The organism is Pseudomonas sp. CFBP 8772, assembly GCF_014841665.1.
Lineage (GTDB): Bacteria > Pseudomonadota > Gammaproteobacteria > Pseudomonadales > Pseudomonadaceae > Aquipseudomonas > Aquipseudomonas graminis_B.
The window spans coordinates 285336-338763 of the sequence record NZ_JACYUI010000006.1; the positions used below are offsets into that span (position 1 = coordinate 285336).

Here is a 53428-nt window from a genome sequence, read left to right on the forward strand (position 1 = left end):
GATCGAGCCCTGCCTTGGTGAAGCGCTCGACGACCGACAGCAATTGCGCGGCGGACAGCCCGAACTTGGACTTCTCGCCACCGGTGTCGGCCCATTTGCTGGAGGCCAGGGACGACAGGCGCACGCGCAAACCCACTTGCGGCGCGACCTTCAGCTCGGCGGCTTCTTCGATGACCAGTTCGACTTCGGATTCTTTCTCGATGACGATAAAGACGTTGTGGCCCAGTTTCTGCCCCATCAAAGCCAGACGAATGAACTCGCGATCCTTGTAGCCGTTGCAGACGATGGTGCCACCCTTCGGCGCCAAAGCCAGCACGGCCATTAGCTCAGGCTTGGAGCCGGCTTCGAGGCCTATGGAAACGTTTTGCGTGGCGATGATGTTTTCCACCACCGCTTCCTGCTGGTTGACCTTGATCGGGTATAGCGCGGTGTATTTGCTCTGGTATTCCAGGCGGGCGATGTTTTCGTCGAACGCACCGGTCAACTGACGCACGCGGTCCTGCAGGATGTCAGGGAAACGCACCAGCAGTGGCAGGGACAAGCCGCTTTTGCGCAGCTGATCGACCTGCTCGTAAAGATCGATGGGCGAGCTGGTCGGCCCGTTGGGGCGAACTTCAACGCGGCCGGCTTCATTGATTGCGAAATAACCGGCCCCCCAATGACGGATCCCGTAGACACTGCGGCTGTCTGCCACGGTCCATTGGCTGCCATCGTCTTTGCGTGTGCGTCGTACGGACATCAAAGTCCCCTATAGAAAAGTCATAAAGCCCCGGCCTGACCGGCTGGGCGCAGTGTAGAGCGTGGAAATGACGGTTTGGCGCCTGCTCACCTGTGGGGCAATAGACCCGCATTGCGTAGCAGAGTTTGCATGGATGACTGCGGCCAGACCGACGACAAAATCAACGGGCTCGAAACAGACGGCTCAACCGCCCGACTTCTTCGCCTTGAAACCCTGTTTGACCAGCTCGGCCAACAGCGTGTCGACGTGGTCACCCTGGATCTCGATCACGCCATCCTTCAGCGCGCCGCCGGTTCCACACCGTTGCTTGAGGGTCTTTGCCAGGTCCTTGAGTGCGTCCTCGGCCAGCGGAACGCCGGTGACGGTCGTGACGGTCTTGCCGCCGCGGCCTTTACTTTCACGGCGCACACGGGCGATGCCATCACCTTCCGGGATGAGCGTGCTTTTGCAGGTGCAGGCATCGACAGGCTGACGGCAGTCGGGACAATGCCGACCGGCATCGGTTGAAAATACCAGGCCACCGAGGGCGGCGAAGGATGCGGCTTTTTTGGCCACCGGCAATCCTCTTGTTGAGGAGCGAAGTCTGGCCGACGGGAGCCGACCGCGAAGCCCCACTCAGGCAGGGGCAGCGCTACCGGATCGCGAGGGCGGTCCGGCGTGAAAAGTCGCGCAGTGTAACGGCAAAAGGCGCCGATGCTAAGTGCAAATATGCGCCAATTTACGGGACATTTGCGACGCCTTCCAAATAGCGCTTCAACGCGGCCAACGAGTCCGGGCAGTAAGGCTTTTCAGTGGTTTCGCGCAGTACTTGATCAATGCTGAGAAAGCGCGCTTCCAGCACTTCTTCCGGCTGCAGCTTCAATGGCCCGTCCCAGATCGCCGAGAACACGGCGCACCACAGGCGGTTATCCGGCTGATCGAAGAAGAACCGCTCGTGAGCCGCAAGCGCCACGCCGGAAACGCCCAGTTCTTCCTCCAGTTCGCGCGCCGCCGAGAGCTCGTAGCTTTCATCGGCCTGCACCATACCGCCCGCCGCCACATCCCAGTAGCCGGGATAAATGGCCTTGCTCAGCGTGCGTCGGTGCACACACAGCTCGCCAGCCGAATTGAACAGAAGGATATAGGTGCCGCGCCCGATGAGCCCGCGGTCACGCAGATCTGCCCTGGGTAAAGAACCGAGGGGTTGGTCATGACGATCAACCCAGGCAATCAACTCGGCATCGGAGGCCGCACGGTGGGCGGCCTCTTGATCGGAAACACTCATCGATCAGCCTTGGGACAGCAGCTGACGCAGGTCAATCACCGCCGCGTTGGCACGCGACAGGTAGTTGGCCATGACCAGCGAGTGGTTGGCGAAAATGCCGAACGGGCTGCCGTTGAGGATCATCGGGCTCCAGATCGGCTCTTGCGAGGCTTCCAGCTCACGAATGATCTGACGCACGCTGACGGTCGCGTTCTTCTTCGCCAGAACATCGGCGAAATCGACCTCGATCGCGCGCAGCAGATGCGACAGCGCCCAGGCCTGACCGCGTGCTTCGTAGAAGACGTTATCGATCTGCATCCATGGGGTTTCAACGATTTCTTCGTCAACCTGCGGCACTTCGCCCGGCTTGACCGTAACCGTGGATTGCGCCTCGGTTTTCAGGGTGCTGTTCAGTTTGACCCGACCCACACTGGCGGACAACCGCTGGGACAGAGAACCCAGTCGCGTGCCGACGTCGCCCAGCCAGTTATTCAAATTGTCGGCGCGGGTGTAGAACAGAGCGCCCTTTTGATTCGGGTCAGACAGGCGCGCCTGATAGCGGCTCAGCGCAGCGATACCGTCACGGTATTGAGACTCGCTCGAAGGCAGCACCCAGCTTTTGTTGTCGAAGTTGAACAACGGCTCGGCACGTGCCAGGTCGCCATCTTCGGCGGACTGTGACTGCGAGCGGGCGAAGTCTTTACGCAGGGCACGGCTCAGGTCGCGCACTTGGACCAGTACGCCATATTCCCAGCTCGGCATGTTGTCCATCCACAGGCCGGGCGGCGAGCGATCGTTGGAAATGTAACCGCCCGGCTTGTCCAGCAGAGTGGAGGCGACGGTTTTGAGGGTTTCGACGGTGGTGTAGCCCAGCACCATCTGCTTGCCTTCGCTTTGCGCGGCGGCCTGGGCTTGCTGCTGGACCGGAAACAGGGGCGGTTCGCTGCTCCACCAGATGCCGAGCACCACAGTGACCACCAGGTAGATACCCACCACGGCCCCGACGGCGCGACTGAACAACAGGCCGCCCCAATAACCGCGAGGCGCCTTGCCCATCGGTTTCTCGTCAACGCGTTCAGTTCCCGCGCTGCCCGAGCGCTTCTTCCAATCCAGCATGGCCTTGTCCTTTCAATCACGGAATTCAGTGCTTCTGACCGCAACCTTACAGCAAGGTGCGTTTGGCAGGAATGTGATGGCAGGTGCAATTGTTGAGCAACTGAGTCGAGCGCCTTCCCGGCCGGCTTTAGCCGGGAGGAGGCGGATGCTGAGGCCATCAGGGTCACGCTTTATGGCACCTCATCCATTCTCTTACCGACCGCAACCACGGGTGATCTGCATGTCCCGAATCTAACCAACTGGTCCGTACACTCAAACGGGTTAAAAGCTGGAAATTTGACGGATAAAATCGTCAAAAATCACGAGAAAATGACTTGCGGCATCCTTAGCCGCAGAAAGTAGTGCTAGCATAGCGCCACCACTTATATCGGGGTTTCCCCTATAAAGAAGTCAGGACATGACCGAAGCAGAAGATCCGAGCCGCGACCGGCTCAGACACCACTTTGCCCAGCGCGTTATCCATCAGGCCCGTCAGATCCTTGAGGTGTGGCAGCGCCTGCAGCAAAGTGAATGGTCGGCAACGGACATGGCTGAACTCACCGAGGCCAACGAGCGGCTGCTGCGGTTTGCCGAACGCTTCGAGCAGGCCGAACACGTGCAACTCGCCACCGCGATTAACCTGGCATTGCTCGACGTCGAGGCCAATCGCGGTCGATTGAGCAGCGCCCTGATTACTGACCTCAACCGTCTGATGCAACGCTTGTCCCACACCGGCCTCAGGCACGGCGACCGTCTTGAGCAAACCGCTCTGCCGCCCCTGCGCAAACCGATTTACATTGTGCTGGAGGACCATGAACGCGGCGAGCGTCTGGCCAAGCAACTGGAGTTCTTCGGTCTGAGCGCGCAGTCCCTCGCAAGCGTCGACACCTTCCACATGACGATGGCCGAACGCTTGCCTGCCGCTGTCGTCATGGACGTCGACTTCGGTGGCGCAGGCCAGGGCCTGAAGCTCGCCACCCAGATGCAGGAAGGACTCGAGCAAAAACTCCCGCTGCTGTTTTTCAGCCATCACGAGACGGACACGCCCACGCGCCTCGCCGCCGTGCGCGCCGGTGGAGAGGAATTCCTGACCGGCACGCTCGAAGCGTCAAGCTTGCTGGAGAAGATCGAAATCCTGACACGAGTTGCACAGTACGAACCCTACAAGGTGCTGATCATCGACGATTCGCGCGCACAGGCGAAGCACACCGAACGCTTGCTGAACGGGGCCGGAATCGTCACCCGTACCCTGCTCGACCCCATCAAGACCATGGCTGAGCTGGCCGAATTTCAGCCTGACCTGATCATCCTCGACATGTACATGCCCGGCTGCACCGGCACCGAGCTGGCCAAAGTGATCCGCCACAATGATCGCTACGTCAGCGTCCCGATCATCTACCTCTCGGCTGAAGACGATCTGGATAAACAGCTGGACGCGATGAGCGAAGGCGGCGATGACTTTCTCACCAAACCCATCAAGCCTCGCCACCTGATCACCACCGTGCGCAATCGCGCGGCACGGGCGCGCAACCTCAAGGCGCGCATGATCCGCGACAGCCTGACCGGCCTGTATAACCACACGCACATCCTGCAATTGCTCGAAGATTGCAGCTTCCGCTCGCGACGAGAGAACAAGCCGCTGAGCTTCGCGATGCTGGACATCGACCATTTCAAGAAGGTCAACGACAGCCACGGCCACCCCATGGGCGACCGCGTGATCAAAAGCCTGGCGCTGTTCCTCAAGCAAAGACTGCGCAAGACCGACTACATCGGTCGCTATGGCGGTGAGGAGTTCGCCGTGGTCATGCCGGACACTGATCTCGCAGCGGCCCACGGCGTGCTAGACGAAATTCGCCAGCGCTTCGCCGAAATCCATTACCCCGCGGAGCCTGTGGACCTGTTCTGCACCTTCAGCGCCGGGGTGGTAGAGATCACCGAGGACGACGACGCGCTGATGATGGCCTCGCAAGCAGACGAAGCGCTGTACCGCGCAAAAAAGGCAGGCCGCAACCAAGTGCACGGGCTAGAAGTACATGCAGCAGTGTCGCCCCACAGCAAACACACCCAGCCGGACATCGTTTGACAGGTTGCGTCCTGCATCATTTTCAGACCGAAGTTCAGACCGAAGAACTCTAGCCCTCCCTGCACGCCCGCAGCCACTCCGCTATCATGCGCGGACTTCTGTGATGCGAGACCGCCATGCGCCGCCTGCTTTGTCTGTTACTGCTGATCTGTGCCCTGCCCGCCGTCGGCGCGAGCTTTCTGGAGAACAGATCGAGCACCACACTGGGCGGCGCAGCTGTCGACAACAGCAAGGATTTTCTGCCGGTGCGTCAGGCGTTTCAGTTGAACCTGAGCGACACCAGCCCAGAGTCCGTCAAGCTGCAGTTCGTCGCCACTGAAGGCTATTACCTCTATCGCCATCGCTTTCAGTTCCGCACCGAGCCCGCCGACATCGGCCTCGGCGCCGCGCAACTGCCAGACGGCGAAAAGAAGCACGATGAGTACTTTGGCGACGTTGAGGTCTATCACGGCATCCTCGACGTCACCCTGCCGCGCAAAACCGGAGACACGCGGCCCTTCACCCTTGTTGTCACCTATCAGGGCTGCGCGGACAAGGGCCTTTGCTACCCTCCGGAAACCGAGCGACTGAGCATCGGCGGCGCTGGCCCTGCAGCGTCCGATACCCCCCTTGCCGGGAATGTCACCCACGCCGAGTTCAGCTGGAAACAACTGGCGCTGTTTTTCCTCGCCGGCGTCGGCCTGACGTTCACGCCGTGCGTATTGCCGATGCTGCCGATCCTCTCCGGCGTGGTCCTGCGCGGGCAGATCGGCGGGTTGCGCGGGTTCTCTTTGGCCTTGGCCTACGTGCTGCCGATGGCGCTCTGCTTCGCGATCCTTGGCGCAGTGATGGGCATGTTCGGCGCCAGCCTCAATCTGCAGGCGCGATTGCAATCGGCGTGGGTGCTCGTGCCGTTCGCCGGTTTTTTCGCGCTGTTCGCCGTGGCCATGTTCGGTGCGTTCGAGCTGCGCCTGCCCCGCGCGCTCAATGACCGACTGGACCGCATCGCCGGCAATACCCAGGTCGGGTCTTTGTGGGGCGCGGCGGTTCTGGGCGTGGTTTCAAGCCTGCTGGTCTCGCCCTGTGTCTCGGCACCACTGGCCGGCGCGCTGCTTTATATAAGCGCCAGCGGCGATGCCCTGGGCGGGGCCTTGAAGCTGTTGGCTCTGGGCCTGGGCATGGGCGCGCCGCTGGTGCTGGTGGCGACGGGCGGGGCGGCGTGGCTGCCTAAAAGCGGGCCGTGGCTGGTGGCGGTCAAAAATGCCATCGGCGTGCTGTTGCTGGCCCTGGCCATCGGCTTGCTGAGCCGGGTGATTCCGGGGCAAGCCACGTTGCTGTTGATCGGGCTGCTGTGGGCCGGCGTCGCGATCTTTATGGGTGCGCTGGAGTTCGGCGAAAAGACCACGCGGGGCCGCCTCGCTCAATTGCTTGGCTTGTTCTTGCTGGTTTACGCCCTTGCCTGCTGGTACGGCGCTTTCAGCGGGCAGACCGATCCGCTGCGTCCGCTGGGTCAATCCCGGCTCGATTCGGGCCCTGCCCAACCGGCCACGGAAAGCCGCTGGCAGACCGTGACCCAGGCCAGCGAGCTGGACCGGATCCTTGAAGCGTCCAAAAGCGCCGGCCAACCCGTGCTGGTCGACTGGTACGCCGACTGGTGCATCAGCTGCAAGGTTATCGAGCACGAGGTACTGCCAGATCCAAAAGTCGTCAGCCAACTGGGGGCCTTCAAGCTGATCCGCTTTGACATGACGGACAGTAATGCCGAGCAACGCGCATTGCTCGATCGCTACAAACTGTTTGGCCCTCCCGCGCTGCTGTTTTTCGGAAAAAACGGCAACGAGCTGGAAAACGCACGCGTCGTCGGCGAAATCGACGTCGAAGCGTTCTCAGAGCGGCTTTCTAGAGCAAATGACCAAATCTAGCGCCATGGTCACAAACTTCGCGCGAACATCGGGCATCGTGCTGAATATTGTGGGTAACTGGACAGTCCATCGTACTTTCCGGCATAGTCGCTGCCCATCAGCGGCTCACTCTGTACGTGAGCGTCGAAAACGCGAACAACAAGGAACACTCGATGGCGACCTTTCTGGTTCTTCACGGACCTAACCTGAACCTGCTGGGGACCCGTGAACCGGGGATCTATGGCTCGATCACGTTGGCCGATATCAACCAGGATCTGGAACAGCGTGCGCGCGAAGCCGGTCACCACCTGATGTACCTGCAGAGCAACGCTGAATACGAGTTGATCGATCGCATCCACGCTGCACGCGATGAAGGCGTGGACTTCATTCTGATCAATCCGGCTGCTTTTACGCACACAAGCGTCGCGATACGTGACGCGCTGCTGGGAGTGAGCATCCCATTCATCGAAGTGCACCTGTCAAACGTGCACAAGCGCGAACCTTTCCGCCATCACTCCTACTTTTCAGATGTTGCTGTAGGCGTGATCTGCGGCCTTGGCGCCAGCGGTTACCGACTGGCCCTGGAGGCCGCCCTGGAACAATTGGCCAAGCGTTCGGAGGCGTGAACGGCACAGTCCCGTACTGAGCCAGACCGCCGGAACCGGCTACCAAATCCCCCTGACCGTCCCTTGGGAGTTGATGATTAATGGATATCCGTAAAGTCAAGAAACTGATCGAACTGCTGGAAGAGTCCGGCATCGACGAACTGGAGATCCGTGAAGGCGAAGAATCCGTACGGATCAGCCGTCACAGCAAGACTCCAGCACAGCAGTACTACGCGCCTGCCCCGGTTGCCGCTCCGGCACCTGCCCCGGCTGCAGCCCCAGTGGCCGCAGCCGCCGAAGCACCCTCTGCTCCGAAGCTCAACGGCACTGTCGTCAAATCGCCAATGGTCGGCACCTTCTACCGCACTCCGGCGCCTGGCTCGCCAGCGTTCGTTGAAGTCGGCAAGACCGTCAAGAAAGGCGACACCATCTGCATCGTTGAAGCGATGAAAATGATGAACCACATCGAAGCTGAAGTCAGCGGCACGATCGAATCCATCCTGGTAGAAAACGGTCAGCCGGTTGAGTATGACCAGCCGCTGTTCACCATCGTTTGAACCGGGGAGAGCCTGCGATGTTGGAAAAAGTCCTGATCGCCAACCGCGGCGAAATCGCCTTGCGCATCTTGCGTGCCTGTAAAGAACTGGGCATCAAGACCGTCGCGGTCCATTCCACGGCAGACCGTGAGCTGATGCACCTTGGCCTGGCAGACGAAACTGTCTGTATCGGCCCGGCGCCAGCCAACCTGTCGTACCTGAACATTCCGGCCATTATTTCGGCTGCAGAGCTGACCGGCGCCACGGCGATTCACCCGGGCTACGGTTTCCTCGCGGAAAACGCAGACTTTGCCGAACAGGTCGAGAAATCCGGCTTCGCGTTCATCGGCCCTAAAGCCGAAACCATTCGCCTGATGGGCGACAAGGTTTCCGCCAAAGACGCCATGAAGCTTGCCAACGTGCCAACCGTTCCCGGTTCAGACGGCCCGCTGCCGGAAGACGAAGAGATCGCGCTGCGCATTGGCCGTGAAGTCGGCTACCCAGTGATCATCAAGGCCGCTGGCGGCGGTGGTGGTCGCGGCATGCGCGTGGTGCACAAGGAAGAAGACCTGATCGAAGCCGCCAAGCAGACCCGTGCTGAAGCGGCTGCCTGGTTCAGCAACCCGATGGTCTATCTCGAGAAGTACCTGACCAACCCACGTCACGTGGAAGTCCAGGTCATTTCCGACGGTCAGGGCCAGGCGATCCATCTGGGCGACCGCGACTGTTCGCTGCAGCGTCGTCACCAGAAGGTTCTGGAAGAAGCGCCTGCACCGTTCATCGACGAGCAAGCCCGCAAGGACGTGTTCGCGGCCTGTGTCAAAGCGTGCATCGACATCGGCTACCGTGGTGCTGGCACGTTCGAGTTCCTGTACGAGAACGGCCGTTTCTACTTCATCGAAATGAACACCCGTGTTCAGGTGGAGCACCCGGTTTCGGAAATGGTCACCGGTATCGACATCGTCAAGGAGATGCTCAGCATCGCCGCCGGCAACAAACTGTCGTACACCCAGGATGACGTGGTCATTACCGGGCATTCGCTGGAGTGCCGGATCAACGCAGAGGATCCGAAGACTTTTGTCCCGAGTCCGGGCCTGGTCAAGCATTTCCACGCGCCAGGCGGTAATGGCGTGCGTGTGGATTCGCACCTGTACAGCGGCTACAAGGTTCCGTCCAACTACGACTCGTTGATCGGCAAGCTGATCACCTGGGGCGCGACCCGCGAAGAAGCCATGGTGCGCATGCGTAACGCCCTGGATGAAATCGTGGTTGACGGGATCAAGACCAACATCCCGCTGCACCGTGATTTGACCCGTGATGAAGGCTTCTGCGAAGGCGGCGTCAACATCCACTACCTGGAACACAAACTGGCCGCTGACAAGCATTGATCTGCCAGTAAGTGCTACAGACCAACAAAGCCGCTCTCGAGCGGCTTTGTTGTTTTCGGGGCGTGCGATCTGGTTGTGGGGTGCGGCATTCAGTGGGACCGGCTTTAGCCGGGAAGAGGCCGGTCCGATCGCCATCAGGGTTGCGGTGTGAACACGGACGCCACAGATCGCGACACCCACTTTGTTGTTTCCCCACGAACCCCGTAAACTTGCCGGTCTTTCGTGGCCGTCGGCCGCATTTCAATTTTTCAACTCGAAGGTCACCCGCCATGCCTTGGCTGCAAGTCCGTCTCGCCATTAGCCCCGAACAAGCCGAAACCTACGAAGACGCCCTGCTCGAAGTCGGCGCCGTATCGGTGACGTTCATGGACGCTGAAGACCAGCCGATCTTCGAGCCAGAGCTGAACACCACGCCGCTGTGGTCGCACACGCACCTGCTGGCGCTGTTCGAAGCCGACACCGATGCCGATCACGTCCTCGCTCACCTGAGATTGCTCACCGACGCCGAGCTGCCGGAACACACCCATGAAGTGATCGAAGATCAGGACTGGGAACGCAGCTGGATGGACAACTTCAACCCGATGCGCTTCGGCCAGCGGTTGTGGATCGTGCCGAGCTGGCACGCCGCACCGGAGCCGGACGCCGTCAATCTGTTGCTCGACCCGGGCCTCGCATTCGGCACGGGTACTCATCCGACCACCGCGCTGTGCCTCGAGTGGCTCGACGGCCAGGACCTCGCCGGCTGCAACGTGCTGGACTTCGGCTGCGGCTCCGGCATTCTCGCCATCGCCGCACTGCTGCTGGGCGCTGAACAAGCCGTCGGCACCGACATCGACGTCCAGGCCCTGGAAGCGTCGCGCGACAATGCCGGCCGCAACAATGTCCCGGCCGAGAAATTCCCGCTGTATTTGCCTGAAGACCTGCCCCAGGTGCCGGCCGATGTGCTGGTGGCAAACATCCTCGCGGGCCCGCTGGTTGCTCTGGCGCCGCAGCTGGCGAGCCTGGTCAAACCCGGTGGCCGTCTGGCGCTGTCCGGTATCCTTGCCGAGCAAGGCGATGAAGTCGCTGCCGCGTACGCTGACACCTTCGAGCTGGACCCGATCGCCAACCGCGAGGGCTGGGTACGGATCACTGGTCGTCGCCGCTGACAGCCAGTTGCCCTAAGATCCAACCATCAGGCGCTCTTTAACCCCGGATACCCGCATGACCGACAGCTTCGTCACTCAGTGCCCGCATTGCCAGACCAGTTTCCGCGTCAGTCACGCCCAGTTGAGCGTGGCCCGAGGCATGGTGCGCTGTGGCTCATGCCTGCAGGTGTTCAACGCCGCGAAGCAACTGCTGGAACAACGCGCCGATGCAACGCCGGAAACGCCGTCGCCTTCCGCGCCGAACATCGAAAGCGTGGAGAAGACGCCGGAAATCCTCGCGCCACAATCCCTCGTCGTGACACAGCCAGCGCCGTTGCCGGTCAAGCGTGAAGAGCGTGAGGTGGACCTGGACAGCCTTGATCTGGACGATCTCGATGTCGAGCTGGCCCGTCTCGAACAGCGCGAGATTCAGCTGCCCGAGTCTTTCGGGCGTGTCAGCAAGGCGCGCGATCACGACGAAGTCGAGTCCTTCAGCGCCCGACGCGATGAGCCTGACGTCGCGCAGGAGTCGTGGGCCCACGGCATGAGTCACGAGGATGTCGACCGATTGCCCGAGCTGCGCGCCGAAGTCGTCGAGGAACGCGAAGCGCATACCGACCACTCGATAGACGAAGGCCCGCTGGACGAGCCCATCAATCAGCAGGAACGCCATCGCACCGAGCCTTCATTCTCGCTGAGCCCGGACGATCTGGGCGACGAACCCGATCACCCCCACTCGCTCAAGCCTCACGCCGACCCCGACGATGAGCCGTCCTCGGAACGCTTCTCCGCTCTGGACACCCACGAGCATCAGGATCGCCTCAGCGCCCGTGACGATGATGATGGCGACGATGAGCCTCCGCACGCCGCTGCCGACAAGCGTGGCGGCCGCAACGAACCGGGCCTGCGGGACAGGGCGCTGGTCGACCTGACGGATGACCCGCTGCAGTTGTCCTGGCAGAAACCCAAGCCACGCTGGGGACGGCGTCTGCTGTGGATGCTATTGATCCTGGTTGGGCTGGGCGCACTGGCCGGCCAATACATTGCGTACCACTTCGAAGAGCTGGCGCGACAGGATCAATACCGCCCCATTTTTATGGAGCTGTGCCCGTCCCTCGGCTGCAAGGTCCCGTCCAAGGTTGATATCAAACTGCTCAAGAGCAGCAACCTTGTCGTGCGCAGCCACCCCGAGTTTCAGGGCGCGCTGGTCGTCGACGCGATCATCTATAACCGTGCGTCATTCTCCCAGCCGTTCCCGCTGCTCGAACTACGCTTTGCCGATGCGACGGGTCAACTCATCGCCAGCCGTCGATTCAAACCGGGCGAGTACCTGAGCGGCGAGCTGGCGGGCAAGGACGAAATGCCACCCCAGACGCCGATTCACATCGCACTGGACGTCCTCGACCCGGGCCCCAAGGCGGCGAACTACAGCCTGAGCTTCCGTTCGCCGGAGTGAAAACCCGGGCGCGGCGGGTTTGTCCGCACCGAAATGCAGCACCTTGCAAGGGACGGGATGCCCGAAATCCGACGACACTTTTATGACAATACCGGCCTAAACCTAACCGTTCGCGTTAAGAACGGAACTGTTCAGATTTTATCCAATTCAGCCTTTATCCAGTCATCGAGAGCGGGTATCATGCCCACCCTTTTTCATACTCTGGGTCCCGTCTGAATTGGCGCTGAAGCACTTTTCGGACCAGACCTCGTGATTCGGCCCCACAACAGGTCACCCTATGTCGGCGGTACGCATCGGCCCTTACACATTGCGAAACGGCTTGATTCTCGCCCCGATGGCGGGTGTCACTGACCAGCCATTCCGACAACTCTGTCGCCAGCTCGGCGCAGGCCTGGTGGTCTCGGAAATGGTCACCAGCGACATGAGCCTCTGGAACAGCCGCAAGTCGCGGTTGCGCATGATTCACGAAGGCGATCCCGAGCCACGCTCGGTACAGATCGCTGGCGGGGACCCGCAGATGCTTGCGGACGCAGCACGCGCCAACGTCGAACTCGGCGCGCAGATCATCGACATCAACATGGGTTGCCCGGCAAAAAAGGTCTGCAACAAAGCCGCTGGCTCAGCGCTGTTGAAAGATGAACAGTTAGTGACTGAAATCCTGCACGCGGTGGTCGCGGCAGTCGAGGTACCGGTCACGCTGAAGATTCGCACCGGCTGGGACCGGGCGAACAAGAATGGTCTGACCGTCGCCAGAATTGCCGAACAAGCCGGCATTCAGGCGCTGGCGGTGCACGGGCGAACCCGTGCCGACCTCTACACCGGTGAAGCCGAGTACGACACCATCGCCGCCATCAAGCAGGCGGTGTCCATCCCGGTGTTTGCCAACGGCGACATCGATTCACCGGAAAAGGCCCGCTACGTCCTCGACGCAACCGGCGCCGACGGGCTGTTGATTGGCCGGGCCGCCCAGGGGCGCCCATGGATTTTTCGCGAGATAGAACACTACCTGCAGACCGGGGAAAAACTTCCAGGCCTGCCCGTCAGTGAAGTGGAACGCATTCTGCTAGAGCATCTGGCTGCGCTTCACACCTTCTATGGCGACGTGATGGGCGTGCGAATCGCCCGTAAACACGTCGGCTGGTACCTCGCAACGTTGCCGGGCGCCAAGGAGTTTCGCGCCCTTTTCAACCGTTTGGAAGATACAGAAGCACAGTGCGCCAACGTTCGGGAGTTCTTTTCCCAGCGCGATAAATCCCTCCCAGCAGGGAACGAAGAAGAGGTGGCCGCATGACGATGATGACTGAGACTTTAGTGAGTGGAACAACACCCGTGAGCGACAACGTCAATTTGAAACAACACCTCAATACGCCGAGCGAAGAGGGTCAGACCCTGCGCGGAAGCGTCGAGAAGGCGTTGCACAACTACTTCGCTCATCTGGAAGGTGCGGCCGTCACTGATGTCTACAACCTGGTGCTCTCGGAAGTCGAGGCGCCGTTGCTCGAGTGCGTGATGAACTACGTCAAGGGCAACCAGACCAAGGCCTCCGAGATGCTGGGGCTGAATCGCGGCACCCTGCGCAAGAAACTCAAGCAGTACGACCTGCTGTAAGCATCCGAAAAACAAGCGACCTCACCTCAATGCGGTCGTTTTTTTTGCAAAATTCTTTTGCTTTTGATGGAAGTTGAGATGACCGACCAGACGACCCGCCTGCCGATCCGCCGCGCCTTGATCAGCGTATCCGACAAGACCGGTATCCTTGAATTTGCGCGTGAACTCCAAGCCCTCGGTGTCGAGATCCTCTCCACCGGTGGTACGTTCAAGCTGCTCAAGGACAACGGCGTTGCAGCGGTAGAAGTCGCCGACTACACCGGCTTCGCTGAAATGATGGATGGCCGGGTCAAGACACTGCACCCGAAAATCCACGGCGGCATCCTGGGTCGTCGCGGCATCGACGACGCCATCATGAGCGAACATGGCATCAAGCCGATCGACCTGGTCGCCGTGAATCTCTATCCGTTCGAAGCCACCGTTTCCAAGCCGGGCTGCGACCTGCCGACCGCCATCGAGAACATCGATATCGGCGGCCCGACCATGGTTCGCTCCGCCGCTAAAAACCATAAAGACGTCGCCATCGTCGTCAACGCCAGCGATTACACGAACGTGCTGGAAAGCCTCAAGGCCGGCGGCCTGACTTACGCGCAGCGCTTCGACCTGATGCTCAAGGCTTTCGAGCACACTGCGGCCTACGACGGCATGATCGCCAACTACCTGGGCAGCGTTGACCAGTCCGCTGACACCCTGAGCACCGAAGGCCGCAGCGCATTCCCGCGCACCTTCAACAGCCAGTTCATCAAAGCGCAGGAAATGCGCTACGGCGAGAACCCGCACCAGAGCGCGGCGTTCTACGTTGAAGCCAAGCCTGCCGAAGTCGGTATTGCGACCGCCACCCAACTGCAAGGCAAAGAGCTTTCCTACAACAACGTCGCCGATACCGACGCGGCGCTTGAGTGCGTGAAGAGCTTCGTCAAGCCTGCCTGCGTGATCGTCAAGCACGCCAACCCGTGCGGCGTTGCAGTAAGCCTGGATACAGAAGGCGGCATTCGTCAGGCCTACGAGCTGGCCTATGCCACCGATAGCGAATCGGCGTTCGGCGGCATCATCGCCTTCAACCGTGAGCTGGATGCCGAGACGGCCAAGGCTATCGTCGAGCGCCAGTTCGTCGAAGTGATCATCGCCCCGAGCGTCAGCGCTGAAGCCCAGGCCATCATCGCCAGCAAGGCCAACGTGCGCTTGTTGACCAGCGGCCAGTGGGACGCAGAGCGCGCGCCGGCCTGGGATTACAAGCGAGTCAACGGCGGCTTGCTGGTGCAGAGCCGCGACATCGGCATGATCGGCGCAGACGACTTGAAAGTGGTCACCCAACGCGCGCCGACCGAGCAGGAAGTTCACGACCTGATCTTCGCCTGGAAGGTCGCCAAGTACGTCAAGTCCAACGCCATCGTTTACGCCAAGAACCGGCAGACCATCGGCGTCGGCGCAGGCCAGATGAGCCGGGTGAACTCTGCCCGCATCGCGGCGATCAAGGCCGAACACGCCGGTTTGCAGGTGCAGGGCGCTGTCATGGCCTCCGATGCGTTCTTCCCGTTCAGGGACGGCATCGACAACGCGGCCAAGGTTGGCATCACGGCAGTGATCCAGCCAGGCGGCTCGATGCGTGACGCCGAAGTGATTGCAGCAGCGGACGAAGCGGGTATCGCGATGGTATTCACCGGCATGCGCCATTTCCGTCACTGATACGGTTTACGCTGCTGGCTATTGTAGGACCGGCTTCAGCCGGGAAAGCGGAATGACTGACCCGACATATGTGTCGGATGTACTGCCTTCTTCCCGGCTAAAGCCGGTCCCACAGTCTGCGTTCGCCGTCCCACACTGTTTGCGTTCGGATTTTTACGCGTCGTCGATATAGAGGTTTTGGAAATGAATGTTTTGATCATTGGCAGCGGTGGCCGTGAACACGCTCTGGCCTGGAAAGTCGCGCAGGACGCTCGTGTCGAGAAAGTCTTCGTCGCTCCCGGCAATGCCGGCACCGCCACTGAAGCCAAGTGTGAAAACGTCGCCATCGACGTGCTGGCGCTGGAGCAACTGGCTGACTTCGCCGAGAAGAACGTCGCGCTGACCATCGTCGGCCCGGAAGTGCCGTTGGTCGCCGGTGTTGTCGACCTGTTCCGCGCCCGTGGCCTGAAGTGCTTCGGCCCGACCAAGGACGCCGCACAGCTGGAAGGCTCCAAGGCATTCACCAAGGACTTCCTCGCGCGCCACAACATTCCCTCTGCCGACTACCAGAACTTCACTGAAATCGAACCGGCGCTGGCGTACCTGCAAGAGAAAGGTGCACCGATCGTCATCAAGGCCGACGGCCTGGCGGCGGGCAAAGGCGTGATCGTCGCGATGACCCTCGCAGAAGCAGAAGACGCCGTGCGCGACATGCTGGCCGGCAATGCTTTCGGCGACGCCGGTTCGCGCGTGGTGATCGAGGAATTCCTCGACGGCGAAGAAGCCAGCTTCATCGTCATGGTCGACGGCAAGAACGTACTGCCCATGGCCACCAGTCAAGACCACAAACGCGTCGGCGATGGCGACAGCGGCCCGAACACCGGCGGCATGGGTGCGTATTCCCCGGCCCCGGTGGTCACCGCCGAGGTTCACCAGCGCGTGATGGATCAAGTCATATGGCCGACCGTCCGGGGCATGGCCGCCGAGGGGAACATTTACACCGGTTTCCTCTATGCTGGTCTTATTATCGACAAGGCTGGCAATCCGAAAGTCATCGAATTCAACTGCCGTTTTGGCGATCCGGAAACCCAGCCTGTCATGCTGCGCCTGCAGTCGAGCCTGGTGACCCTGGTTGAAGCCGCTCTGGCGCAAACGCTGGATACGGTGGATGCTCATTGGGACCCGCGTCCGAGTCTGGGAATCGTGCTGGCAGCCGGCGGCTATCCGGCCGACTACGCCAAGGGCGACGAGATTCACGGGCTGGACGCTGCGGCCGCGTTGCCGGGCAAAGTGTTCCACGCTGGCACTGCGCTGCAGGATGGCCGTATCGTGACCTCCGGCGGTCGCGTGCTGTGCGCGACAGCGCTGGGCGACAGCGTTGGCGATGCGCAGAAACAAGCGTACGAGCTGGCTGCAAAGATTGACTGGAAAGGTTGTTTCTACCGCACGGACATCGGCTATCGCGCCATTGCCCGGGAACGCGGCGAAGATCTGGCGTGAGCCTCGGCCCGATCGGCGATTCCTCGTTGAGTCGCTGATCGGGCATCCGGTGCCCCAGAGTTAAACAGGCTTCATTCACGAAGGGATTTCGCCGTGCGCTGGCTCAGGATTGCCACTCGTTTGACCGTCACATTGCTGACCCTGCTCTGTATAACTTCGGCGGCCGCCGAGGTCGGTGCAGGCTGGTCAACCCTTGTCGACGATCAGTCAAACCTTAACCTCAGCGACATTCGCTCCCCCCATTACGAATCCCAATTCAGCCCGGTCGAACTCGACAAGGTGCGCGCGACCAATCGCGACGCCGCGCTGTGGCTGCACTACCGCCTGCCCCCGGCCACCCATGAACAACTGGTGCGGATCTTCGCGCCCGACCTGGCGACGGTCGACATGTACGTGCTCGACGGCGACAGCCTGATCGATCATTCGCGCTCCGGTAACCGGGTGCCGCGCGAAGCCCAACCCCTGCCGTCACTGGACTTCCTGCTGCCGGTGCCCCACAGCGACAAGCCGCTCGACCTGTATTTGCGCCTCAAGTCCGAGCAGGAGCTGCGCCCTAACATCACGCTGCAGTCCGCCGTCACCAGCGCCGCCGACGAGCGCCGCCCCCTGCTGCTCGGCCTGTTCTTCGGCTCGCTGGCCATGCTGATCGTGCAGAACCTCACGCGCTTCGCCCAGTCCCGCTCGATCAGCAGCTTGTGGCTGGCAGCGTGCGAGGCGTTTCTGGGGCTGAGTGCGCTGTTGCTGCTCAACCTTCAGGCGCCGTGGCTGCCGCGCTGGCATCTGGCGCAGACGCCGAGCGCTCACCTCGCCCTGCTCCTCGCCGCCGCGACCGGGCTGATGTACACCTACTGTTTCTTCGTTCAGCGCGGCGTCGAGATGCTCAATCGGCTGCTGATGGGCGTGCTGCTGGTGGTGGGCTTTGGTGCGCTCCTGGTGCTGTTCGTTGACACCCTGCCGCTGAACATCATGACGTTCCTGCTGGTGGCATTGACCACGGTCAGCATCACCCTCGTGTCGATATACCACCTGCAGAAGGGCTACTCCCCTGCCCGGCCGTTCGTGATCGCCATGATCGCGTTCAATCTCGGCAACCTCGTGGTACTGCCGGCCATGCTCTGGCTGACGAGTATTCCCGCGCAGACGCTGATCATCGGGGTGTTGGCGGTGTTTTGCCTGTGCGGCCTGCTGATGAGCATCGCCCTCAGCGAGCGTCATCGCAGCATCACTGAAGACAACTTCAGCATCAGCCGCGAACTCGCCGCCAGCACAGCGGAGATCAACGCCAAGGCCGAGTTTCTGGCGAAGATCAGCCACGAGATCCGCACCCCCATGAACGGCGTTCTGGGGATGACCGAGCTGCTGCTGGGCACGCCGCTGTCGGTCAAGCAGCGCGATTACGTGCAGACCATCCACAGTGCCGGCAACGAACTGCTGACCCTGATCAACGAGATCCTCGATATCACCAAGCTGGAGTCCGGTCAGATCGAGCTGGACGACGTACAGTTCGATCTCAATGCGATGATCGAGGACTGCCTGAGCATCTTCCGCGCCAAGGCCGAACAGCAAAGTGTCGAGCTGATCAGCTTCATTCAGCCCCAGGTGCCGCGCGTCATCAGCGGTGACCCGACACGCCTGCGGCAGACGCTGCTCAGCTTGCTGGAGAACGCCTTAAAGAAGACCGACGAGGGCGAGATCCTGTTGGTCGTCGCCCTCGACTCCCGCGGCGGCAAGCCACGACTGCGCATCGCCGTTCAGGACAGCGGCACGCCGCTGACGCCCAACGAGCGCGACGCGCTGCTGCACGCCGAATTGCACAGCAAGAATTTCCTGGCGGCCAGCAAGGTGGGCGGTCACCTGGGGCTGGTCATCGCCCGGCAGCTCATTCTGTTGATGAGCGGCGAGTTCGGCATTCAGAGCGGCACCAATCAGGGCAGCACGCTGTGGCTGAGTCTGCCCCTTGATGCACAACGACTGGAGCAGCCCCCCGCCGATCTGGACAGCCCGCCAAAAGGCGCGCGGGTTCTGGTGGTCGACGACAACGATACCTGCCGCAAGGTGCTGGTCCAGCAGTGCAGCGCGTGGGGGCTCAACGTCAGCGCCGTGCCATCGGGCAAAGAGGCGCTGGCGCTGCTGCGCACCAAGGCTCACCTGCGCGACTATTTCGATATCGTCCTGCTCGACCAGAACATGCCCGGCATGACCGGCATGCAACTGGCCGCCAAGATCAAGGAAGACCCGAGCCTGAACCACGACATTCTGTTGATCATGCTCACCGGCATCAGCAACGCGCCGAGCAAGATCATCGCGCGCAATGCCGGGGTTAAACGCATCCTCGCCAAACCGGTCGCCGGGTACACGCTGAAGACCACGCTGGCGGACGAGCTCAATCAGCGCAACATAGGCAATGCGCCCTTTTCTGCAGTCCCCGGGGCGATCGGCGATATCGACGTGCCCAGCGACTTCCGCATTCTGGTTGCCGAAGACAACAGCATTTCCACCAAGGTCATTCGTGGCATGCTCGGCAAGCTCAACCTGCAGCCGGACACGGCCAGCAATGGCGAAGAGGCGCTGCTGGCGATGAAGACCCGGCGCTATGACCTGGTGCTGATGGACTGCGAAATGCCGATCCTCGACGGGTTCTCGGCGACGCAGCAGTTCCGCGCCTGGGAAACCGGAAACCAGCGCATTCGCACCCCTGTGGTGGCATTGACCGCGCACATTCTGGCGGAGCACAAGGATCGCGCCCGACAGTCCGGCATGGACGGGCACATGTCCAAGCCGGTAGAGATGTCGCAGTTACGCGATCTGGTCGAATACTGGGTGGAGCAACGTGCCCGGGATGACGCAACCCGCGCCACCCGCGGCGAAGACCGTTACGAGCAAAACTGACCGCCAGGTGGCCGTTACGGGCTGATAGACTTGGCGCCGTCCCAGTCTGCCGCCATGAGCTCAAACCATGCTTCACGTGCTGTTCAGCGTTTACCTGAAGATGCTGGTGCTTTATAGCCCGTTCTTCGTCCTGTCCTGTTTCATCTCCCTGAGTCGCGGTTATTCGCGCAAGGAACGCCGACGCCTGGCGTGGAAGATCGCCTTCGCGACGCTGGTGTCCAGCGTCTTGCTGTACTTGTTCGGGCGGGTGATTTTCGGGGTGTTCGGCATTACCGCCGACGCCTTCCGTATTGGTGCCGGCAGCGTGCTGTTCATCTCCGCGCTGGCCATGGCGCAGGGCAAATCCGGCGTGCAGACCGACAACGTCCAGCAGGACGTTGCGATTGTGCCGCTGACCATCCCCATCACCGTCGGCCCCGGCACCATCGGCGCACTGCTTGTAATGGGCATCAGCCAGCCGCACTGGGATGACAAACTCACGGCCATCGTCAGCATCGCGCTGGCCAGCTTGACCGTCGGCGTCATCCTTTATCTGTCCAACAGCATCGAGCGGATTCTCGGCGATCAAGGCCTGCAGATTGTCAGCCGCCTGATGGGGTTGTTTGTGTGCGCGCTCGCCGCCCAGATCATTTTCACGGGCATCAAGGGCTACCTGCTGACCTGATGGGCGCTCAGATCGCAAAGGTCTGAATCGCCCGTGCGCCATGGCCGTCCAGCTCCCTGGCAACGGCATCTCGGTGTCTGGCGTAGTCGGTGCGGTCAAAACGGTAGACCCCTCCGGTGATGCGCAATGTCAGCTCACTGCGTGATTCAGACCAGAAGTCGAAATCCCTCGTCTCGACGTTGCCGGTCATCTGGATGCCGCACAGCAGCACCATCACATTGCCCGCAGAGTCCGTCGCGCACGGAATGACCTGAAAGCCGGCGATGACGCTGTTGGCGTTGATGCTCTCAAAAAAATGCGTCGCATAACGATGGATGCGCATGGACTGAAGCGACGCCTTCGCCTGTCGCGCCAACCGAGCGGAGCCGCGTGATTCGATAACACTGAAGCTGATTTCCTCCAGTTCCGACGCGCTCCCGATCACCATTGGTTCATGAATGATCGGGCTCAGTTTCCTGAAACTTCGTTGCTCCAGTGCCGTGCCATACCGGTATGCCCAGTAGGTGAAATGTTCATCCCGACTGACCTTACCCGCCACTCGCTCGGCTCGCAGCAGGCAGTCGAACAGGTCCTCGCGGTCCTGCCTCTTGATACCGGCAGACAGTGAGACCAGACCATTGCCGACTACCGCGCCTGTCGCGCTCATGCGTCAGCTCCCGCCAACGCGCACACCAGGCTGGGGCGACGACCCTCCAGCGCCTGGCTGACGTTTTTGCGCAGGGGCGTGTAGACCAGGTCCATGAGTCGCAGGGAATAGAAGCGCAGATCGATATTGCCGACGATATCGTGGGGCTGCAGCGTCTCGAACACAAAGTCGTCTTTCAGCGCAGTTCGGTGCGTGAAGCTCACGAGCGCAACGGACAGCCCTGCGTTCAGGTTCAGAAAGCCGAACTGCAGCACCACCTTCTGGCCTTTTTGCACGTCGTTTGTATCCCTCGGCACTAACGGCCCGAGCGCCTGGCGGGCCAACAGGTCGACTGCTGGCTGATTGGGTCGGCTGGAAGCAGAACGCCAGAGGGCCGACTCACTGTCAGACAGCATGTCGTTGGGCATGAAAATCGGCCACTTGCTCTTCAACCATCCCCACACCGAGCCGGGCCCGAGTTCCAGCGCCGGGCAACTCAACGTCTCATGGGTGTTCAGCGCCCAGCCGAAACGGATGAAAGCAGCGAGCCATGTGTCGTTCCAGGCAGAGGTGGAGGTAAAGCGAGCGTGTTTCTTGGTCGCCGCAAGCTGCGTGTACAGCACGCAATCGGCGGCGTCACTTTTCTGTAAGTCAGTACAGGCACTGTGCGTGAACAGCAGGCACCCTGCGCTGACCTGCGTTTCGATCATTCCCTGATGCATGGGCACATCTCCTTGAGAAGGAGGCGACGGGCGCCTCCCCCTATCTGATTAGATCTGGAATTCCTCGATGGCGGCTGAGGCGCTCTTGTTCAAACGCTGCTGGATCTGTGTACGCAGTGCCGCATAGACGCGTGTGTTCAACACCAGATGGTTCTCACCCCGGAAAGCTTGCACTTCAGCACTGTTCCATTCCCAAAAGAGGACGTTGGTGACAGCCGAATCGGTGGAGAAATTCACCGCACCCATCGCCAGGTTGACAGTGCCGTCGCTGGATTCAGTACAAGCGCCGATGCGGAAATTCGCGCCACGGTGGGTCTTGGTCTGACGCTCGAAAATTCGCAGCGGTTTTTCCTGGGCTTTCAGCGCGGCGACGGCATCACCGGCGACCTTCAGCATGGCGACGGACGCAGGCCCGGGCAGTGCGGCGGCGGCGATAGCGGAAGAGATGATCTCCAGCCCTGCTTGCTCCATGCTGAATCGACGGTGCGTCGAGTAATAGCGGCTGTACCTCCAGTTGGTGGAAAACCAGCCCAGCGTCGTCAACACCTTGTTGTATTGCTGGTACCACTGCTCGCTCTGCTTCTCCGGGTTGAACGCTTTGTTGGCGACGAGCGTGGCGAACAGAAGGGAGTCAATGACGTCGTCTTTGTTCTGCCGGGAAACGCCTTCGGCGAAGGCCAGCAGGTTGCCCGCCGCAACGGCACCTTGGCTTGGGTCGTCCGGGAGATCCGGAACAGCGTTATCCATTGCGGAGAAGTGCTCGATCAACGAGTGGGTGCAGTTGGCCATCTGGCACTGGTCGATGAAAGCACTGCGTTCGGCGTCGGTCATGCTTGTTTCATGTTTCATTCGTTAATCCTTTAACTGGCAGGTAAGTCCGTCGTGGACACCTCCGAGATTAACGAACATTGCCCGCCGCGCCACCCAAGGGTTGGTAGCCGGGTTCGGTACATTCAGGCACCTATTCCTACAAAGCGACGGCACCGCTGCTGGCCATGGGGAGAGCTAAACATCAAGCAAAGCAAGCGGTTGGCGGGCGCTTAGCGCAGGGCAACGGCAGTGGACGACGCGCCCAGTCGTCCACCGGCTGGCGTTTCTACAGGCGGCTGGATAGGTTTCGCCATCGACCGGCTGATAGGTCTGCGTCAGCTATGAGACAAATCCCACAGCACGAACCGAACAGTCACTCACGCCGGCTTGGCACCATACCAGCGCGGCGTGTAGACCCACGGCTGGCCATTGGCGCGAGGGAATACGCAGGTCAGCGACGACCCCACCAGCACCATTGTGCGCATGTCGACTTGCTCCGGCGTCAGCTCGCCGAGGGTGATGACCCGTAACGTCTGGGCGGGCCGGCCGATGTCGCGTCCCAGGGTCACCGGGGTGTCAGGGCCTCGATGCTGGCGGACGATTTCCAGGGCGCGCCCCAACTGCCAGGGCCGGGAGCGCGAGATCGGGTTGTAGAACGCCAGCGCCAGATCGGCCTGGCAGGCAAGGTCCAGCCGCTTCTCGATGATCTCCCACGGCTTGAGGTTGTCCGACAGGGACATGACGCAGAAGTCGTGGCCCAACGGGGCACCCGCCAGCGCGGCGGTTGCCAGCGAAGCCGACACGCCCGGCAGGATGTGCAGATCCACCCGGTGCCAGTCGGGATTGTCCGACTCATGCAGCGCTTCCAGCACCGCCGCCGCCATGGCGAAGACGCCGGGATCACCCGAAGAAACCACTACCACCGAGCGCCCTTCAGCGGCCAGCTCGAATGCGTGCCGGGCGCGCAGCATTTCTTCGCGGTTGTCGGTGCAGTGCAGCACCTGGTCGGCGCGGAACGGCCCGGCCATGCGCACATAAGTTTCGTAGCCCAGCACATCGTTGGCGCGCGCCAGCTCGGCTTTAACGGCGGGAATCATGAAGTCGGTAGCGCCCGGGCCGAGGCCGATCACCGCCAGCCGCCCCCGTGCACAGCCAATCTGCTGAACCTCCAGCGGCTGCGGCGCGACAGCAATGGCAATGCCCGCCGCCGGGGTGAGCGGTGGCAACAGTTGTGGCAATACCTGCTGGGTCATTTCCGCAGGGGTACCGGCGGCGGTGAAACGCAACGGTACGCCCAGTGATTCGGCAGCCGCGTGCAGCGCCGGACTGGCCATCTCGGCCTTGCTGGCCAGTAAACAACCCAGCGCCTGCACGGCAATGCGCGAATCGTGGAGCGCGTTTTTTACCGCCTCGGCGGGATCGGCCAGATCACCGCTCAGCGCCACCAGCACATTGCGCGGATAGATCAGCAGCTCGTGATCGCTGGGCTCGCGCTCGGCGTAACCCACATGGATCGCCAGCTGCGCCTGATCATCCTCAGGCAACTGCGCCTGGGCCAACCAGGGCGCCGCGCCCTCGACACGCACGCTTTCGCCCGACAGCAAGTCGCTGACGAAGCGCTTGCCCAGCTCCAGGTCGCCGAGCGCGTAACCGGCTGGAGGGTTAAGCAGGCAGGTGCCGAAGCGCAACTCGCCACTGGTGGTGATAGCTGCTGCGGTGTTCAGCGCGGCGGCCACTTCCCGGGCCATGACGTTGACGCCACCCAGTCCGCCCAGCAGCGGCACTACTGCGCTGCCATCCTCGGCAACGGCGAGCACCGGCGGCTCGACGCCCTTCTCCAGCAACACCGGCGCCAACGTGCGAATGACGATGCCCGCTGCGCACAGCGCGATGATCGGCGTGTCTTGCTGATACAGCTGACGCAGTGTCGCGCCAAACTCCGAGTAGCTGCGGTCGGCCTCTTCGACGCGCCCGGCCAGCCCGTAAATCAGCGATTGGGGGTACAGCTGCTGGATACGTCGCGCCGTCGCCAGCGCGCCTTTGCCCAGGATGACAATCGCCGGAGCCTTGATGCTGGTCGTGACCATCAGCCTTGCCACCGTTCGCCGGGGACAATGATCAGCGAGAAATACGGCGACGACATCGGGTCAACCTCGGCCAGCGGCACGATCTTCTGATTGGCCATGGTCGCGCGCTCAACGTACAGCGCGCGCTCCGCCAAGCCGGTTTCCACCAGCACCTGACGCACTTTCGGCAGGTTGCGCCCCAGCTTCATGATCACCGCAGCGTCGGCATCCTGAAGCTTGCGTTTGAGTTCCTCGGCGGACAACACGCCAGACAGCACAGACAGGCTTTGATTGCGGTACACCAGCGGCGCACCCAGCACCGACGCGCCGCCGAGCATCGAGCAGACACCGGGAATCACTTCGGCTTCGTAGCGATCGGACAGACGATCGTGGAGGTACATGTAAGACCCGTAGAACATCGGGTCGCCTTCGCAGATCACCGCCACGTCGCGTCCGGCGTCCAGATGCGCCGCCACATCGGCGCTGCTGCGGTCGTAGAACTCGCTGATCACTTGCTCGTAAGACAGGTGAACGGGCAAAGCCTCGGTGGTCACCGGGTACACCAGCGGCATCAGCGTCTGAGCCTGCTGCAGATGGCCTTCGATGATGCCGAACGCGTTGCCTTTCTTGCCCTTGGCGACAAAGTACGCGACCACCGGCGACTCGCGCAGCAGGCGCAGCGCCTTGACGGTAATGAGTTCCGGATCACCCGGCCCCACGCCCAGGCCAATCAGACGACCGCGGGGTGCCATCATTCGATCTCCGTGGCGAGTGAGTTGACCGCCGCCGCCGCCATGGCACTGCCGCCGCGACGGCCCTGCATGATCACGTAAGGCACGCCGCGACTGTCGGCAGCCAGCATGTCCTTGGATTCAGCGGCGCCGACGAAGCCCACCGGGAAACCCAGGATCAACGCGGGTTTCGGCGCGCCGGCGTCGAGCATTTCCAGCAGATAGAACAGCGCGGTCGGCGCGTTGCCGATCACCACAACCGCGCCTTCCAGATGCGGGCGCCACAGCTCCAGCGCAGCGGCCGAGCGAGTGTTGCCCAGCTCCCGCGCCATCTCGGGCACGCGTTCGTTCTTCAGGGTGCAGATCACTGGGTTGTTGGCGGGCAGGCGAGTGCGCGTGACGCCTTCGGCGACCATGTGTGCGTCACACAGAATCGGCGCACCGGCGGCCAGCGCGCGGCGACCTGCCGTGCCCGCGCCCGGCGAGAAGCGCAGGCCTTCGACCGCATCGACCATGCCGCAGGCATGAATCACCCGTACGGCGAGTTTTTCCAGGTCGGCCGGGATGGAATCGAGCCGGGCTTCGGCACGAATGATCGCGAAGGAGTTACGGTAGATCTCCTGGCCGTCGCGGATGTAATCAATCATCGGTGTTGCTCCGTGAGTCGGCGGTCAACAACGCGCCGACTGCTTCAATAGTGAGGTCACGTGCATGCAGATCGCCGAACCCGGCCTTTTCTGCATGACGAAAATAAAGGTCGTAACGACCGGGCGACGCTGCCAGCAGGGTCACCGGTGCCACATGGGCAGCAGCACACGAACGCGCGCAGCCGGATAGGTGCACCGCGCGGCTGATGGCGTTTTCTTGCAGCAATGCGGCCAGACGCAGCCCGTCGGCCTTGGTGTCAGCCAGCCCTTTAGCGCAGGCAGCGGAGCCGGTGCAGGCGACGATTTTCGACAGTGCTTGAGCGGCATCGACGAGCAGGCCCGCCCGACCCAAGCCATCCACTGCGAGCGCTGACTTTTCCGCCGGGACATTGCGCAGCGTCAGGCTTTGCCACGGCGTCATGCACAACTGGCCGTCGCCAAACGCAGTCGCCAATCGGGCGGCTTCACGCAACATGGACGGCCGCAGACGCCCCAACGGCACGCCTGCGCCCACGGCCACCACGCCGGCTGTTGCCTGGGCGTACGTGCCGATGTGCGCAAAAGAGCGGATCGGTTCGCGCCGCCAGCTGGTTACTTTTTGATCAACCACGAATGGCTGCGGCAAACGCGCGGCGACGTGTTCGAGGAATCGGTGCACGGGCGTTTCTTTCAGCAGATCGCGCATGCGCGCCTGATCGGGCCGAGCGAGATCCAGAAAGGTTTCCAGCACCGCGACCACCCATGCGTGCGCTGCTTCCGGCGCCACTGCAGCCACCGGTGAGTCGGTCGCCGGACAGCCCGCCAGCCCGAAACCCAGCAGCGTCCGGCCATCGACCTGCAACGCTGACAGCCAGACGTCATGGGGATGCTCGAGCATCGCCAACCCCTCGCCGCCGTCCAGCGACAAGGCAAATTTGGGCGACAGCTCATGGAAACGCGGGTGGTGCTCAAGGGTATGCAGGATCTGCCCGGCCAGCGGACGCACGTCCAGCAGTTGCTGCGGATCGATGCCTGCGGTCGGGCTGAGCATCAGATTGCGTACGTCGTCACTGGCCGGATTGCTTGGCCCCAGACCGGCATCGAGCAGGCAGGCGATCAGCCCGTCATGGTTGGCGCCTATACCGCGAATCTGCAGATTGCCGCGATTGGTCGCCTCGATCACACCGCCGGCGAACCCCTCGGCAGCATCCGCCACGGCCAGCGCCTGATCCGCTGAAAGCACCCCGCCCGGCAGCTTGATCCGGCAGATGCCGCCATCCAGCGCCGGGACGATACGCAGCAACCCCGGGCAAGCCGAGGGGCGAATGGGCGTAGCGGAGGGGCGAGCGGACAACGGCTCGGTCAATGGATCACCTGGTGCGAATGGGCGGACGCAAAGAGAAACGAAAAGTTACAGGGGCCGTATTATGCCTGCTTTGGCCGCTGCCATGAAAAGACGCTCTGTCGGATTCACAAAGCCATACGAACCGGCCCCGTCGGCGCGGTATCATGCCGGCCACTTTCACAGGCCGAGCAGGCGGGCCTGTTGCACGCAATCGGGTTGAGGGCAATTCATGTCACCGTGGCTGACAGTCGTGGGAATCGGTGAGGACGGCTATAAAGGTCTGGGCCGAAACGCTCGGCACGCGCTGCTGCAGGCGCGGCAGGTGTTCGGCGGCCCGCGGCAGCTGGCCTTGCTGCCGCCGTGCATTCAGGCCGAGCAGCGCCAGTGGCCGAGCCCGTTTTCCCTGAGCCCGGTGCTGGAGCAGCGTGGCTACCCGATCTGCGTGCTGGCCAGCGGCGACCCCATGTTGTTCGGCGTCGGCGCGAGCCTGTCGAAACAGGTCTCCATCGATGAGATGCGGGTGATTCCCGCGCCGTCTTCTTATTCGCTGGCGGCGGCCCGTCTGGGTTGGGCGTTGCAGGACGTGGTGACGCTGTCGGTCGTCGCCCGCCCGGTCGCGGCCTTGAATGCTCACCTGCAACACGGCCTGCGCCTGCTGGTGCTGAGCAACGACGGCTCCAGCCCGGCGGCCATCGCGGCGCAGCTTCGCGAACGCGGGTTTGGCCCGAGCCCCATGATCGTGCTCGAACACTTAGGCGGCAGCGCCGAGCGACAGATCGAAGGCACCGCCGGTGAGTGGAACGCCACGGACATCGCGGCGCTGAACCTGGTCGCCATCGAATGCCGCGCCCAGCCTGATGCATTGCGTCTTTCGCCACTGGGCGGTCTGCCGGACGAGGCATTTCGGCATGACGGTCAGCTCACCAAGCGCGACGTGCGGGCCATCACCCTGGCAAGGCTCGCCCCTGTTCCCGGTGAACTGCTGTGGGACGTGGGCGCAGGCTGCGGCTCCATCGGCATCGAGTGGATGCGCGCGCACCCGACCTGCCGCGCCATCGCCGTCGAGGCGGATGAGGGACGGCAACCACTGATCGAATTCAACCGCGATGCGCTGGGTGTGCCAGGCCTGCAACTGATTCGCGGACGTGCGCCCGATGCGCTGGAAGGCCTTGAACAACCGGACGCGATCTTCATCGGCGGCGGCGTAACGCGCGAGGGTGTGCTGCCTGCATGCTGGCAGAGCCTGCGTTCGGGCGGTCGACTGGTCGCCAATGCCGTCACGCTGCAAAGCGAAGCGATGCTGGTTAACTGGCGCGAGCAATACGGCGGCGAACTGACCCGCATTCACCTGGCCCACGCCAAACCACTGGGCGAGTTCGACACCTGGCGTCAGGCGCTGCCGATCACCTTGCTCGAAGCGATCAAACCCTGATGCGCGAAGAAACCGCCGAACAGCCTGCGCCATTACGCAGCGGCTTGACCACTGGCAGCTGCGCCACGGCGACGTCCCTCGCCGCCGCGCGCCTGTTGCTGGCCGGCGAGACCAACGATGCCATCGAAATCACGCTGCCCAAAGGCAAGTGCGTGCAGATGCGCCTGGAATTCTGCCGTCTGATTGCGGGCGGCGCCGAGGCCGGCACGCTCAAGGATGCCGGTGACGATCCGGACGTTACCCACGGCGCGCTGGTGTCTGCCCAAGTCAGGCTGGTCCCTGAGCCCGGCGTGCGATTTGTCGCGGGCGAAGGCGTGGGTACCGTCACCCGCCCAGGTTTGGTGCTGGGTGTCGGCGAGCCGGCGATCAATCCGGTGCCGCGCAGGATGATGGCCGAACACCTGACGCATCTGGCCCAAGAGGTGAGCTATGGCGGCGGGTTTGAAGTGACGGTCTGCGTCGAAAACGGCAGCGCGCTGGCTTTGAAAACCATGAACCCGCGGTTGGGGATTCTCGGCGGCCTGTCGATTCTGGGCACCAGCGGGATCGTTCGTCCCTTCTCCTGCGCGGCGTACATCGCGTCGATCCACCAGGGCATCGACGTCGCGCGCACCAACGGTTACCAGCACATCGCTGCCTGCACCGGCAACGCCAGCGAAGACACGATGCGTCGCGTGTATCAGATCCCAGACATCGCACTGATCGAGATGGGGGATTTTGTCGGCGCTGTGCTCAAGCACCTGCGCAAAACCCCGGTAGAGCGGCTCAGTGTCTGCGGCGGTTTCGGCAAGATCAGCAAGCTGGCGGCGGGCCATATGGACCTGCACAGTCGCCACTCCAGTATCGATCTGGTTCAGCTCGCGCGCTGGGCTGCCGATGTGGGCGCGGACGCCGAGCTGCAACAGAACATTCGCCAGGCCAACACCAGTCAGCAAGCGCTGGCCATGGCCTCCGCCGTCGGCATCGCGCTGGGTGATGCGGTCTGTCAGCACGCGCTGGATTTCGCCCGCAGCGTGGTGCCGGCGCAGGTTGAGGTCGAGGTCTTCGCCATCGACCGGCAGGGCGGGATCGTCGGCCACGCGGGAGGTTTTGATTGAACTCACACACCCTGAAATGCGTACTGTTGCTCGGCGGCGTCACCGACGCACTGGCGATCGCCCGTACGCTGGGGCCTCAGCACGTTTACAGCCTGGCGGGCGTGGGTCGCGTGCCCACCGACCTGCGCTGCGAAGTCCGTGTGGGCGGGTTCGGCGGCGCTGAAGGGCTGGCAAACTTCGTACAGCAAACAGGCATCGATCTAATCCTGGACGCGACGCACCCTTACGCTGCGCAGATGAGCCAGAACGCTGTCACGGCGGCAAAGCTGACCGGTGTTCCCTGCTGGGCATTGCGTCGACCCGCGTGGCAGGCGGGGCCGGACGATGACTGGCGCGAAGTTGCGGACTGGGCAGAATTGATCGCCGCCCTCACCCCCTTTCAACGCCCCCTGTTCACCTTGGGCCGCGAACCTTTGCAGCACCTGCACGAGATTCCCGCCCATCAGTTCTGGACGCTGCGGGCCCTGGACATCTACCCCGGCAACGAACGCTGTGAAGTGATCGGCGCGCGCGGCCCTTTCCGGCTGGAGGATGAGCGCGAGTTGTTCGAGACTCGCAACATCGACGTCCTTATCAGCAAGAACAGCGGCAGCACGGCCACCGAGCCGAAGCTGGAGGTGGCGCGGGAGCGCGGGGTGCCGGTGCTGGTGTTGAAACGGCCGATGCTGCCGGAGGTGGATCGGGCCTTTTGGAGTGTGGGCGAGGTGTTGGCTGCGTTGCAGAATGCTGAAGATGCCAGCTAGCTGTGTGGCATCCGTCTGGCCCCCTGCTGAACCCTTCCTGAACCAAACCCGCCCCGCGACATAACGTCGCGGGCGGGCTTTTTACATCTGGCGGCTGATCAGGCTAAATGGCCGGCATGAGAAAACAACAAGATCAAATCATCACGCAGAAGCGGCGCCGGGCGTTCGCCTGGGTGGCCTGTTTCGCACTGTTGTTCGGCGTGCTGGCGATGCCGATGACGCCGACCATGCCGCGCCCCGAGGGTGAGCGGCTGGTCTGGGGAAGCGTCTGCACAGACGCCGCATCACGCCTGGCCATGACGCCCGTTGAAGTCATCGATAAACAATCGTCCTATCACCCCGACATCGCGTTCGTGCAGCACTGCGCCTGCTGCACAAACGCCACGCCACTGGTTGCAGTGCCGACCCTCATCGGTTTTGGATTGTTCGCCCTGGTCGAACCGGTACGTTTCCCTGTTGCGGTATTGGTGCTGCGTGCGCCGCTCCGTCAGCACTGGCCTGAGCGCAATCCGCACGCATCGCCCCGGGTCTGATGAGTCGACCTTGCCTTGGCGCACCTGAATGAACCGGAGACCTGCGTTGATGCTGAACAAAATCCTCCTGCTGATCGCCCTTGCGCTGCCAGCGGCTTTCGTTGAAGCCCAGGATTACACCAAGGGCCAATTGGTCGTCGCGCAGCCATGGTCCATGGCGTTGCCGCCCAACGCGCCCACCGTCGCTGCCTATTTTGTGATCACCAACGGAGGCGCGGAGAACGATAAGCTGAAAGCGGTCGACAGCCCCATCGCCGGTGCCGCTCAGCTGCATGAGCACGTCAGCCAGGACGGCCTGATGAAAATGCAGCACGTCGAGACGGTGGATATCCCCGGCGGCGGCACCGCGACATTCGCCCCCATGGCCTATCACGTCATGCTGCTGGATCTGAAAGACCGCGCCCGACTGATCGACGGGCAGAGCTTCCCCCTCACACTGCACTTTGAGAAAGCGGGCGACCTGACCGTTGACGTCATGGTATTGAAACAGCCACCCGATGCTGCCGCCCCGGCCCACGCCCACTGACCCGCCGAATCCCGACGCCGCCCCCTTGAACCGTCCGCCCGCGAACCGCGCCCGATCAGCCCACGCCCCTCGTCACTCGCAGGGTGCGTGGCTGAGCCTGTTCGCCATGCTGATGATCTTCATCGGCCCGCTGATCTCGCAGTCGATGCCCATGGAGCATCACAGCAGTATGGCAATACCTGCGCCGACTTCGATGTCGATGTCGATGCATGGCGAAATGGACATGTCGGCCTCGATGGACATGGCCATGGAGATGGGCGCGGGCGAACACAGCGGCCACGCCAAGGCCGAACTGGACGCCGGCGTCGATCACGTCATCTGGGCCAAATGCGGCTATTGCACACTGCTGTTCAGTTGCCCGGCGCTCACCAAAACCGTCGCCGTCCTGGCCCCCGTCCCGCCCAGACCCGCTGACTTCTACAACGAGGCCACGCAACTCGGCCACGCCCAGCGCAACGTCTTCCCCAACGCCCGCAGTCGCGCGCCGCCCCTCTCGTCAGTCGCCTGAACGCCACAAATTGACTCGCACCCGCTGACGGCTTCTCTGGCTGCCAGCGGGTTGCGCCGTGTTTTCCCTGACGGGAGCGTTGCACCATGTCCAAACCTAATGTGTCTTTCTACAACCTGGCGTGGCGATGGCATTTCTATGCCGGCCTGTTCGTCGCGCCGTTCATGATTCTGCTGGCGGTCACCGGGATCATTTACCTGTTCAAACCTCAGCTCGACGCGCTGATGTACAGCGACCTGCTGACGGTTAAACCCGCGCACCACTCACTCAGTGCCGATGACCTGCAAAAGCGTGTGCTGACGGCCTTTCCACAGGCTCAGGTGAGCAAATACCTGCCGCCGCTGAATGCCGAGGGCAGCGCGCAGTTCGTGGTCAAAAACGCCGGCCGCGACATGAACGTGTTCATCGATCCCTACAGCGGCACGGTGCTTGGCACCCAGGACGCAAAGCAAAACCTGCAAGCCATCGCGCGCGAACTGCACGGCGAACTGATGATCGGCACCGTCGGCGATCGGCTGGTGGAACTGGCCGCCGGCTGGGGCATCGTGCTGGTGGTTTCGGGCGTGTACCTGTGGTGGCCACGCGGTCGATCACCCGCCGGCGTGCTCTGGCCTCGTCTCTCCGCCCGAGGCCGCATTCTCTGGCGCGACCTGCACGCGGTGACCGGATTCTGGGGGTCGGTGGCGCTGCTGTTCATGTTGCTGAGCGGCATGACCTGGACCGGCATGTGGGGGAAGGTGTATGCCGATGTCTGGAACACGTTTCCGGCGGCGATGTGGAATGACGTGCCCAAGTCGGACAAGCAGGCGGGCGCCTTGAACAGCGCCAGTGTGCAGACCGTGCCGTGGGCCATGGAAAACACGCCGATGCCGGTGTCGTCCGGGGATCACGCCGAGCACATGAATCACGCGCACATGTCCAGCGCTCCCGCAGCGCCGGGCATCTCCCTGCAGCAGGTAGTGGACATCGCCAAGGCGCGCACTATCGAACCGGGCTACAGCATCACCCAACCGAAAACCGCCGATGGCGTGTTCACCGTCTCCGTGTTCGCCGACGACCCGCGCAATGACGCCACGCTGCATGTCGATCAGTACAGCGGCAAGGTGCTGGCGGACGTGCGTTACAGCGATTACAGCACCGTGTCCAAGGCCACTGAACTGGGCGTGATGCTGCACGAAGGCAAGATGTACGGCTGGGTAAACCAGCTGCTGATTCTGTTCATCTGCCTGATGGTGCTGCTGAGTTCGGTGAGCGGAATCGTGATCTGGTGGAAGCGTCGCCCGCAGAACGGTTTCGGCGTTCCGCCGTTGCGTCATGACCTGCCGCGCTGGAAAACTGCGACCGTGGTGATGGTCGCGCTGGGCGTGGCGTTTCCGCTGGTAGGGGTTTCGATGATGGCGGTATGGATGCTCGATCGAATAGTGCGTTCGCGCTTTGCCAAAACGGCGACAACAGCTTAGATTGCGTCTCGCGGAGCCTGGAACCTCTTTTGGGTGGTTTAGTGATGAATTCCTCCTCATTTCGGGTTTCAGGCTTCGCACCTGTTTTTTTGCTCGTCGAATGCCCCACCTCCTCCGCGAAAACTCCTACCCGTCTGGTCGCTTTTCCTTTACCTCCAGACCTGGTTCCGCCTACAGACGTACGCCTCACGCCCTGACTCCATGAAACGAGTCGCCGAACCCGTCGGTTCTGCGAGTCATCCCTCATGCATACGAACAGGCGCCATGAATTCCACGAACGTTACCGCTCCATCCATGCTCGACGTCGACAGCTCTGCCTTGACGATTTACACACTCCCCGATTTCACCCAGGCCCTTGAACAGACGCTCACTGACTGCCTTCGCCTGAGCCATCGCGGGCTGGCGTTCGATTACGCCCGTGCCCGGCTGGTCTGCCAGGAGCGAAGCATCGAACCCGGCGCAACCGAAGTCACCAGCAGCTACCCGCTGATTGCCAGCCTGACAGCCCATTTCACCGGGCTTTTTCAGTGGCAGAACGTCGAGTCTGCCGGGCTCTACGCCACCGAGTTTCCTTTGTCTGACACGCCCTCCATCGGCGGGCTGGACCGCGACGCACTGATCGCTCTGTATGCAGCCGTCGCGCAGGCCCTGCCCGACCGCTACAAACAGACACTCTCGGATCATTGGGCAGAGGTTCAGCCCTCCGGCAAAACGCGGCGTGAGGACTTCCTCGCCGACCGGGTCAAATTGCTCAGGCTGGAGGGCCAGATGCGGGTCGCAAAAGGTGAATTTCGGCCGCATCTGTACAGCATGCTCGATGCCACGCTGGATTACGGCATGGACACCTCGGCAGACCCGCTGCAGAAACACGACGTGTTCAACCTGTGGCTGGGAACACACTCCACCGCACTGTTTCCCCTGACCGGGGCGTTTGTGATCACCGAGCAACGCAGCGATCAGGTTCCGGCTACCGACGACGAGTCAGTCGGAGAGGTCGTCCTTTACACCCCTGCCAGCAGTCTGGAACGATTCGATTCAGTGAATCAGCTCACCGCCACCCTCACCCGCCGCCTTGCCGACGAGACGCAACGCCGCCAGTTACTGGGCCATCTCAGGCTCAACGATGTCATCACAATGGCGCTGCCCAACGCTGACGTTGAGCAGCCCCCTGTACGCTGGGGCCTGCAGAAGCTGGGCAATAATTTCATGAGCCTGCTGCTGACGTCGCAGATCATCAAACAGAAGGCTGACTTCGACCACGCAGTGAACATCGCTCAATCCCTGAACCTCAATCAGCCGTCGTTTCAGCGCCTCATTCTCGAGTTGATGGCCTCGGATCAGCTGTTCGACAACCACCGCATCGAGCGGCAGCTGGATTGCGATGTGGTCCGCGAGCAGATGCCTGACTGGTGGGACAAAATGAGTGAAGAACAGCGGGCCGAATGGACCCGCGATGCCACGGCTTACGCGCAGTCTATCCGGGCCATCCGCCGCATCAGTCTGGAGCACTTCAACACGCCGCAAGCTGACGGCGCCCACGTCCTGACGGCCTACGTCGATGCCACGGTCACCGCCGCACTGGCAGAGAAAAACATTCAACTGGCGCCTCGACAGATTCAGGTCATTGCGACGTTCCCGCATCTCAACGCGTCCCTGTTTTACCCTCTTACCCCGACAGAAACGACAACCCGGTCGCAGACCCACTCGTTGCACGCAGTGGCCCACAAAGACGCCCTACGGACGACCATCCAGTACGCCAGCGATATACGGGCTGCAGACGAACACGGTGCAGCGATACCGGGGCTTTCCGGCGTTTTCGTGAAAGAGCTGCTGGCGCGAATCCAGATTCCAAAGCGGCTGGACGACTACCTTGCCGAGCACCTTGATCACTCCGAGTACGCTGCCCAGCTGAAGCACCACCACCGCGAGTTGCTGCTGGCGAGACTGGGCATGGCGTATGCGGAGAGTCAGCTCAACGGATTTCCCGAAAACCGTCTGCGCTGGATCAAAGCGGTACTGGACGGCCCGGATTCGCAGCAGCGTACAGAGGTGGACGAGTTCAGTATCGAGGTACGAATGCTGCACATCAGCGGGGTCATGATCCCGGACGTCATGTTGATTGCCCCGGTCGGCAAATTCAGCAAGGGGCCTCTTGTCCTTTGCACGCTCAACGCCCCGGATAACGTAGTGTTCCGCGCATTCGACAGCATGTTCCACCTCACGCAGGCGTTTCTGGAACGCGACACGTACAAATCCTACATGGCGAGGCTGCTGCCGCTGGCCGATAGGGGGCAGGCTCGACTGATGCTTGATTACGAGGAGTCGCTCAAGCACTGGCGTCTCCCGGATGTACTGGCGTCGCTGCCGAACCCGGTTCCCATCCCGTCCCACTTTACGCATCCAGTGGTGTTTGTGACGCAGACCGGCGATCTGTTCGACGACTATTTCGGGGTCAGGATCCGCCAGTTGAAAGAGGAGGCGAAATCGCTGCTGATCCAGCCCGACACCGGCGAGTCCCGATGGCAAACCTTCGACATGGTCGTGAGCGTGGCGCTGCTGCTGTTGCCCCCGCCGGTCATGATCCCCCTCGCGCTTGGAATGGGCCTGGCCAACGCCTGGAGCGGCTTTCAGAAAGTCGATGAAAACGACTGGGACGGTGCTGCACAGGAGTTTATGGACGCGGCCGGTTATCTGCTGACTGCCGGTGTCTCGCGAGCAGGTGGCGCAGCCTTCAAGGGCCGTCAACTGGCGGCGATAAAACGCCCGCACCTGGTTCGCCGCATCGGACGGCATGGACAGGTGCAGATCGGCTATCTGCTGTCACCCGCTGGAGCGCCCTACTTTACCGAGTCGGGCATGATCACGCGGCTTGACCCGAAGAAATTTACCGAGATCACCCTCGACTCTGAAAAGGCCTACGTGGCTCGACGGTTCAACCTGTTCGGGCGGTGCCGCCTGTACCGCACCTATTACCGAGACCCCGCGCTGCTGATCCATGAGGACGAATACGTTGTGCGGACAAGGACCGGGGGCTGGCGCAAGGTCTCGCAGCCAGTGGTGCGCCTGGCACCGAGCGCGAGTCGACAGGCCCGGCATGACCTGAGCCTGCTGCTCACCGGATGGCCGTTCCCGTCCGAGGGTATTAGCATCGCTGAACCGTCCCTTGATGAACCCCGGTTCCTGGCCCTGGCCGAACGCGCGAGAGCGGAGCTGTACCCCGAGCTGCTCGACTACATCGAAGGCGGTTCCGCAGAGATCAATCAACTCCTGAGAAGCGGAGCGCGGACGCCCCGGACCCAAGCGTTTCTCAACCAGTTCTACCGCTTGCGGTCATGGAAAGGCGATGCGTTCCGTGCAGCGCGCGTTACGAACGAGGGTCTGCAGCAACTGCGACGTGAGCTCGGCGCGGTGTTTGTGGACTCGGGGGTGCAATCGGCGTCGATCAGCCGAGGGAATGCCGTGCGCTGGAGCCTGGACAGGTTCGTGACGGACCAGGCATCAAGTAATACGCACCCGGTGTTTCTGATCTTTGCGCCGTCGGTACCGAAGAAGAACATGTTCTCGGATTTTCTTGCCGACCACGTCGCTATCCCGCCCGGCACCCGCGTTCAGCTCAGAGCGTTTCAAGAGGTGAACGGACAGGCGTTCGCCTATTTCACCGCGCCGGACAACATCGTCTACGAAACCTTTGATCTGTTTACGGGGGAGCGTGAGCTTTTCGTGAGGTAGCAGCCCTTGCCGAGTGCGCCAGGCCAGTCAAACGAGGGGCGCCGGACGGTATCGCACCAGTTGAGCGCGCTTGACGCACCACCCGCCCCGCACCGATCCACATTGGTGCGCGGCGCCGGGTTCACGCGAAGTTTTGATTCCATTTTGCGACGAGCGCAGCCTTGGCCCAGCGTTTGCTAAAGCCTAAGCAGACGCAACTGTGCACCGCCAACAGCCGTCATCTAAAAAAATCAGAGAATGGAGCTAGCCAATGAAGCGTCGTAGTTTGCTGAAAGCGTTCACTTTGTCTGCATCGATCGCAGCGATGGGTTTGACCTGGACCGCTCAGGCGGCCGAGACCATCAAGGTCGGCATTCTGCATTCTTTGTCCGGCACCATGGCCATCTCCGAGACCTCGCTCAAGGACATGGCGCTGATGACCATTGATGAAATCAACGCCAAGGGCGGCGTCAACGGCAAGATGCTTGAGCCTGTGGTGGTCGACCCCGCGTCGAATTGGCCGTTGTTTGCCGAGAAGGGCCGCCAGTTGCTGACCCAGGACAAGGTCGCCGTGGTGTTTGGCTGCTGGACCTCGGTGTCGCGCAAGTCGGTGTTGCCGGTCTTCGAAGAGCTGAACGGCTTGCTGTTTTACCCGGTGCAGTACGAAGGCGAAGAGATGTCGCCGAACGTGTTCTACACCGGGGCCGCGCCCAACCAGCAAGCGATTCCTGCGGTTGAATACCTGATGAGCGAAGACGGTGGCGCGGCCAAGCGCTTCTTCCTGCTGGGCACCGACTACGTTTACCCGCGCACCACCAACAAGATTCTGCGCTCGTTCCTGCACTCCAAAGGTGTCGCGGACAAGGACATCGAAGAGGTCTACACCCCGTTCGGTCACAGCGATTACCAGACCATCGTGTCGAACATCAAAAAGTTCGCGGCGGGCGGCAAGACGGCGGTGATCTCAACGGTCAACGGTGACTCCAACGTGCCGTTCTACAAAGAGCTGGGCAATCAGGGGCTGAAGGCCACCGACGTACCGGTTGTAGCCTTCTCGGTCGGCGAAGAAGAACTGCGCGGCGTCGACACCAAGCCGCTGGTGGGCAACCTGGCGGCGTGGAACTACTTCGAATCGGTCAAGAACCCCGTCAACACCAAGTTCGTCGCCGACTGGAAGGCCTACGCCAAGGCGCACAACCTGCCGAACGCCGACAAGGCCGTGACCAACGACCCGATGGAAGCCACGTACGTGGGTATCCACATGTGGGCGCAAGCGGTCGAGAAAGCCAAATCCACCGACGTGGATAAAGTCCGCGAAGCCATGGCTGGCCAGACCTTCGCCGCGCCGTCGGGCTTCACCCTGACGATGGACAAGACCAACCACCACTTGCACAAACCGGTGATGATCGGCGAGATCAAGGCTGACGGTCAGTTCAACGTGGTGTGGCAGACCAAAGAGCCGATTCGCGCCCAGCCTTGGAGTCCGTTCATTCCGGGCAACGACAAAAAGCCTGACTACGCAGTGAAGAGCAACTAAGGAAAACAGGGTAAACGGCCGGTTGAAATGTTCCGGCTGAACCTTTCCCTGTGGGAGCGAGCTTGCTCGCGAATGCGATCTCACCGAGATCGCAGATGTCGTCTGACATCACGTGATCGCGAGCAAGCTCACGCCTACAGGTTCCCTGCATGACATTGCGTCATGCGGGTGCTCCCAGGACTCGATATGCCCAGATACTTCCACCACCTCATTCTCGCGCTGTGCCTGTGGCTGCCCTTCGCCGCCCACGCCAGCGATGCCGGCGACTTTGTCGCGGCCCAATCCTCCGAGCGCGCCCAACTGCTGGAAACCTGGGCCGCCAGGCCTGACCCGGCGCGCGTCGAGTTGCTGGTTGCCCTGCAGGACGGCCGCGTCGCCGCCGACAGCAGCAACCGGGCGTTCATCCAGAACGGCGACAGCTTCATCGCCGTCGACCCTGCCGCTCCCGCGCTGGCCGATGCGCCAAACCCCGACACGCCACAGGCCATTAGCCTGAATAACCGCCTTCGCGGCCTGATCAACACCGCGCTGGCCAGCCATCAATTGCTCGCTGCCGATCCCAAGGTTCGCCTGGCCGCCGCGCAAATCCTGCAGAAAAGCGCCCGTCCGGCGCAATTGCCGTTGCTGGTGCAACAAGTGGCGAGCGAACAGGACGACAGCGTCCATTCGGCCCTTAATCTGGCGCTGGCCAACCTGCAGCTGGTGGACGTGAGCCCTACCGTGCGGCTCGCCGCGGTGCGCCTGCTCGGTGAGACCGGTGACCCGCTGGCCCGCACCCGGCTGGAAACCCTGCTCGAACCCAACGTTGAAACCGACCCCACCGTGCGTCTGGCGGCGGAGACAAGCCTGGCTCAGGTCAAACGCAAATTGATGATCGGCGAGATCCTCGGGCAAGCCTTCGCCGGCCTGTCGCTGGGGTCGATTCTGCTGCTGGCGGCGCTGGGGCTGGCGATCACCTTCGGCCTGCTCGGCGTGATCAACATGGCCCACGGCGAGATGCTGATGCTCGGCGCCTACGCCACCTACGTCGTGCAGATGATGTTTCAGCGCTACGCCCCCGGCGCCCTTGAGTTTTATCCGCTGGTGGCGCTGCCGATCGCGTTTTTCGTCACCGCGTGCATCGGCATGGCCCTGGAACGTACGGTCATCCGCCACTTGTACGGTCGCCCGCTGGAAACACTGCTGGCGACGTGGGGCATCAGCCTGATGCTGATCCAACTGATTCGCGTGGTGTTCGGCGCGCAGAACGTCGAAGTGGCGAACCCGGAATGGCTGTCGGGCGGCATTCAGGTGCTGCCCAATCTCGTGCTGCCCTGGAACCGCATCGTCATCATCGCCTTCGCGCTGTTTGTCGTCGTGCTGACCTGGCTGCTGCTGAACAAAACCCGCCTGGGCCTGAACGTGCGTGCCGTCACCCAGAACCGCAACATGGCCGCCTGCTGCGGCGTGCCCACCGGGCGCATCGACATGATGGCCTTCGGGCTCGGCTCCGGCATTGCCGGCCTGGGCGGCGTGGCACTCAGCCAAATTGGCAACGTCGGTCCTGACCTGGGCCAGAGCTACATCATCGACTCCTTCCTCGTGGTCGTGCTCGGCGGCGTCGGTCAACTGGCCGGCAGCGTCACGGCGGCCTTCGGGCTGGGCATCGCCAACAAGATTCTCGAACCGCAGATCGGCGCGGTACTGGGCAAGATCCTGATCCTGGCGCTGATCATTCTGTTCATTCAGAAACGTCCGCAAGGCCTCTTCGCACTCAAAGGACGGGTGATCGACTGATGAATCAGCCATTGATGGTCACTGCCGCGCAACGCGCCGGCACCCAAGTCACGATCGCGGTCGGCGTGGTGATTCTTGCCTTGCTGATCGCCCTGCCGTTGCTGTCCCTGCTACCCGAGAGCAACAGCCTGCAAGTCTCGGCCTACACCCTGACGCTGGTGGGCAAAATCCTCTGCTACGCGATCGTCGCTCTGGCACTGGACCTGGTCTGGGGCTACGCCGGCCTGCTGTCCCTCGGCCACGGACTGTTCTTCGCGCTGGGCGGTTATGCGATGGGCATGTACCTGATGCGCGAGGCGTCGGGCGACGGTCTGCCGGCGTTCATGACCTTTCTGTCGTGGACCGAACTGCCGTGGTACTGGGTCGGCACCCAGCATTTCCTCTGGGCCATGTGCCTGGTGGTCCTGGCACCGGGATTGCTGGCGCTGGTGTTCGGTTTCTTCGCCTTCCGCTCGCGGATCAAGGGCGTGTACTTCTCGATCATGACCCAGGCCCTGACCTTCGCCGGAATGCTGCTGTTCTTCCGCAACGAAACCGGCTTTGGCGGCAACAACGGTTTCACCAACTTCCGCAGCATTCTGGGGTTCAGCATCACCTCCCAGGGCACTCGCGCGATGTTGTTTCTGCTGACGGTGGCGCTGCTGGCGGGCAGCCTGTTTGTCGGCTGGCGTCTGGCCCGCAGCAAGTTCGGTCGTGTGTTGACCGCCGTGCGCGATGCGGAGAACCGTTTGATGTTCTGCGGCTACGATCCGCGCGGTTTCAAGCTGTTTGTCTGGGTGTTGAGCGCCGTGCTGTGCGGGCTGGCCGGGGCGTTGTACGTGCCGCAGGTGGGCATCATCAACCCGAGCGAAATGTCGCCGACCAACTCCATTGAAGCGGCCGTCTGGGTCGCGCTGGGCGGTCGCGGCACGCTGATCGGCCCACTGCTCGGCGCCGGTCTGGTCAATGGCATGAAGAGCTGGTTCACCGTGGCCTTCCCTGAATACTGGCTGTTCTTCCTCGGCGCGCTGTTCATCGTGGTGACGCTGTACCTGCCCAAAGGCGTGATCGGCCTGATCAAGAAAAGGGGCGAGCAATGAAAGTGACTCCCACGCCCGCATTCGACCCAGTGCTTGATCCAAACAGCGACGCCGGTACCAGCCGCGACGCCATCGGTCTCGGCCAGGCTGCCGGCAAGGGCCTGAACACGCTGCACGGCACCATCCTGACGCTGGAAGACATCAGCGTCAGCTTCGACGGCTTCAAGGCCCTCAACGATCTGAATCTGTACATCCGCGTCGGCGAGCTGCGCTGCATCATCGGCCCCAACGGCGCGGGCAAGACCACGCTGATGGACGTGATCACCGGCAAGACCCGCCCCAGTCACGGCAAGGCCTGGTTCGGCGAAACCCTGGACCTGACCAAGATGAGCGAAGTGCAGATCGCCCAGGCCGGCATCGGCCGCAAGTTTCAGAAACCGACGGTGTTTGAAGCGCTGAGCGTGTTCGAAAACCTGGAGCTGGCGCAGAAGACCGACAAATCGGTGTGGGCCAGCCTGCGGGCAAAGCTCAATGGCGAACAGCGCGACCGCATCGACGAGGTGCTGGAGACCATTCGCCTGACCGCGTCGATGTCGCGCCCCGCCGGGCTGTTGTCCCACGGTCAGAAGCAGTTTCTGGAGATCGGCATGTTGCTGGTCCAGGACCCGCAACTGCTGCTGCTCGACGAGCCTGTCGCCGGCATGACCGACGCCGAAACCGAATTCACCGCCGAGCTGTTCAAAAGCCTGGCCGGCAAGCACTCGCTGATGGTGGTCGAGCACGACATGGGCTTCGTCGGCACCATCGCCGACCACGTCACCGTCCTGCACCAAGGGAGTGTGCTGGCGGAAGGATCGCTGGAAGACGTGCAGGCGGATGACAGAGTTATCGAAGTGTATTTGGGGCGGTAAACCGCCCAGCGGCAAGCTTTTAGCTGCAAGCGGCGAGCTGAAGCCAAACGCATGACCCGCTTTTTCTTGCAGCTTGCAGCTTGCAGCTGATGAATCCGAGGAAATCAAATTGTTAACCGTCAGTCAGCTGCATCAATTCTACGGCGGCAGCCACATCCTCCGCGGCCTGTCGTTTGACGTAAAAATCGGTGAGGTCACGTGCCTGCTCGGTCGTAACGGCGTGGGCAAGACCACGCTGTTGAAAGTGCTGATGGGGCTGCTGCCCGCCAAAGAAGGCGTGGTGCAGTGGGAAGGCAAGCCGATCACCGGTTTCAAGCCCCACCAGCGCGTGCATTCCGGCATCGCCTACGTGCCCCAGGGCCGGGAGATTTTCGGGCGGCTGACCGTTGAGGAAAACCTGCTCATGGGCCTGTCACGCTTTCCGGGATCGGAGGCGAAGGAAGTCCCGGCGTTCATCTACGAGCTGTTCCCGGTGTTGCTGCAGATGAAGCACCGGCGCGGTGGCGACCTGTCCGGCGGTCAACAACAGCAACTGGCGATCGGTCGCGCCCTCGCCAGTCGCCCTCGCCTGCTGATTCTCGACGAACCCACCGAAGGCATTCAGCCCTCGGTGATCAAAGAAATCGGCGCGGTGATCAAAAAGCTCGCCGCCCGCGGTGACATGGCGATCCTGCTGGTCGAGCAGTTCTACGACTTTGCCGCCGAGCTGGCGGACCAGTACATCGTCATGTCCCGCGGCGAGATCGTGCAGCAGGGGCGCGGCGAAAACATGGAGGCCGAAGGCGTTCGGGGTCTGGTCACCATTTAATTAATGCGCCGATCAGCTAAGGTACTGACCTTCGATAAAACGATAATCGACTTATGAATCTTCCTGCCCACACCGCCCTGTTCACCCCCAGCTGGCATGCCGAGCTGGAGCTGGCGTATGGGCGTTTCGGCGACAGTACGCGCCCGACCCAGCGACGCCACAAAGGTCCGTTGCGGGTGCAAAAGCATCTGTACGCCGAAGGCCCGCAGGTCTGCCAGCACATCATCGTTCACCCGCCGGGCGGCATTGCCGGCGGCGATCGGCTGGACATCAGCGCCAGCGTCGGCGCCAACGCCTGGGCACAACTGACCAGCCCCGGCGCAGCGAAGTGGTACCGCGCAGCGGGTCCGGCCTATCAGCAACTGGACCTAAAAGTCGCTGCAGGCGGCACGCTGGAGTGGCTGCCGCAGGAATCCATCGTGTTCAGCGAGGCGAAGGCTGAACTGACCACGCGGATCGATCTGGAAGGCGACGCCCGGCTGTTCTACTGGGACGTGGTTGCGCTGGGCCGGCCGGCCAGTGGGGAGCGTTTCGATCAGGGCCACTTTCAGGCGCATCTGGATATCCGGCGTGACGGCAAGCTGTTGTGGCACGAGCGCCAGCGCATCGTCGGCAATGACGGCTTGCTGGATTCGCCTATCGGCCTGGCCGGCAAGCCAGTGTTCGCGACGCTGATCGTGACCGGGGAAATCGACGCAGAATTGATGGAGCGCTGCCGCGAGCTGGCCGCACATTCAGCCGTACGCGGCGACCTCAGCCAGTTGCCAGGGTTGATCATCGCCCGCTGCCTGGCAGACGAAGCCCTGCACGCGCGGGCCTGGCTGATTGAATTATGGAAGCTGCTGCGCCCTGCCCTGTTGGGCCGCGAAGCAGTCGCGCCGAGGATTTGGAGTACTTGATGGAGCGCGTTCCCCGATCCGCTCCCTCGGGAACACGCATAGACATCCTGTAGGAGTGAGCTTGGTCTGGGCCGCATCCGGACGATAGCGATCCGTCAGATAGGAATATGCCTCTGACACACCGCAATCGCGAGCAAGCTCACTCCTACAAGTACATTGCAGCGCTGACTTATTCAGCTATTTAAGACGGACAAAACCCATGGATCTGACCCCACGCGAAAAAGACAAGATGCTGATCTTCACCGCAGGCCTGGTCGCCGAGCGACGGCTGGCACGCGGTGTGAAGCTTAATTACCCGGAAGCGATGGCCTTCATCTCCGCCGCCCTGCTGGAAGGTGCGCGTGACGGCCAGACCGTCGCCGACCTGATGCACTACGGCACCACCCTGCTGACCCGTGAACAGGTGATGGAAGGCATCCCGGAAATGATCCCGGAGATCCAGGTCGAGGCGACCTTCCCGGATGGCACCAAACTGGTCACCGTGCATCAGCCGATTGCCTGAACGGCCCATTGAACCTGAGAAGCCCGTTGAAACAGCCACACAGGAACCCGTGGAAACGAACATGACCTATTCGATCCGTGACGCTTTGCTGACTGACATGCCTGCCGTGCTGGCGATCTACAACGACGCCGTGCTCAATACCACGGCGATCTGGAACGAGCAGCCGGTGGACCTTGCCAACCGCGAAACCTGGTTTGCTGCGCGCCAGGCACAGGCGTACCCGATTCTGGTCGCCGTCGACGACGAGGATCAGGTGCTGGGCTATTCGTCGTTCGGCGACTGGCGACCCTTCGAGGGGTTTCGTCACACCGTCGAGCACTCGGTTTACGTGCGCGCCGATCAACGGGGCAACGGCCTGGGTCCGCTGCTGATGAAAGCGCTGATCGAACGCGCCCGCGCCTGCGACAAGCACATGATGGTCGCGGCCATCGAAAGCGGTAATGCGGCGTCGATTCACCTGCACGAGCGCCAAGGGTTTATCACCACCGGGCAAATGCCCCAGGTGGGCACCAAGTTCGGTCGCTGGCTGGACCTGACCTTCATGCAGCTGGACCTGTCGCCCGGCGCCTCTGCCCCACCTTCGCAAGCGCCCGGCCTCACGCCTGTCGCCTGAATGTTCATTCTGAAAGGATTTCGCCCATGAATGCCGCCCACTTACGCCGTGTCACGTCTGAAAGCTTCGCGCATTACCGCTCAGGCCTGGTGGCGCTGTTGCTGGACGCCGTCCGCCACGGGGCCTCGGTCGGCTTCATGGCCGATCTCGGCGCTGAAGAGGCGGCCACGTGGTGGGACGGGGTCAAGGCCGAGGTTGAGCAGGGTGACGTGCTGCTCTGGGTGGTGGCAGAGGAAGACCAGGTGCTGGCGACGGTGCAACTGGCGCTGTGCCAGAAGGCCAATGGCCTGAACCGCGCGGAGGTACAGAAATTGCTGGTGCTCAGTCAGGCACGCCGGCGCGGGCTGGCGACGCAGTTGATGACCGCCGTGGAACAGGCAGCGCAGCAGCAACAGCGCGGGCTTTTGTTTCTGGACACACTGGCCGGTTCCGATGCCGAAGATTTCTATCGCGCGTCGGGGTATGAGCTGTCTGGCCTGCTGCCGGACTACGCCTGCAACCCCGACGGCGAGTACAAGGCCACGGCCATTTACTACAAGTTACTGTCGAGGAAGAGCGCATGATTCCTGGTGAATACCAGATCCAGCCCGGCGACATCGAGCTCAACGCCGGTCGCCGGACCATCATCCTTAGCGTCGCCAACAGCGGAGACCGGCCAATTCAGGTCGGCTCGCACTTTCATTTTTTCGAAACCAACGACGCCCTGACCTTCGACCGCGCCGCCAGCCGGGGCATGCGCCTGAACATCCCCGCCGGCACCGCCGTGCGCTTCGAGCCGGGACAGGCGCGGGAAGTGGAACTGGTGGACCTGGCCGGGTTGAGGCGGGTTTTCGGGTTTGCGGGAAGAGTTATGGGTGAACTGTAAAACGCGTTCACTTTCCAGCCAGGTCAAGCTGCAAGCGCCAAGCCACAAGCCACAAGCGCCAAGCACAGCAGTCCGCGGCGTACACAACATTCGCTTTTACTTGCCGCTTGCCGCTTGAGGCTTGCCGCTTTGATTCGAGGAACGAAGTATGAAGATCAGCCGACAAGCCTACGCCGACATGTTCGGCCCCACTGTCGGCGACCGTGTGCGTCTGGCCGACACCGAGCTGTGGATCGAGGTCGAGCAGGATTTCACCGTCTATGGCGAGGAAGTGAAGTTCGGCGGCGGCAAGGTCATTCGTGACGGCATGGGCCAGGGCCAGGGCGTGGCTGCCGAAGTCGTCGACACGCTGATCACCAACGCGCTGATCATCGATCACTGGGGCATCGTCAAAGCCGACGTTGGCCTCAAGGACGGGCGCATCGCGGCCATCGGCAAAGCCGGCAATCCGGACATTCAGCCCGGCGTGACCATCGCCATCGGCGCCGCCACCGAAGTTATCGCTGGCGAAGGCATGATCCTCACCGCCGGCGGCGTCGACACGCACATCCATTTCATCTGCCCGCAGCAGATCGAAGAAGCGCTGATGAGCGGCGTCACCACCATGATCGGCGGCGGCACCGGCCCGGCGACGGGCACCAACGCAACCACGGTCACGCCCGGCAAGTGGCACATGATGCGCATGTTGCAGGCTGCCGAAGCGTTCCCCATGAACATCGGCTTTACCGGCAAAGGCAACGTCAGCCTGCCCGAGCCGCTGATCGAACAGGTCAAGGCCGGCGCCATCGGCCTCAAGCTGCACGAAGACTGGGGCACCACGCCTGCGGCCATCGATAACTGCCTGAGCGTCGCCGATCAGTACGACGTGCAGGTCGCGATCCACACCGACACGCTGAACGAGTCCGGCTTCGTCGAAACCACACTGGGGGCGTTCAAGAACCGCACCATTCACACCTACCACACCGAAGGCGCCGGCGGCGGTCATGCACCGGACATCATCAAGGCCTGCGGCTTCCCTAACGTGCTGCCGAGCTCGACCAACCCGACCCGGCCGTTCACCCGCAACACCATCGACGAGCACCTGGACATGCTGATGGTCTGCCATCACCTGGACCCGAGCATCGCCGAAGACGTCGCGTTCGCCGAGAGCCGCATCCGCCGCGAAACCATTGCCGCCGAGGACATCCTTCACGATCTGGGCGCGTTCTCGATGCTCAGCTCCGACAGCCAGGCCATGGGCCGCGTGGGCGAAGTGATCATGCGCACCTGGCAGACCGCCGACAAAATGAAACGCCAGCGCGGCCCGCTGCCGGGGGACGGCGAAGGCAACGATAACTTCCGCGCCAAACGCTACATCGCCAAATACACCATCAATCCGGCCATCACCCACGGCATCAGCCATGAAGTGGGCTCCATTGAGGTGGGTAAATGGGCGGACCTGGTGCTCTGGCGGCCGGCCTTCTTCGGGGTGAAACCGACGCTGATCCTCAAGGGCGGCTCGATTGCCGCCAGCCTGATGGGCGACGCCAACGCTTCGATCCCGACCCCGCAACCGGTTCACTACCGCCCGATGTTTGCCAGCTACGGCAGCTCGTTACACGCCAGCAGCCTGACGTTCATCAGCCAGGCGGCCTTTGACGCCGGGGTCCCGGAGCAGCTGGGCCTGAAGAAACAGATCGGCGTGGTCAAGGGCTGCCGCAGCGTCACGAAGGCGGACCTCATCCACAACGACTACCTGCCAAAGATCGACGTCGACCCGCAGACCTACCAGGTCAAGGCCGACGGCGTGCTGTTGTGGTGCGAGCCGGCGGACGTGCTGCCGATGGCGCAGCGGTATTTTCTGTTCTAAGGGTATTAGTCCGTTTTTGTAGGAGCGTGGCTTGTCCCGCGATCTGGTGCGCAGCGCCAGTGAAATCCATGAATGCGAAGATCCAGCTATTCCGTGATCGCCGCTTTTCACGACGACTTTGTCGCCGATCGCGGGACAAGCCACGCTCCTACAATGAAAGCGTGCAAATCCGTGATGCTTCCTGCAACAACATGGCGGTACTATGCGCGCTCTCATTCAGCGCCCCGGCAGCAAGGTAGTTCCCCATGCGTCTTTCGGACTTCATCGTTCAGAATGTGGATCGCATCGTCGATGAGTGGGAACGGTTTGCGGCCACGCTGACGCCCGCCGCCGCCCAGATGAGTTCAGCCGAGCTGCGCGACCATGCCGAGGCGATCCTGCTCGCGGCGGCGCGTGACATGAACACCGCTCAGACCAAAGCCGAACGCATCGCCAAGGCGCAGGGCGAAGACATCGGCAAAACCCCGACACTCGATCAGGCCGCCTCCAGTCATGGTGAATTGCGCCATATCGTCGGGTTTGACCTGGTGCAGATGACTTCAGAGTTCCGCCACCTTCGGGCCACGGTCGTGCGCTTCTGGGCAGAAAACCAGATAGATCCACAGGTCAGTCACATCACCGACATGATCCGCTTCAACGAAGCCATCGATGAAGCCCTGGCCGAGTCGACGGCGGCCTACGCCGATCGCGTGACACGTTCCCGTGACATCTTTCTTGCCATTCTCGGTCATGACCTGCGCGCGCCCTTGCAGGCCATCGGCATGTCGTCCGAAGTGCTGATGCGCAAGACTACGCTGGCAGACGCCGAGCTTGGGTACATCAAACGCATCAAAAGCAGCAGTTTGTTGATGGGGACAATGATCAGCGACTTGCTGGAGTTTGTTCGCAGCCGTCTCGGCGTCACGCTGCCGGTCGAGCGCAAGCCCATGGAGATGACCCTGGCCTGCCGCGAGGCCATCGACGCCGCCACGGCAGGACAGCCTGATTGCAACGCAGTGTTCACCAGCACCGGTGACACCCGGGGCGAGTGGGATCGGGCACGCATCGCGCAGTTGCTGCAAAACCTGATTGGCAATGCCTTGCAGCATGGCGCGGCGACGCGGCAGGTCACCGTGAAGCTCACCGGCAGCGAAAACCATGTGAGCCTCTCGGTGCATAACGGCGGGGAGCCTATCGCGGAGGAAGCCATCGGCAGCATCTTCGACCCGCTGGTCCGCTCGGCCAACGAAAAAACCGGCATCCACAACCCTTCCACCAGCCTGGGCCTGGGGTTGTTCATCGTGAAAGAGGTGGTGAATGCCCATAACGGCAGCATCACAGTTGTGTCCAACGTCGGAGACGGCACGACGTTTAACGTGGAATTGCCGAAGAAAGGTTAATAAGCGTTGAGCAGCGAGCACAACCCGTGTGGGGAGTGAGCTTCAGTCCAGCGCTTCAATCCACAAACCGCCCCAGCCGCTGCCTGAGCATGCGGTTTTCCGCCCTGACGTGTTCGAGCTCTTGCAGAAGGTCCAGCGCCAAAGCGACGCCGTCCCATTCCAGCTGCAATTCGCGATGCAATTTGACCGCACGCCTGCCGATCGACAACGCGGCACTGTCGAACAGCCACTCATCCGGCTGCATTCCCTGGGGTTCGAGAATGCCGTGCTCGACAATCTCGATGACGAAGGCGGCCGGCAGGTCGACCACCTCACAGAACTCCTGCATGTCTATGACCAGGGTATTGCTCATGATCAGTTACTCCATTGAGCCCTCGGATCGAACGCGGCCTGCTGGGCCAGCTTCTCCCACAGCGCTTTGGTCGCCTCATCGGTGGATTTGGGCATGACGATTTTCAGTTGCGCGTACAGATCGCCGCGCTGGCCCTGCTTGTTCAGCAGACCATTGCCTTTGACCCGCAGCCGCTGACCGTTCTGACTGTCCGGGCGGATGGTCAGGTTGATCTTGCCGGTCAACGTCGGCACCGCCACCTTGGTGCCGAGGGCTGCTTCCCACGGCGCGATCGGCACCGTGATAATCAGGTCATGCCCCTCGACGTCGAACATCGGGTGCGGCGCCAGGCGGATGATCAGGTACAGATCGCCCTTCTCCCCACCGGCAACGCCCGGCGCGCCCTGCCCCTTGAGGCGGATGCGCTCCCCATCGGTGACGCCCGCGGGGATCTTCACATTCAACGTCTTGGTGATGTCGGCCATGCGCTGACCGCTGGCGCTGTGTTGCGGCACCTTGAAGCTGATCTGCTTGGACTCGGTGGAGAGGGTCTCCTCCAGAAACACCGCCAGTTCCATCTCCACGTCCTGCCCTCGACGCCCCGGGCTCTGCGCCCGACCGCCTTGCTGACCACCGCGATTACCGAAAATGGAACTGAAAAAGTCGGAGAAATCGCCGTTTTCGAAGCCGCCGCCACCAAAGCCCTGACCCGCGCCCGCGCCCGCGCCGCCGCGGCCCTGCCAGCCAGGCGGTGGCTGGAACCGGCCCTGACTGCCGTATTTGCGAATCTCGTCATATTCGGCGCGCTTTTCAGGGTCGCTGAGCGCTTCATACGCTTCGGAGGCTTCTTTGAATTTGTCTTCCGCGCCAGGCTCTTTGCTGACGTCGGGGTGATACTTGCGCGCGAGCTTGCGATAGGCGGTCTTGATCGTCTTCTCGTCCGCCGTCGGCTCTACGCCAAGGATCTTGTAATAGTCTTTGAAGTCCATCTGACGATCACCCAATTCTGGAATATCCAGCCCAGTCCGCAGCGTGTTCCACATGTGAACGCTGGCTGCGTTGAACGTTGCAATGTTATCGGCACGCCGTCCCGCGAATTGAAACGCTGTCCAGACCGGCCAAATGCATTAAGAGTTGCCTGCTAGATTGGGGCTCGGTGCCACAGTTCAAGCCAAGGGCCGGAAATAGATGCCGGACGGGCGATAAACCGACGTTTCGCGCTACGCATCCGGCGCGCACTCGCATACACTGCGCGGCCGTTTTTTGACTGGTATGCAAAGCAGATGAGCACTCCATCCCCGGCCCGTGCCCTTGGCATCGATTTTGGCACGTCCAACTCCACGGTCGGCTGGCTACGCCCTGGAGTGGAAACGCTGATCGCACTGGAGGACGGCAAGATCACGCTGCCCTCGGTGGTCTTTTTCAACATCGAAGAGCGCCGCCCGGTCTACGGTCGTCTTGCGCTTCACGAGTACCTCGAGGGCTACGAAGGCCGCCTGATGCGCTCGCTCAAGAGCCTGCTGGGTTCCAAGTTGATCAAGCACGACACCAGCGTGCTCGGGACAGCGATGCCGTTCAAGGACCTGCTCGGGCTGTTCATCGGCGAACTTAAAAAGCGTGCTGAAGCTGCTGCCGGTCATTCCTTTGAGCACGTCGTGCTGGGCCGTCCCGTGCATTTCGTCGATGACGACGCTGCCGCCGACCAGGAGGCAGAAGACACGCTGGCCGATGTGGCGCGCAAGATCGGCTTCAGGGAGGTTTCCTTCCAGTTCGAGCCCATCGCAGCGGCCTTCGACTACGAGTCAACGCTGAACCGTGAAGAGCTGGTGCTGATCGTCGACATCGGCGGCGGTACGTCGGACTTCTCGCTGGTGCGCCTGTCGCCGGAGCGTCGCCTGATTGATGACCGTCACACCGACATCCTCGCCACGGGCGGCGTGCACATCGGCGGTACCGACTTCGACAAGCAGCTGAGCCTGCAGGGCGTGATGCCGCTGTTTGGTTATGGCAGCCGGATGAAAAGCGGCGCCTACATGCCAACCAGCACACACATGAACCTGGCGACCTGGCACACGATCAACTCGGTGTATTCGCAAAAGTCGCAACTGGCGCTGGGCAGCATGCGCTATGACATCGAAGACACCCAGGGCATTGATCGGCTGTTCAGACTGATCGATCAACGCGCCGGTCACTGGCTGGCGATGGAAGTCGAAGAAACCAAGATCCAGCTGACCCACTCGGAAAATCGCCTGGTGCCGATGGACCGCGTCGAGCCCGGCCTGAGCGTGGACCTCACGCGGCAGTTGTTCGAATCGTCAATTGACGCCTTGCTCGAACGCGTGCGCGGCAGTGTGACGAATCTGTTGAATGACGCAGGCGTGGGTGTGACCGATGTCGACACCGTGTTCTTCACCGGCGGCTCCAGCGGCATCCCGGCCCTGCGCAACAGCGTCGCCGCCATGCTGCCCAAGGCCCGGCACGTCGAGGGCAACATCTTCGGCAGCATCGGCAGCGGGCTGGCGATCGAAGCCAAGAAGCGTTACGGCTGATCCCCCGCGGGGCGCTTGTAGGACTGGCTTTAGCCGGGAAGGCGTCAGGTGTCACGCCGCAAAATTGATGGTGTCTGCGCAGGCCTCTTCCCGGCTGAAGCCGGTCCTACACATCGCAGGCGCATCGTAGGACTGGCTTTAGCCGGGAAGGCGTCAGGCGTCACGCCGCGAAATTGAGGGTGTCCGCGCAGGCCTCTTCCCGGCTGAAGCCGGTCCTACTGAACATCGCGGCCCCACTGACTGACCGTGTGTACTTTGTGGGACCGGCTTTAGCCGGGAAGGCGTCGGGTGTCATGCGGCAAAATTGAGGGTGTTCGCGCAGGCCTCTTCCCGGCTGAAGCCGGTCCTACTGAATATCGCGGTCCCACTGACTGACCGTGTGCACTTTGTGGGACCGGCTTTAGCCGGGAAGGCGTCAGGTGTTACACCGCAAAAGTGAGGTTGTCTGCGCAGGCCTCTTCCCGGCTGAAGCCGGTCCTACTACATCGCGGGCGCATCGTAGGACTGGCTTTAGCCGGGAAGGCGTCAGGCGCCACGCCGCGAAGTTGAGGCTGTCCGCGCAGGCCTCTTCCCGGCTGAAGCCGGTCCTACTGAACATCGCGGTCCCACTGACTGACCGTGTGCACTTAGTGGGACCGGCTTTAGCCAGGAAGGCGTCAGGCGTCACGCCGCAAAATTGAGGGTGTCCGCGCAGGCCTCTTCCCGGCTGAAGCCGGTCCTACACATCGCAGGCGCATAGTAGGACTGGTTTTAGCCGGGAAGGCGTCGGGTGTCACGCCGCGAAATTGAGGGTGTCTGCGCAGGCCTCTTCCCGGCTGAAGCCGGTCCTACACATCGCAGGCGCATCGTAGGACTGGCTTTAGCCGGGAAGGCGTCAGGTGTCATGCCGCGAAATTGAGGGTGTCTGTAGTGGTCAACTAATTCCGGACACCTCGATAGGTTGTTTCAAGGCCACCGTCCGTTCGTAAACGGTCGGTGGC

General features: G+C 62.0%; 47 protein-coding genes (1 of these 47 running past the window's edge). 34 read left to right on the plus strand and 13 right to left on the minus strand.

Features of this window, described 5'->3' with window-relative positions:
• From speA to IFT99_RS14980, 4 genes are all read right to left on the minus strand, one after another.
• A protein-coding gene (gene speA, locus IFT99_RS14965; RefSeq protein ID WP_065987722.1) for an arginine decarboxylase crosses the window boundary here: on the minus strand, positions 1-739 show its 5' portion. It extends 1175 nt beyond the left edge of the window; 739 of the gene's 1914 nt are visible here — the first part of the coding sequence; the start codon lies at positions 737-739; its stop codon lies beyond the left edge, outside the window.
• A gap of 183 nt (positions 740-922) precedes the next feature.
• Positions 923-1294: a translation initiation factor Sui1 gene (locus IFT99_RS14970; protein WP_065987874.1), complete on the minus strand. Its 372-nt coding sequence runs from the start codon at positions 1292-1294 to the stop codon at positions 923-925.
• A gap of 163 nt (positions 1295-1457) precedes the next feature.
• Positions 1458-2003: an NUDIX hydrolase gene (locus tag IFT99_RS14975; protein ID WP_192133218.1), complete on the minus strand. Its 546-nt coding sequence runs from the start codon at positions 2001-2003 to the stop codon at positions 1458-1460.
• A 3-nt stretch (positions 2004-2006) separates the two neighbouring features.
• On the minus strand, positions 2007-3098 hold the full coding sequence (locus IFT99_RS14980; protein WP_065987724.1) for a DUF2333 family protein: 1092 nt from the start codon (positions 3096-3098) through the stop codon (positions 2007-2009).
• A gap of 397 nt (positions 3099-3495) precedes the next feature.
• Between IFT99_RS14980 and IFT99_RS14985 the strand changes: the two genes are divergently transcribed.
• From IFT99_RS14985 to IFT99_RS15045, 13 genes are all read left to right on the plus strand, one after another.
• Positions 3496-5160: a response regulator gene (locus IFT99_RS14985; RefSeq protein WP_192133220.1), complete on the plus strand. Its 1665-nt coding sequence runs from the start codon at positions 3496-3498 to the stop codon at positions 5158-5160.
• Positions 5161-5276: 116 nt separating this feature from the next.
• Positions 5277-7061, plus strand: coding sequence for a protein-disulfide reductase DsbD (locus tag IFT99_RS14990; protein ID WP_192133222.1), 1785 nt, complete (start codon positions 5277-5279; stop codon positions 7059-7061).
• Positions 7062-7213: 152 nt separating this feature from the next.
• The gene (gene aroQ, locus IFT99_RS14995) at positions 7214-7666 is read left to right on the plus strand and encodes a type II 3-dehydroquinate dehydratase (protein ID WP_065987726.1); all 453 of its coding nucleotides are present in this window, start codon (positions 7214-7216) and stop codon (positions 7664-7666) included.
• 80 nt (positions 7667-7746) lie between these two features.
• Positions 7747-8202, plus strand: a complete 456-nt coding sequence (gene accB / locus IFT99_RS15000; RefSeq protein WP_065987727.1) for an acetyl-CoA carboxylase biotin carboxyl carrier protein — start codon at positions 7747-7749, stop codon at positions 8200-8202.
• 17 nt (positions 8203-8219) lie between these two features.
• Positions 8220-9569: an acetyl-CoA carboxylase biotin carboxylase subunit gene (accC, locus tag IFT99_RS15005; protein WP_192133223.1), complete on the plus strand. Its 1350-nt coding sequence runs from the start codon at positions 8220-8222 to the stop codon at positions 9567-9569.
• 269 nt (positions 9570-9838) lie between these two features.
• The gene (prmA, locus tag IFT99_RS15010) at positions 9839-10717 is read left to right on the plus strand and encodes a 50S ribosomal protein L11 methyltransferase (protein ID WP_065987729.1); all 879 of its coding nucleotides are present in this window, start codon (positions 9839-9841) and stop codon (positions 10715-10717) included.
• A gap of 55 nt (positions 10718-10772) precedes the next feature.
• Positions 10773-12152, plus strand: coding sequence for a DUF3426 domain-containing protein (locus IFT99_RS15015; protein ID WP_192133225.1), 1380 nt, complete (start codon positions 10773-10775; stop codon positions 12150-12152).
• A 277-nt stretch (positions 12153-12429) separates the two neighbouring features.
• Complete coding sequence (gene dusB / locus IFT99_RS15020; RefSeq protein WP_192133227.1) at positions 12430-13443, plus strand: tRNA dihydrouridine synthase DusB; 1014 nt, start codon at positions 12430-12432, stop codon at positions 13441-13443.
• On the plus strand, positions 13440-13760 hold the full coding sequence (fis, locus tag IFT99_RS15025; RefSeq protein WP_015093301.1) for a DNA-binding transcriptional regulator Fis: 321 nt from the start codon (positions 13440-13442) through the stop codon (positions 13758-13760). The genes dusB and fis overlap by 4 nt, the downstream gene beginning before the upstream one ends.
• A gap of 78 nt (positions 13761-13838) precedes the next feature.
• Positions 13839-15446: a bifunctional phosphoribosylaminoimidazolecarboxamide formyltransferase/IMP cyclohydrolase gene (gene purH / locus IFT99_RS15030; protein WP_192133229.1), complete on the plus strand. Its 1608-nt coding sequence runs from the start codon at positions 13839-13841 to the stop codon at positions 15444-15446.
• 183 nt (positions 15447-15629) lie between these two features.
• Complete coding sequence (gene purD / locus IFT99_RS15035) at positions 15630-16925, plus strand: phosphoribosylamine--glycine ligase (RefSeq protein ID WP_192133231.1); 1296 nt, start codon at positions 15630-15632, stop codon at positions 16923-16925.
• Positions 16926-17018: 93 nt separating this feature from the next.
• A complete protein-coding gene (locus IFT99_RS15040; RefSeq protein ID WP_192133232.1) occupies positions 17019-19814 on the plus strand; it encodes a response regulator in 2796 nt (931 codons plus the stop codon).
• A 67-nt stretch (positions 19815-19881) separates the two neighbouring features.
• Positions 19882-20478 carry a MarC family protein gene (locus tag IFT99_RS15045; RefSeq protein ID WP_065987735.1) on the plus strand — a complete coding sequence of 199 codons (597 nt, stop codon included), beginning with the start codon at positions 19882-19884 and terminating at the stop codon, positions 20476-20478.
• A 7-nt stretch (positions 20479-20485) separates the two neighbouring features.
• On the opposite strand, the gene IFT99_RS15050 is transcribed toward IFT99_RS15045, so the two are convergent.
• The 7 genes from IFT99_RS15050 to cobG all read right to left on the minus strand — a co-directional run bounded on the left by IFT99_RS15050 (position 20486) and on the right by cobG (position 27424).
• Positions 20486-21124: a hypothetical protein gene (locus IFT99_RS15050; protein ID WP_192133234.1), complete on the minus strand. Its 639-nt coding sequence runs from the start codon at positions 21122-21124 to the stop codon at positions 20486-20488.
• Complete coding sequence (locus IFT99_RS15055; RefSeq protein WP_192133237.1) at positions 21121-21825, minus strand: hypothetical protein; 705 nt, start codon at positions 21823-21825, stop codon at positions 21121-21123. The genes IFT99_RS15050 and IFT99_RS15055 overlap by 4 nt, the downstream gene beginning before the upstream one ends.
• 48 nt (positions 21826-21873) lie before the next feature.
• Positions 21874-22674 (minus strand): hypothetical protein, encoded by an 801-nt coding sequence (locus tag IFT99_RS15060; protein WP_065987738.1) that lies wholly within the window; start codon positions 22672-22674, stop codon positions 21874-21876.
• 338 nt (positions 22675-23012) lie between these two features.
• Positions 23013-24722, minus strand: a complete 1710-nt coding sequence (gene cobJ, locus IFT99_RS15065; RefSeq protein ID WP_192133238.1) for a precorrin-3B C(17)-methyltransferase — start codon at positions 24720-24722, stop codon at positions 23013-23015.
• Entirely contained in the window at positions 24722-25453 is a 732-nt protein-coding gene (locus IFT99_RS15070) for a precorrin-2 C(20)-methyltransferase (RefSeq protein ID WP_192133292.1), read from the minus strand. Before IFT99_RS15070 ends, cobJ begins: the two co-directional genes overlap by 1 nt.
• Positions 25453-26079, minus strand: coding sequence for a precorrin-8X methylmutase (locus IFT99_RS15075; RefSeq protein WP_065987740.1), 627 nt, complete (start codon positions 26077-26079; stop codon positions 25453-25455). The genes IFT99_RS15070 and IFT99_RS15075 overlap by 1 nt, the downstream gene beginning before the upstream one ends.
• Entirely contained in the window at positions 26072-27424 is a 1353-nt protein-coding gene (gene cobG, locus IFT99_RS15080; protein ID WP_192133239.1) for a precorrin-3B synthase, read from the minus strand. Before cobG ends, IFT99_RS15075 begins: the two co-directional genes overlap by 8 nt.
• 208 nt (positions 27425-27632) lie before the next feature.
• On the opposite strand from cobG, the gene cbiE reads away from it, so the two are divergent.
• The 20 genes from cbiE (at position 27633) to IFT99_RS15180 (ending at position 49568) form a co-directional block, all read left to right on the plus strand.
• A complete protein-coding gene (gene cbiE, locus IFT99_RS15085; protein WP_192133240.1) occupies positions 27633-28835 on the plus strand; it encodes a precorrin-6y C5,15-methyltransferase (decarboxylating) subunit CbiE in 1203 nt (400 codons plus the stop codon).
• Positions 28835-29932 carry a cobalt-precorrin-5B (C(1))-methyltransferase gene (locus IFT99_RS15090; RefSeq protein WP_192133242.1) on the plus strand — a complete coding sequence of 366 codons (1098 nt, stop codon included), beginning with the start codon at positions 28835-28837 and terminating at the stop codon, positions 29930-29932. The genes cbiE and IFT99_RS15090 overlap by 1 nt, the downstream gene beginning before the upstream one ends.
• An 11-nt stretch (positions 29933-29943) precedes the next feature.
• Positions 29944-30675: a cobalt-precorrin-6A reductase gene (locus IFT99_RS15095; RefSeq protein ID WP_192133293.1), complete on the plus strand. Its 732-nt coding sequence runs from the start codon at positions 29944-29946 to the stop codon at positions 30673-30675.
• A 116-nt stretch (positions 30676-30791) separates the two neighbouring features.
• Positions 30792-31208 (plus strand): DUF2946 domain-containing protein, encoded by a 417-nt coding sequence (locus tag IFT99_RS15100; RefSeq protein WP_192133244.1) that lies wholly within the window; start codon positions 30792-30794, stop codon positions 31206-31208.
• 49 nt (positions 31209-31257) lie between these two features.
• Positions 31258-31734, plus strand: coding sequence for a copper chaperone PCu(A)C (locus IFT99_RS15105; protein WP_065987744.1), 477 nt, complete (start codon positions 31258-31260; stop codon positions 31732-31734).
• A gap of 25 nt (positions 31735-31759) precedes the next feature.
• On the plus strand, positions 31760-32242 hold the full coding sequence (locus IFT99_RS15110) for a DUF2946 domain-containing protein (RefSeq protein WP_274605129.1): 483 nt from the start codon (positions 31760-31762) through the stop codon (positions 32240-32242).
• A gap of 86 nt (positions 32243-32328) precedes the next feature.
• On the plus strand, positions 32329-33702 hold the full coding sequence (locus tag IFT99_RS15115) for a PepSY-associated TM helix domain-containing protein (RefSeq protein ID WP_192133248.1): 1374 nt from the start codon (positions 32329-32331) through the stop codon (positions 33700-33702).
• A gap of 264 nt (positions 33703-33966) precedes the next feature.
• The gene (locus tag IFT99_RS15120; protein ID WP_192133250.1) at positions 33967-37431 is read left to right on the plus strand and encodes a dermonecrotic toxin domain-containing protein; all 3465 of its coding nucleotides are present in this window, start codon (positions 33967-33969) and stop codon (positions 37429-37431) included.
• A 250-nt stretch (positions 37432-37681) separates the two neighbouring features.
• Positions 37682-38947, plus strand: a complete 1266-nt coding sequence (gene urtA, locus IFT99_RS15125; protein ID WP_122533769.1) for an urea ABC transporter substrate-binding protein — start codon at positions 37682-37684, stop codon at positions 38945-38947.
• A gap of 186 nt (positions 38948-39133) precedes the next feature.
• Positions 39134-40723, plus strand: a complete 1590-nt coding sequence (gene urtB, locus IFT99_RS15130; RefSeq protein WP_192133252.1) for an urea ABC transporter permease subunit UrtB — start codon at positions 39134-39136, stop codon at positions 40721-40723.
• Positions 40723-41802 carry an urea ABC transporter permease subunit UrtC gene (gene urtC, locus IFT99_RS15135; RefSeq protein WP_192133254.1) on the plus strand — a complete coding sequence of 360 codons (1080 nt, stop codon included), beginning with the start codon at positions 40723-40725 and terminating at the stop codon, positions 41800-41802. Before urtB ends, urtC begins: the two co-directional genes overlap by 1 nt.
• Entirely contained in the window at positions 41799-42653 is an 855-nt protein-coding gene (urtD, locus tag IFT99_RS15140; protein ID WP_192133256.1) for an urea ABC transporter ATP-binding protein UrtD, read from the plus strand. The genes urtC and urtD overlap by 4 nt, the downstream gene beginning before the upstream one ends.
• 109 nt (positions 42654-42762) lie before the next feature.
• Positions 42763-43461 carry an urea ABC transporter ATP-binding subunit UrtE gene (urtE, locus tag IFT99_RS15145; protein ID WP_192133258.1) on the plus strand — a complete coding sequence of 233 codons (699 nt, stop codon included), beginning with the start codon at positions 42763-42765 and terminating at the stop codon, positions 43459-43461.
• A gap of 53 nt (positions 43462-43514) precedes the next feature.
• Positions 43515-44360: an urease accessory protein UreD gene (locus tag IFT99_RS15150; RefSeq protein WP_192133260.1), complete on the plus strand. Its 846-nt coding sequence runs from the start codon at positions 43515-43517 to the stop codon at positions 44358-44360.
• A 199-nt stretch (positions 44361-44559) separates the two neighbouring features.
• Complete coding sequence (locus tag IFT99_RS15155; protein ID WP_020293711.1) at positions 44560-44862, plus strand: urease subunit gamma; 303 nt, start codon at positions 44560-44562, stop codon at positions 44860-44862.
• Between the two features lie 61 nt (positions 44863-44923).
• Positions 44924-45475 carry a GNAT family N-acetyltransferase gene (locus tag IFT99_RS15160; RefSeq protein WP_192133262.1) on the plus strand — a complete coding sequence of 184 codons (552 nt, stop codon included), beginning with the start codon at positions 44924-44926 and terminating at the stop codon, positions 45473-45475.
• 26 nt (positions 45476-45501) lie between these two features.
• Positions 45502-46038 carry a GNAT family N-acetyltransferase gene (locus IFT99_RS15165; RefSeq protein WP_192133264.1) on the plus strand — a complete coding sequence of 179 codons (537 nt, stop codon included), beginning with the start codon at positions 45502-45504 and terminating at the stop codon, positions 46036-46038.
• Positions 46035-46340: an urease subunit beta gene (locus IFT99_RS15170; RefSeq protein WP_192133266.1), complete on the plus strand. Its 306-nt coding sequence runs from the start codon at positions 46035-46037 to the stop codon at positions 46338-46340. The genes IFT99_RS15165 and IFT99_RS15170 overlap by 4 nt, the downstream gene beginning before the upstream one ends.
• 148 nt (positions 46341-46488) lie before the next feature.
• Positions 46489-48189: an urease subunit alpha gene (ureC, locus tag IFT99_RS15175; protein ID WP_192133268.1), complete on the plus strand. Its 1701-nt coding sequence runs from the start codon at positions 46489-46491 to the stop codon at positions 48187-48189.
• A 245-nt stretch (positions 48190-48434) separates the two neighbouring features.
• A complete protein-coding gene (locus IFT99_RS15180; RefSeq protein ID WP_065987759.1) occupies positions 48435-49568 on the plus strand; it encodes a sensor histidine kinase in 1134 nt (377 codons plus the stop codon).
• A 55-nt stretch (positions 49569-49623) separates the two neighbouring features.
• On the opposite strand, the gene IFT99_RS15185 is transcribed toward IFT99_RS15180, so the two are convergent.
• A complete protein-coding gene (locus IFT99_RS15185; protein WP_192133270.1) occupies positions 49624-49920 on the minus strand; it encodes a chaperone modulator CbpM in 297 nt (98 codons plus the stop codon).
• A gap of 2 nt (positions 49921-49922) precedes the next feature.
• Positions 49923-50888 (minus strand): curved DNA-binding protein, encoded by a 966-nt coding sequence (cbpA, locus tag IFT99_RS15190; protein ID WP_192133272.1) that lies wholly within the window; start codon positions 50886-50888, stop codon positions 49923-49925.
• Positions 50889-51182: 294 nt separating this feature from the next.
• On the opposite strand from cbpA, the gene IFT99_RS15195 reads away from it, so the two are divergent.
• Entirely contained in the window at positions 51183-52448 is a 1266-nt protein-coding gene (locus IFT99_RS15195; protein WP_192133274.1) for an Hsp70 family protein, read from the plus strand.
• The last annotated feature ends 980 nt before the right edge of the window (positions 52449-53428 follow it).

Coding starts and splice junctions, on each gene's coding strand:
- IFT99_RS15050 (WP_192133234.1), bottom strand. CDS start 21,124: ATGAGCGCGACAGGCGCGGTAGTCGGCAATGGTCTGGTCTCACTGTCT.
- cbpA (WP_192133272.1), bottom strand. CDS start 50,888: ATGGACTTCAAAGACTATTACAAGATCCTTGGCGTAGAGCCGACGGCG.
- purD (WP_192133231.1), top strand. CDS start 15,630: ATGAATGTTTTGATCATTGGCAGCGGTGGCCGTGAACACGCTCTGGCC.
- accB (WP_065987727.1), top strand. CDS start 7,747: ATGGATATCCGTAAAGTCAAGAAACTGATCGAACTGCTGGAAGAGTCC.
- IFT99_RS14980 (WP_065987724.1), bottom strand. CDS start 3,098: ATGCTGGATTGGAAGAAGCGCTCGGGCAGCGCGGGAACTGAACGCGTT.
- IFT99_RS15160 (WP_192133262.1), top strand. CDS start 44,924: ATGACCTATTCGATCCGTGACGCTTTGCTGACTGACATGCCTGCCGTG.
- IFT99_RS15015 (WP_192133225.1), top strand. CDS start 10,773: ATGACCGACAGCTTCGTCACTCAGTGCCCGCATTGCCAGACCAGTTTC.
- cbiE (WP_192133240.1), top strand. CDS start 27,633: ATGTCACCGTGGCTGACAGTCGTGGGAATCGGTGAGGACGGCTATAAA.
- IFT99_RS15100 (WP_192133244.1), top strand. CDS start 30,792: ATGAGAAAACAACAAGATCAAATCATCACGCAGAAGCGGCGCCGGGCG.
- IFT99_RS15195 (WP_192133274.1), top strand. CDS start 51,183: ATGAGCACTCCATCCCCGGCCCGTGCCCTTGGCATCGATTTTGGCACG.
- aroQ (WP_065987726.1), top strand. CDS start 7,214: ATGGCGACCTTTCTGGTTCTTCACGGACCTAACCTGAACCTGCTGGGG.
- purH (WP_192133229.1), top strand. CDS start 13,839: ATGACCGACCAGACGACCCGCCTGCCGATCCGCCGCGCCTTGATCAGC.
- urtD (WP_192133256.1), top strand. CDS start 41,799: ATGAAAGTGACTCCCACGCCCGCATTCGACCCAGTGCTTGATCCAAAC.
- cobJ (WP_192133238.1), bottom strand. CDS start 24,722: ATGGTCACGACCAGCATCAAGGCTCCGGCGATTGTCATCCTGGGCAAA.
- IFT99_RS15120 (WP_192133250.1), top strand. CDS start 33,967: ATGAATTCCACGAACGTTACCGCTCCATCCATGCTCGACGTCGACAGC.
- urtC (WP_192133254.1), top strand. CDS start 40,723: ATGAATCAGCCATTGATGGTCACTGCCGCGCAACGCGCCGGCACCCAA.
- urtA (WP_122533769.1), top strand. CDS start 37,682: ATGAAGCGTCGTAGTTTGCTGAAAGCGTTCACTTTGTCTGCATCGATC.
- IFT99_RS15045 (WP_065987735.1), top strand. CDS start 19,882: ATGCTTCACGTGCTGTTCAGCGTTTACCTGAAGATGCTGGTGCTTTAT.
- IFT99_RS15060 (WP_065987738.1), bottom strand. CDS start 22,674: ATGAAACATGAAACAAGCATGACCGACGCCGAACGCAGTGCTTTCATC.
- IFT99_RS14990 (WP_192133222.1), top strand. CDS start 5,277: ATGCGCCGCCTGCTTTGTCTGTTACTGCTGATCTGTGCCCTGCCCGCC.
- IFT99_RS15180 (WP_065987759.1), top strand. CDS start 48,435: ATGCGTCTTTCGGACTTCATCGTTCAGAATGTGGATCGCATCGTCGAT.
- ureC (WP_192133268.1), top strand. CDS start 46,489: ATGAAGATCAGCCGACAAGCCTACGCCGACATGTTCGGCCCCACTGTC.
- IFT99_RS15070 (WP_192133292.1), bottom strand. CDS start 25,453: ATGGCACCCCGCGGTCGTCTGATTGGCCTGGGCGTGGGGCCGGGTGAT.
- IFT99_RS14985 (WP_192133220.1), top strand. CDS start 3,496: ATGACCGAAGCAGAAGATCCGAGCCGCGACCGGCTCAGACACCACTTT.
- IFT99_RS15155 (WP_020293711.1), top strand. CDS start 44,560: ATGGATCTGACCCCACGCGAAAAAGACAAGATGCTGATCTTCACCGCA.
- IFT99_RS15165 (WP_192133264.1), top strand. CDS start 45,502: ATGAATGCCGCCCACTTACGCCGTGTCACGTCTGAAAGCTTCGCGCAT.
- IFT99_RS15055 (WP_192133237.1), bottom strand. CDS start 21,825: ATGCATCAGGGAATGATCGAAACGCAGGTCAGCGCAGGGTGCCTGCTG.
- IFT99_RS15185 (WP_192133270.1), bottom strand. CDS start 49,920: ATGAGCAATACCCTGGTCATAGACATGCAGGAGTTCTGTGAGGTGGTC.
- dusB (WP_192133227.1), top strand. CDS start 12,430: ATGTCGGCGGTACGCATCGGCCCTTACACATTGCGAAACGGCTTGATT.
- IFT99_RS15170 (WP_192133266.1), top strand. CDS start 46,035: ATGATTCCTGGTGAATACCAGATCCAGCCCGGCGACATCGAGCTCAAC.
- IFT99_RS14975 (WP_192133218.1), bottom strand. CDS start 2,003: ATGAGTGTTTCCGATCAAGAGGCCGCCCACCGTGCGGCCTCCGATGCC.
- IFT99_RS15105 (WP_065987744.1), top strand. CDS start 31,258: ATGCTGAACAAAATCCTCCTGCTGATCGCCCTTGCGCTGCCAGCGGCT.
- accC (WP_192133223.1), top strand. CDS start 8,220: ATGTTGGAAAAAGTCCTGATCGCCAACCGCGGCGAAATCGCCTTGCGC.
- IFT99_RS15150 (WP_192133260.1), top strand. CDS start 43,515: ATGAATCTTCCTGCCCACACCGCCCTGTTCACCCCCAGCTGGCATGCC.
- IFT99_RS15090 (WP_192133242.1), top strand. CDS start 28,835: ATGCGCGAAGAAACCGCCGAACAGCCTGCGCCATTACGCAGCGGCTTG.
- prmA (WP_065987729.1), top strand. CDS start 9,839: ATGCCTTGGCTGCAAGTCCGTCTCGCCATTAGCCCCGAACAAGCCGAA.
- urtB (WP_192133252.1), top strand. CDS start 39,134: ATGCCCAGATACTTCCACCACCTCATTCTCGCGCTGTGCCTGTGGCTG.
- fis (WP_015093301.1), top strand. CDS start 13,440: ATGACGATGATGACTGAGACTTTAGTGAGTGGAACAACACCCGTGAGC.
- IFT99_RS15075 (WP_065987740.1), bottom strand. CDS start 26,079: ATGATTGATTACATCCGCGACGGCCAGGAGATCTACCGTAACTCCTTC.
- IFT99_RS15115 (WP_192133248.1), top strand. CDS start 32,329: ATGTCCAAACCTAATGTGTCTTTCTACAACCTGGCGTGGCGATGGCAT.